This is a genomic window from Levilactobacillus cerevisiae, from assembly GCF_003946245.1.
GTDB classification, from domain to species: domain Bacteria; phylum Bacillota; class Bacilli; order Lactobacillales; family Lactobacillaceae; genus Levilactobacillus; species Levilactobacillus cerevisiae.
In genome coordinates this window covers 57,672-115,099 of record NZ_RHNN01000005.1, presented here as the reverse complement: position 1 = coordinate 115,099, position 57,428 = coordinate 57,672, and the positions used below count along the sequence as shown (strand labels likewise).

The window sequence follows — 57,428 nt, the reverse complement described above, 5'->3', positions numbered from 1 at the left end:
TGCAACTTCACGACCACCGCGAACCGGTACAAATCACTGCTCGCCTTACAGCTTCAACAGGACCTGCAATAATTCTCTGGCCGATTCGTTCAGCTTATCTTGGGACTTGTCGTTGCCCAGGTGGGTGAAGATTTCTCCCACGTAGACGTCATCCGTGAATAAACGGTCAAAGACGGCATCGATGACGGGCTTGGTTGCCGCTTGTTCCTGCACGGGACCGAATGGGTTGGCGAAGAACGTCGTACTCATCCCCACCTCATCCGTGGTGCCGAGGGCCTTTCGTTTGCCAGCCACGAAGGTTGCCTTGGCTGACTCCTGGTCGTCGAATCGGTGAATCCCAATGGCATCGTCATAGTTGTTGGCGTAAACCCACATATCGATCTCGTGGTGAGCAACGATCCGTGGCCAGGTGTTGGCCGGAATGATGACCCGCGCGTTCTTCTGTTCGGGGTTCATGTATACCCCACGGTCCATGTTGTTGAAGGCCACTTCACTACTCAAATCATCGAGCCGGACAAACGCCCCGGTTTCAGTTCCCTGAGCGTAAAGCTTGCCGTCAGCCAGACTAAAGCTGCCCATGTCATCGAAAATGGTTTCAATGTTTACAATTTCTTCGTCGGCGACATTTTGCAGCGCTTCAATGGATTCGGACTTGCCGGCACCGGAATCACCGAAGAAGACCACCGTCTTGGTTTTCCCGTTGGCAAAGGTAATCTTAACCATCGAGCCGTGAATTGGCAGCTTCTTTTCGGCAATCATGTGCAGGTTGTGCAGCGTCAAACACATCTTCTTCATGTAGCCAAAGTAAGTGGTCTGGTCGTTGTAAGGCACCTGCCCCACGTAAATGCCATTGGCTTCATCGTAGAAGTAGTGGCCATTTTCGGGTTGGTCGTCACTGGCAACGCCGGGCGTCCCAAATAACAGGACCAAGTCGGGCTTCTTGCCAGCAATTTCACTACTGTCGGCTAATTGGAACAGGTTCGCCAGTGCAATCCCGGAAGCCAGGTAGTCGCGGTGGAAGTAAATGTAAGCCAGGCTCTCACCAATTTTAGCCGGGTAACAGAACCAGTCGTCCTCGGTCCCTTGGAAGTTCTCCAGTGGGTTGACCTTAGTCGCCGTGAACAGACCCTTACGTTTGTTGCTCTTGGTGTGGAGCATCATTGGTGGCCGCAACATTAAGCGACTAATAAAACGAATGTCCCCGAGCTTTTCGTAGCCAGCGGGTTCGGGCCATTTGACCTGTTCCAGCAGCACACAGGCGCTAGACCCGGCACTAATTTGACGGTAAACGTGGTTCGCGTGACCTTGAAGTTTTTCTTCAATCGTCCGGTAAAGGCGAATGACCAGGTCATTGAAACGCTGATCAATCGTCATGAATTCACTGGTGACCACGTCATTTTGCCGAACCGTCATGGTCGCGACCCGCAAGTAGGTCCGGTAGTACGAGTACAGGTCTTCGATGCTGGCCAAAATGTCGGCTGGCTTGAATTGACTGTAAGCGTCCGGTTGGTCAGTCAAGATAGCCTTGACGGTACTCAGATAAGTTTCGGGTGAAACCAGGTTAAACGTCGCGGTCGGGTCGGCGTCCAACGGCACCTTGTCGCGCTGTTCGTCCAAGAATAACCGCACAAAGCTGGCAAGTTCCTCACTGTTCACTAAATCAAAAATGCTGGTAATGAAGCGGGCGTTATAGTTGAGGACCGCCACGCTCCGGTCTGGATTGGCGTAAAAGGCCGCCAAGTCAATCGGTTCTGGTGTTAGCATGCAAAAGCCCCTTTCAAATTATGTAACCTACATCGCAGCTGGTTGTCGGGTTAGACTCTGGGTTACAGCGCCTTACCGGTTGAAAAAAATGGACTGGAACGCTGGCGGAAGGACGTCCGAAGCCTGAGACCCGGTCTTCGAACTTGCTTTGAGCCTTGAGAACCAGTCTCAAAGTCACCATTTTCTGAGCAAAGACCACTCAGAAAATCCCCCGGCTGAGTCCATTTTTTTCAACCTCACGGCTCACACTGGTTTAACCCGCAACCAGACGGGATTGTACTTAAAATTTTTAGTCTCTCTTGTTAACTGTTTGTGTTTCACTGTGTCAATTGATCAAAAGTTCTACGACAAAACCACAGATTGCGTCCATAAAACATGACTGCTTAATTCCACCCACCTGTCACCTTCAGACACCTGGGTGCCAGCCACCACTCGTGTTAGCCGCAAGGCCGGTGAAAATGGGCTTAGCCGTGGGAATTATCTTAGTAGCGGTTTTTGCTGCTTAGATAATTGGTAACTTTGAGACTCGGTTCTCGAGGCTCAAAGTAAGCCTGGAGACCGCCTTTCGGCTCCAGGCGTCCGCCCACAGCGGCCCGGTCCCATTTTCACCGGCCTGGAGGCGCTGACCACGACTAGTTTTCCCGGCACCCAAGTATCTTAATAGGTAATTTTAGCCTAAATTGGGGCTCGTGGGAAGTGACTTCTCACTCTGCGGCGGATTTAAATAACTGAAACAACTGACGCAAGGTCTCATGCTGCGGATTATCCGCGTGGTACATGGCGTAGATCACCCGCAAATCCTCTGGCACGTTGACCGGAATCTTCACCAGGTTGAACGCCTCCAGGTAAAGCGTATCCGCCACCAGTCCGACCGCTGTTGACGACTGAACCATCCCCGCAATCGAGATTTCATCCGGGTAGACAGCCTGGACCGTCAAGCGGTCGGCCACCCCCTGCCGTTTGAGCGTACGCTGAACCTTTTGGCCAATCAACAGGTCCGGCGTATAGGTCAAAACGTCCGCTCCCACCAAGTCGGTTAACGCTAACTGTTTGCGCGCGGCTAACGGGTGGTCCGGCGCCACGATGACGATGAATGCCTGCTTCAGGAGTGGCTGGTAGAGCACCCCAGCTTCGCGACTATCCGTGGCGGCGATGCCGAGGTCATACTGTTTTGCCGCCAGCCCGGTCTGAATTTTTTCCGTCGTCACGCTGTGCAGTTCAAAGCTGATTTGTTGGGTGTGCGCCTGCTCGAACTGGTGGAGGACCTTGGGCAAATAGGTGCCGATCACCGTGGGAATACAGCCGACGCGAATCGTCACGGGCCGCGTAGAATTGGCCGCCTGAAGCTGCGCCACCCCATCGTCCAGCGTCTGAAGACTGTGCTGCACGACTTGCAGGAGCTGACTACCTGTGTTGGTTAGCACAATGTGCCGTCCCTGCTTGGTAAATAACGTCAGGTCCAACTCATCTTCCAGTTTATGAATGGCGGTCGTCAGACTAGGCTGACTGACCCGCAACTCCTGCGCCGCTTGCGTATAGTTTTCCAATCGGCCAACACATTCAAAATAACGTAATTGATGTAAGTTCATGGTCACCCCTCTGTTCTATCATTCACAATCTATAGTCTCTGACTATCAATCCCCGACCAATCGGTATTGGTAATTTCTCTCTCTCCACCTTAACATACAGAGTGTAGAAAACGTTTTCTAACTCGAAATTATTCCTATATCATTACACGTCTATTGTTTGTTAGGCTCACCGACTTCTGAAAGGAAGCCAAGAAAACCGGCTGATTGTGACGATAACCTCCCGTGTCATCGGACAAGCTATTGTCGTTGGTTAACACCGTAGGAGCTGCAGGGCTGGTGAAAATGGACTCAGCCGTGGGAGTTCACTTAGTGGCGACCTTTGCCGCTTAGTGAACTGGTATCTTTGAGACTCGACCTTGGAGGCTCAAAGTAAATCCAGAGACCGCCCTTTGGCTCTGGATGTCCGCCCACAGCGTTCCAATCCATTTTCACCAGCCCGGAAGCCGGACAACGACCAGTCTAACCAGCAACAGACGCGACATTCTAATTCAAGGCGGTGTTCAATTATGGAAGCAACACATACGACACAGGTATCCGGCCACCGACGGTTCATCTTCACCGCGGCCTTTATCATCATCTTCTGCTGTTCCGCATCCGCAGCGTTCTCCGTTTTCGCAGACACGCTGGTACAAGCGACTAGCGCCACGGCCTCACAGGTTGCGCTGACGCTGACCATCTATCAATTTTTCATGGCAGCCTTCGGGATTCTGTCCGGCCGAATCATCGACCACTCTTCCCCGAAAAAACTGATGTACGTCGGCGGCTTCATCTTCGGCCTCGGCTGGTTCCTGGGCGCCTTTGCCCACAACATCTGGTTCCTGTACTTCTCCATTGGGATTCTCGCCGGTAGTGGGAACGGTCTGCTCTACAATCCATCGCTCCTGACGACGTTGAAATGGTTCCCAGAAAAGCGGGGCACCATCTCCGGCCTGTTACTGGGGGCCGCTTCCCTCGGGCCGCTGGTCTTAGCGAAAGCTGGGGCTTGGCTCTGTGACACGATGGGTGCCAACGGCTTGATGCCCATTGGGATTGCTTACTTAGCTTTGATTTGGCTGGTCGGCTGGTTAATGGCTTCACCGGAAACGCCTAAGTCTGACGACGACCAACCCGCACCAGCAACTACTGGAAAATCGCCTAAAGAAATGATGGGCTCCCTGAACTTTTGGCTGTTACTGCTACTCTTCGCGATTGCCTGCACGGCCGGCATCATGTTAATCGGCTCCCTGTCTTCCATCGCGCAGATTCAGCTACAGTTGACTCCTATCGTGGCGGCGAACTTCGTGGTCGTCAACACCCTGGCAAACTTCTTTGGTCGGATGATTACGGGTCGAACCGTTGACAAGTTAGGTGAAACCCGGACGTTACTGGTCATCCTCTGCTTAACCATCATTGGCCTGGCTGGCTTGCGTTTTGCCTCTAATATCGCGATGTTCACCATCTTCTTAATCATCCTGGGAGCTTCCTTCGGGGGTGTCCTGGTTGTCTTTCCAACCTTAACTGGCAAGACGTTTGGCCAGAAATTCTCCGGGACCAACTACGGTATCATGTTCTTTGGCTACGCCATTGGCGCCTTAATCGGACCGCAAATTGCGACGTTGTCCATGAACGCTTCGGCTGGGACCCAAGCCTACAACGGTTCTTATCTGGTAGCGATTGGCGTCGCGGTCGTGGGAATTCTGATTGACCTCTACCTGATCCACCAAGGCATCGGCAAGCACGTCAACGCCGAAACGACTTAGATGACGATCACCTGGGGCAGCATGCCAATAGCGCTCGTCTGCCAGGCACATCTCAAAGAAGTTCTGCCAACAACCCTTTACCTAAAATACTTTGGAGGTCATATTCATGGAAATTGATGGACACACAAAACTCGTTGGCTTGATTGCGCATCCGGCTGGACATTCCAAGTCCCCGGCGATGCACAACGCGGCCTTTGCACAAACGGAAATTAATGCACGGTTCCTGGCCTTTGATGTGGAACCCGACCAACTCCCCGACGCCGTTAACGCCTTACGTGCCTTTAAAATGCTGGGGGCGAGCGTCTCCATGCCGTTCAAGCAAGCCGTGATTTCCCTACTGGATCACGTTGACAAGACGGCCGAACTGGTCGGCGCCGTGAACACCGTGGTCAACCATGACGGCGAACTGACCGGGTATACCACCGACGGCATTGGCTTTGTGGCCGCCTTGACCGACGACGGTGTCAGCCTGGCTGGGCAAACGATGACGCTGGCTGGCGTGGGTGGTGCCGGCACGCCGATTGCCATTCAAGCCGCCCTCTCCGGATTGAAAACGCTGAATGTCTTTAACATCAATGATCCATCCGTGAAAAACGCGCGTAATATTGTAAAAATCATTAACGAACAGACGGATTGTCACGCCACCTTCTATCCCCTGGAGGACCGCGACCAGTTTAAGCAGAGCATCACCGCCAGCGACGTTTACACCGATGCCACTGGACTGGGGATGGGCAAGCTCATCGACAAGACTTTGGTGGATGACCCGAGTTGGTTCCACCAGGATATGACGGTCTTTGATACCGTCTACGCCCCGAGCGTGACCAAACTGATGGGGGTGGCCAATGCCGCCCACGTCGCTCACGTCATCAACGGGCAAGGCATGTTACTGAACCAGGGCGCTGCGGCCTTTAAGCTGTGGACTGGTCAAGAAATGCCGTTGAAAGATCAGGCACTTTAGAGGAGGAAATTCACATGACAGAGTGGTTAGGCTTAGAAGAAAAGGTTTGCGTCGTCACCGGTGCCGTGGGTGGCATGGGCACGAAAATTTGTGAGGCGTTGGCTGGGCAACACGCCACGGTGGTCGCCTTAGACATGGATCAGGATAAGACGGCCGAGTTGGTCACCAACTTGATCAATGATTACCATATTGCAGGGTTGGCGGTCACCTGTGACGTCACCAAAGAAGCTAGCGTACAGCGGGCCGTGGACCAGGTCAAGGACACGTTTGGTCACGTCGATGTGGTCATCAACACGGCCGGAATTTTGAAATTCGACCCGTTAGAGGACCTGGACTACGCTACTTGGAAACAGGTCTTGGATGTTAACCTAAACGGCTATTACTTAGTCACGCACGAATTTGGTAAATTAATGATTGAACAGAAACACGGGACCTTCGTTCATATTTCTACGGTTGCCAGTGATATCCCCGAAACCTACAGTGGCGCGTACAGTACCAGCAAGGCTGGGGTGAATATGCTGTCGAAGCAGGTGGCGGCTGAATGGGGGATGTTCGGTATCCGCAGTAACGTCCTTGAACCGTGCCTGGTTAAGACGCCGATGTCGGCCGCCTTCTATGCGGACCCCGAGGTGGAAAAGGGCCGGAAAACGTTGACCGCCAGCAAGCGAATTGGGACGACTGATGATATTGCGAACGCGATTCTCTTCCTGGCAAGTGACCGTTCCAGTTACATCAATGCCACTGGCCTCGCAATTGACGGCGGCTTCAGCGTCATGATGCAGAATCAGATTCCCAAACCCGGTGGCCGGCGTGGATTTGCGGAGACGCACTAGATTTGCGAAAAAATTTTAAAGGCATCCATTAGGTGATAACCCCATTGTGGGCAGTCACTTAATGGATGCCTTTTTTGGGTCCGTTTTCCAAGGCTCTGCTGCGACTGCAGTCCTAGGCCATCGGCTACCGCAGCAGTCATTCAGCCGTTTCCCGGCCGTAAATTTGCCGCACTACAGCGTAAAACAGCTCGCCAACCGCCTTATTATGATATCGTACCCAAAAACAGGCAAGCCACATTTTCAGTCTCCATCATGTGGCCTGCTTAGAAAGGAGAACACGCCATGCATCCTTTTGACTTTGCAACGACTGGACTAGTTTCACTTATCTCAGCAGTCGTTTTTACCACCTACTATGCGCTTAGACCCCTTTTACTCGGCAGAATTAAACTGAATCATCATCAACAGTTGGTGCAAGCCCTTAAGCTGACCGAGCAACTTGCAAACTTCATTGTTCCTGAACTTGCTGTCATGACCGAACTCGACAACGTTGGTCGAAAAGCTGAGGCCATTCGGTTCATTACAGCCAAGCTCAATGAACAAGGCATTACGGTTAAGGCCGCAACTGTTTCCGCAGCTGTAGAAAATGCGTACCAGGTCTACAAGCACGTCACTAATGGCGATCAACACAATCTGTAGTTATACAGATTAAAAGCATCTCACTGTATCAAACCAGCGAGGTGCTTTTTGTTACAAAAAAATAAAAGAAGAAGGTTAATTATTATGTCTATTAACGTTAACAACACCCCTGATATGTACAAGATTTATACGTCCGGTCGCTTCACCTTCAATACCAAATGTCGGGTCCGCAACACGCCTGACATGAGTGATCCTGGGATTGTCACTTATCAGGTTGGCCAATCCGTCAACTATGACAGTAAGCTCAAGAACGGAAATCACCTGTGGCTGTCCTACATGAGTAATTCTGGTGGCCGTCACTATGTACCTTACGCCAACACGGATAAGGGAACTTACTTTGGGACGGATACCAATCCTGGGAATCCGATTAAGCCAGCTTCTACAAATGTTTCTGGTGGCACCCCATCTACTTCGCCGTCTCATACGAATCACGGTTTAGGCACTCTGACCGGTTATGCCGGAGCTAACGTTGCAGACCAAACCCCAGATGGCACCACACTTGTCATCAGCGGCTCGTATAAATACGATGAGCCTGCTCGTGGCCGCGATCGAACTAATATGACCAATGCGACGACAGTGGATCATATTAAAATTGGTGACACGATATATTACAATGCAAAAATCAAGTCCGACGGCCACTACTGGTTACGTTACATCCACACCAGCGGTGCAACCTATTATGTTCCTTACGCAACCATTGATCCTTATCGTCCTTATGGTGTATCTGACTCTCACCCTGGTGATCCTGTTTACTCGCAAGAAACTGTAACCACACCAGGCGATAGTGGAAACAACTCAAATACTGTAAATCCAGGAAATTCAGCAGGTAATTCTTCAGCTGGTGGTTTAACTCCCGGACAATCACTGATTGATTTTGTTCGAGACCTGGGAGGGATTTCAGGGCTATCAGAGAGTAACTGCCGGGTAAACGATAATGCCTTTCAAAAGCTAGTTGACTTTCATCCCAATTCTAAAGTTACTGTTAGGATCCCGGCTGGAGTCTATAAAGTTGGCCGCCCGGAGATTTCTTCAAACGTTGATTTCATTGGTGAAGATGGTGCAACTTTTTTAGGAACTCAAACCGACAATTACGCTTCAGATACTGCTCACTCGGGAGCCGCCTTCCAATATGAATGTGCCAACAATGTCGCCTGGTCAAATGTGACCTTCCGTGGTATCGACTACACTGCATCGAACGGAAGTAACGTATATCGCTTAGTCCATAACCTTTTGACTAGTCATAACGTTTCTTTCACAAAATGTATCTTCGACCAAACTGAGTCCAATGGTGGGCACTGTATCGATCTCTGCGGTTCTTCCCACATTTACATCAACGATTCAACATTTATCGGAGTTGGCTTCGATACCATTGAGCCCATCCGAGATAAGTATTGTTATAAAGAAGCAATTCAAATTGACTATGATTACGAAAGTGGCACTAGTGCAACACCTTTAAACCATACCTACACGTTCTTACCTACCCATGACGTATTCATCAATCAATGCCGTTTTCTCCCCCTGTATACGGATAATGAAGCAAACCACCTTAAAAAGTTTGGTCCCCATCCAGTTGGTACCCACAAAACATTATCAAATAACAGCACTGACGGTACTCCCGGTGGTGGAAATCGTGTTCCAAGCAATATTCAAATGACGAACTGCTTGGTTTTAGATCCCAAACCAGCAAACTATGGCGGCTATGGTTACTTTGCCCCAATTCATTTTCCTTCAGTTCAAAATGTCACCTTCACCGGAAATCAAATTGAACGACGGAAAACGCAAGTCTCGCCCAATGTTTTCATGTTTTATAATTACAAAAAGAACGTAACAGTCAAAAATAACAGCGGCTTCACAATTAATAATAACTCCTTCTTCAACATGAATCCACAACTTGTTCACGTACGTGTTGGTAACCAGAGTAATGCCGAACGTGCACTGGCCTCTGCACCTTCCTATGTACTATTCACAGTTAGTGGTGGACATACAATGTCAAACATCCATGTTGACTACAACAAAATCTACACTTATAAATCAATGTTGCAGCCTACAAAACAAGATGGTAAGACTATTCCCCAAAAAGCTAAAGATATTCATGACAGTTCTAACATGCGCGTCAAGGGTGTTGGTGCGGGTAGTACTTGGTCTAGCTCCCAAAATGTTCGACTACCTATGCCTGAGGGCGGAAATGGTAATGAGGCCGCCCACCACGCGTATTCCCAATCAATTTATGGTGTATTGCCCAATGGGCAACAATTTCTTATCACGACCGTTACTTCTAACAAGAACCTACCTTACGAATTTTCACTAAGTTCTCATTCAGGATATGAACCAGCAGTTTCTACAATCACCGTTGGTTTTGAATCCAATGACTCCAGTCTTTATATGCCTTATATTTAGGCTGTTCATCCTCGAAAAATTAAAAAAGCACCGTCCACAACCCCTTGTGCTGGTCCCTGTCAAGTTGTCATACGAAATAATATAAATTTGATATTGTTTCTAAGCGGCCTCATTCCGGTATTCTACCGGGGTGAGGTCGTTTCTTGCTGGTGAACGATCTAAGTGATTGAAGTAGTGAATTCCTTCGTTTACGAGTTCTTTGAATTCTTGGTAGGTTGTGGGCATTGGATGCCGATCCATCCAATGCGTCTTGAATTCGTTCCACCAACGCTCCATGGGTGAGTTGTCGTAAGGCGTTCCTGGACGTGACATGCTTCGTGTGGCTTCATGACCAGCTATAAAGTTGTTGAAGTCCTTTGATGTGTATGCGGCACCTCGGTCTGTATGCACTAACGGGTGAACTTCACCGGCATATTCAAAGGCTCGCTGGAAGACCTGGATTTCTGCTGCGGCTGTTTCTGTCGTACTCAAATTCGACGCGATTAATACGCGCCCATACAGGTCTAAGACACCACTCAAGCGCATCTTGAAGTGTGCTTTCGCTGTACCGTAAGTCAGTTCCGTCGAATCTGATAACCAGACCTGGTTCGGTCGGGAAACACTGAAGTTACGGTTTAAAACGTTGTCCTGAATATACTGTTCCTGTTCCTTGATTCGATGATGTTTCTTGATACGAATCTGGCAACGAATATTCAAATTGATCATGATCCGCTTAACCCGCTTGATTGTGACCTTGAAGGTGACGAGCTTATCATGATTTAGATTAGATAAGATTTTACTGGTGCCTATGGCCTGGTGATGTTGGTTGAACCAGTATGTGATGCGTTCCTCCAGAAGTCGCTCCTGGGCGTCCCAGGGCGTTTCCTGACGATGAAAAGACTTGTTGTAAGCTTGACGACTGACACCAACGTGGTCCAGTAATTTTGTAATGGCTCCACGCTTTCCTTGGCTGACTTCCTTTATTGCTTGGTAAGCCTGCTGACGCTGTTTGTTCACCCCTTGTGCTGAATTTCCTGATATTTTTTTACGAATTCCTCCAACAGTTTCATGTCAGCCACTTGGCCTTCTAATTGTCGGATTCGCAGATTGGCTTTATCTAACTCGGTCAGTTCTCTCTGCGGCTTATGATGTCCACGGTTATCACTAAGTGCTTCGTAACCTCCGTCTTTGGCCTTGAGGACCCATGAACGGGCTTGCTGATAAGATACTTGGTATCGCTCGGCAGCCTCGCTGTACGAATGTTTCTGCGTAGTAACATACTCGACAACCTCAATCCGTTCTTCTAGCGTAGTTTTGCGGCTCATCTTCGGGACCTGCTTTCTTGACGGCGAGGCCGTCACAGTTTTGTCCCTATTATACCTGGAAACCCAAGCCTTTACTTGCGAAGATGAGCGCAATCCATAGGCCATTGCTAGCTTATCCGCTGAGCCTTCACCATTTAAGTAGGCAGTGATAACCTTCAACTTGAAGGCTTCACTATAGTGCTGATTCTTTTTCGCTTCCGCCAGTCCATCAAGCCCATCACGTTTGTATCGATCTCGCCACTGCCCAATTGTTTTATCACCTAGTCCATGCATTTTTCCAAAGCGCCCGCTTGATTGTCCTGAGGCTTCAAACTCAGTGATCAATGCCAGCTTCTCAACCGCTTTATACTTAGTTCTTGGCATACAAAAAATCCCTCCGTCATTGTCAGATGAATTATATTATTTCATCTGACAACCACAAAGGGATCATAACACCCTTGTTGGGGGAGTGTGATGGTGCTTTTTTAGTCATCAACAACCAAATCCCAAAATTTTTCTGGATAATGGAAAATAACGTTCGAAGCATATTTCCCATTAGCAATCTTAGTCACAGCAACACCAATTTTTACATCATTAAAATAATTGTCTCTTGTTAACCCTTTTTGTCCAATGAAGTCCTCTTCTGGTGCATAGAACATTCCAAGTAACGTTAACGTGTCACTCCTGCTCTCAACTGAATACCCGCCCTCGAAAGATTGATCTTGCATAGCTATTTTGCTATCAGACAATAAATTAAGATAAGCAAGTCGATTTTTATCAGGTGAGTGTTCAGCAACACCTATGGGATTAAAATTTTGAATAACTACATAGTCCTTATCACGTCCATAATTATTATTCGGGGTTAATTCATGGAGTGTTAAAAAGTGATACTGACCATTCAACGATCGATTCAATACCTCCTTAGCCTTTGCCATCGTTTGTGGATCCGGATGTGCACTCCTGCCAAGATATTGAATCATTTTTTGGGCCATTCCTTCATCACTATCAATTGACCCATTTGTTTTATCTGTAGAATTAGTACTCTCCGCGCCCCCTGCAGTCAAATATCCCCGCCAAATCCAGCCACCATGCTGGCCGTCCCCACTCTTTACATGATAATAAATGGCTGACGTTCGCTTGGCCTTGTTGTACAGCTTTTCGTGCGCATCCGTATACCAAGTTACATCTGGCAAATCATCATTAGTACTATACTTCACGCCTAGATGCTTAGAATACCGCGCTCCCTTAACAGTGTGATAGGCATGCCGTCCCATACTATGACGCCAAACTAATCGAACTGAGTTCGCTCGCCTCGCTGAATAGTTACTGGCTTCCCCGACAATGCTGTTGCTCCATCCCCACCCCAATACGGCGGTAGCAATGACAACTCCCTTTAGATACAGTTTCATCTGCTTTCTCCCCTTCGCACTAACATTGGCAAAACACATTTACTGAAATCTAGCATACCGCTTTCGCAGTATATAGTCCAGCCTATAAAATATTTATATTTTTATATTAATTGAATTGATGTCTATCCAACATGATTTCGATAACAATTAGCTTATCAGATAAATACGATTTTTTATAAAAGTTGTTGTCAATTCATATTTTTCCCCGTATAAATTAAGCGTGGGGTGCAGAACATTATCCGTCACACAGCTGACTTTCAGCAGTTAATCAGCAGAAAAGTAGCTGTCTTGCTGCAGTTTTTCATCTTCTCTGAACGTTATGCTATGTTCATGCCTTAACCAGTTGAAAGGATGTGAGCGGAAATGAACTACTAGAGAACACACCAGTATCGTGGCTATTTTCAGGAAGAGTGCCACGCCAATTCACAACAGTATGCGTAGAAACTTTTTAAGCGGCCAAAAGCTTACAACAAATGACCATTGCAGCAACAATCATTTCCGTATCATATTACGTAGTTGGATGAAACGATTAATTTAAGTCTTTAGTCACAAACGTGTGAATTTCCCGATAGATATATCTAAAGGCGTTAGAACTTCGACAAACACGTAGGAGGAAATCATGCAATTGCAAAACTGCCAGCTCACAAATGACTTTGAGGCGGACTTTTTACGCTACACACCAGAACTCATCCGACGGGCTCACTTCCGTTTTAACAAGGCTAATACCTCGGGTTTGCCAATTTATGTAGAAGACTTCATTAGTGCTTACAACATGGCATTTTACAAGATGTGGCTGGACTTCGAAAGGCGAAGCCAATACGGCATAGATTACACGCTGAATTACTATTTGAAGTCGGAGATTCCCAATCTGTTCCGCCAGTACTGTCATCAAGAACATGGCACTACCATCTACCAGCGGATTGAGACGATACCTCTTGAGTTATCTTCAAGTATTCAGACAACTTCTCAACCGGACTCAGTCGTCTTAGGCTGCCAACAACAATTGTCAAAATTTTCTGAGAATTATCCCCGTGACGGCCGTATCATCCTGTTGCTCATCCAAGGATTTAGCAGTCGAGAAATTCATGTCGGTATGCCAAAAAAGCCCTACACAAATGCAATGAGTCAGCAGACCCATCGCGCAAAGGAACGTTTTTCCGCTTTCCTGTCCGAGAATTAGAATGACCTGACGCTAACGGCCTTTAAAGAAGGAGACGCTATCATTGAAAAATGCACAATACGATAAGAACAAAACGTGCGCCAACGTAAAGGAATATCTTCAGGACTTTCACGATTGGGAATTGGAAGCCCACCGATCCTCCAATTATCTCAAATCTCCTGATATGTCAGCAGCTAAAGTCACCTCTAGCATGAAAAACACGACCGAAGAACGCACCCTAGCTGGGGTAAACGCTAAGTTTGAATGCGACCAGCGACTGGATACACTCGAGTTGCTAGCAAGTCTCAACCGGCAAGATGCTTACTATTCTGACTTGCTTAAATTTCGATGGATTTATGGCTGGTCAGTCAAAAAGGTCTGTGAAAAACTTGCCGCAAAGTATGACATTGCCTATATCGCAGAACGAACTTACGATACCCATCTAAAGTTGGCCTCATGTGAATTCGCTGCGATTTGTCCACGGGAACTGCGAGTTTTTAAGTAATCTAATTCTAACAGTCGTTATGTACTGTCACGTTGTCAACTACTCATTCTAACCAGTAAATACCTTTCTGGCCTGTACCAAAAATAAAGAAGCGGGATGTGAATCGTTATGTTTAAAGAAGTAGCCGATATTTCCAGTTATCAACCCAGTTCCATGAGTTTCATGCAGTCCCTTAGTCGCTACGCAACCAGCATCATGGTCAAAATCACGCAAGGGTCTGCCACAGGGGATCGCTACTTGAACCCCAAGGCTGCGACCCAAGTAGCAAACGGTCTGCAAGTCTTCAAAAGCGTTGGTGCCTATCATTATTTTAAGGCAAACTCACAACGCTTCGGTGTCAATGATCCGATTAACGAAGCCAAGTGGTTTATTCAAAATCTGCAAGCCGTGGGTTTAGACAAGTCAACCGTCTGCGCGTTAGACATTGAAGATGCCGTTTTGATGAATCAGGTCACCAATGACATCAACCTATTCTTAAGGTACATGACCGAACAAGGATACCATCACTTAGTCGTCTACGCCTCCGCTAGCTGGTTCACATCTGGTCGAATCAAACAGTATCAGCTGTATAATCAAACACCAATCTGGGTAGCTTCCTATGGCTCCAGTCAGCCAGGTGTCAACCATGCCAGTGCCTGGCAATACACGGACAACGGGCACGGCCTCCATGTGGATTTCAGTTACGATTTTGATGGCACACTCATCGGTGATCAGTCCAATGCCACCCCACGACCACCAGTAACGCCCCCCAAGCCATCACTAGATGCGATTCATCTTCACGCAAAACAAGTCTTCGATTACTTTCACGCTAAGGGATTATCCGATGCCGCAATCTGCGGTATCTTGGGAAATTTCCAGCATGAATCAAGTATTAATCCAGCCCAATGGCAATATGGCATGCCCCACACTTGGTCCATGTACTCTAAAACCGGCTATGGTGTTGCACAATTCACGCCCGCCGGAAAGATTAAAAACTACGCAGACCGCATGGGTAAATCTGTCAGCGATATGAATGTCCAATTAGATTACATCTGGGGCCAAGTGACCACTTCCAACGGATTTTACGGTGGTGGCAAGACGTTCCTTCAATTTGCTCATGAAACCAATCCTCGTCAAGCAGCACTTGAATTTCTGCAGGGCTACGAAATGCATTTTCCTACGCAAGATTCCTTAGCCATTCGCCAAGCAAATGCCAGTAATTGGTGGCACATCTACAACCTGGGAAATACAGGGACGTACGGCACGACTCCCTCTAATCACCCTCAGATGGACCTTTCTGGTGCACAAGCAACCATGGAGAATTTCCAAATTGCCCAGGCGGGGAAGTTCATCTTTAATACAAATTGTCGTGTCCGCAACACAACTCAGATGACTGATCCTGGGGTTGCCACCTACGCGATTGGTAATGCCGTTAATTACGATCGCAAAATCAAGGCGGATAATCATTTCTGGTTGTCATATGAATCTGCCAGTGGGGCCCGCCACTACGTTCCCTATGCAAACATTACGACTGGCACCTACTTCGGCAACGACACCAATAACACCGATCCCATTGCCTCCCCCGGAACGCCCGGACCTACGGCACCCATTCCCCCTAAGCCACAACAGCCAGTGCCTACGCCCGAAGGCTATACCATTCAGCGTCACGGATCTTTCACCTTTAATACCAATTGTCGTGTTCGCGATACACTCTTTATGAATGACAATGGCGTTGCCACTTACAAGGCTGGAATGACGGTGAACTATGATTCAAAGATTAAGAATGACAACCATTATTGGTTGTCTTACATCTCAGTCAGTGGCACTAGACGCTACATTCCCTACGACAACATTACGAAAAAGACCTACTTTGGAACCGACACCAATCCTGGCGATCCAGTAATCACAAACTAATAAATTAGAGTCTGGGAAACAAACCCCAGACTCTTTTTGGTTCTCCAATTCCATATTGCTGAAACGTGTGCAAAAGGCAGCTGGCTCCGCTTAAAACTGATAGCCAAACAATCTAAGCCCGGGATTATTCGGCTATCAGCCTTAATACTCACCAGCTAACCGCCTTTGGTCCCACTCTCTTTTTTTGAAATCTATTCATGAACTTTACCATATTCACAAAGCTGAAAGCAATCATATTCATACGTAAGGTCTTACTTTCTTACCCCATAAATTATTCCTTTCAGTTGACTATCAAGCCGAGAAATTGCGGTTATTTGACTGTTAAGTTGCCGACTCTTAGCGGAAAAGGCTCTTGAAAAGGCCTTAAGATGGTATTGTACCAAATTTCTAAAGACGCTCAAAAATTTATCAGTAAGCATCCATCTGAGCGCCAACCAAGGAGGTCTGCCTATTCACTCTGCATTTAGAATCTAACATCACATACACCACTTAAGAGCATCTCACTGCGTATCAAACCAGCGAGGTGCTTTTTGTTACAAAAAAATAAAAGAAGAAGGTTAATTATTATGTCTATTAACGTTAGCAACACACCTGATATGTACAAGATTTATACGTCCGGTCGCTTCACCTTCAATACCAAATGTCGGGTCCGCAACACGCCTGACATGAGTGACCCTGGTATTGTCACCTATCAGGTTGGCCAATCTGTCAACTACGACAGTAAGCTCAAGAACGGCAATCACCTGTGGCTGTCCTATATGAGCAATTCTGGTGGCCGTCACTATGTACCTTACGCCAATACGGATAAGGAAACTTACTTTGGGACGGATACCAATCCTGGGAATCCGATTAAGCCAGAAACTGTCGTCGTTCCTGGTGGGAATGATGGTGGATCCAATGTCTCCACCCCTCATCCTGGCCACCTATTAGGTACGCTAACCGGTCAAACCGGTGCCGATATTGCGGACCAAACTCCCGACGGCACGATTTTAGTCATGAAAGGTTCTTTCACCTTTGATGAACCAGCTCGCGGGCGGGATCGAACAAATATGACAACTGCCAATAAGGTCGATCGCTTTCTTGAGAATCAAACTGTTTACTACAATGCTAAAATTAAGGCCGACGGACATTATTGGTTCCGCTACATTCATACGAGTGGCGCGACCTACTACGTACCGTATGCCACAATCAATCCTTACCGGTCTTATGGGACTGATGCGAATCCCGGTGATCCGGTCCTCACGCAAGACAATTCTGGGACGTCGACTGGTAATGTGGACAACAGTAGTAACAACAATGAATCTACTGGTTCGTCCCACTTCTCACGACCACAAGGTGGCACTGACACTGGCCTATTGCCGCTAACCAGTAGTGACTATCGCGAAAACATTAGAGAGGGTTACCATTATCCTTCCAGATCAACGCTAACTATTACGTCAAATGCTTGGGGACGAGATCAACCGTTCATGAAATCTGCTAACAAGCTCCACAAATATCAGGCTGGTACTAGAATTGATTACAATTATAAGCTGTTCAACAATGGGCATTTATGGGTCATTCTTCGAAATGGTCAGTATTTGCCAATTAGTACAATGGATCATCTAAAATCAATGCAAAACGGTGAGAAGTCAAACACTTCAAGCTACTCATACGTTCAAAACGATAATGCCAAAATGCAACCACCTGAAGAACTTTGGCCATACACTAAGGACTTAAGGCATGGTGTCGGGGACACCTCTTACCTTGAATCAAATCTGTTAATTTCTGATGTTTCATCCTCTGTAGAGGTAACCCCAACTTCCACAGAACTAGCTGAAATGACCACACTTGCACAAAACATTAAAGCATCAGCGGACTCACAAAGCGTATCCATTGCCTACATTACTGACACTCACTTCGATAGTTATAAGACGCCAAGCACTGCTAGAGTTTTACGTAACATGAAACTCATGAGCTACTTTGCCAAACACTTTGGTGTCGATTTGGTCGTTCATGGTGGTGATTTAAATGATGGCGTAAAACCAAAAAGTGTTTCAATCAATGAAGTAAAGCGTGGTGTCGATGCTATTAAGCTCAGTCAGCGTCCCTTTATTATCCTTCAGGGAAATCATGATGATAATTCGGGATATGCTCGGGATGAGGCTCATAATAATGCTGATCAAGTAATTACCAACTCTGAAGCCTTAACCCTTCGTCGAAATTGGTTTGGCCGCTGGCTGAACACCCCTAGTAACAACCCGAACAATGCCGTTTTCGGTCGCTATGACGTTCCTAACAGCAACTTAACAGTCCTTGTGCTTGACGGCTTCGATCAACCTGACTATGCCGCACCAACGCGGACAAAGCTCCGACATGGACATACTGAATATTCGTCTGCCCAACAGGATTGGTTACGAAATACTCTGAGTTCCTTACCTGATTCCCAAAAAATTGCTGTATTCGATCATATCTCCTTAACCGGAATTCCAGTTAATCAATGGGCAATTAGCGATAAAAATAATAGCTGGTTTGAACATTCTCCATATGCTTCTTATCAAGCAGGACTCGCAACGAGCCGAAACATTTATGATATTTTGACCACACACCAAGAAAAGCAACATAATATTCTAGGGTTCTTTGCTGGTCATACTCATATGGACAATCATGCGTTATCTGGACAAATTCAATTTGTTACGACCACATGTGCCCTTGCAGACCGCGGTGATGGATCTACCTCTCGATCACTCAATACCCTTTCAGAAAATGCTTGGGAAATCGTCCAATTTAATCCAACTCGTAACGAAGTAATTCGTCATAGATTTGGCTATCAAGGTCCGAATTTCAAAAAATCTTGGAGTATCTGACATATTTCGCCATGTAAATCAGTAATCTTAACTAAAAATGTCCAATTAAAAAGCTGCCAAACCTTTGCTGGTTTGGCGGCTTTTTAATATCACACCAGCTTTTTGGAAGCACGCCGTCAATCTTTCCCCAACAATAATAGTCCTTCCCCAGGTACCGCTCCCTCTTCCACATTATCCTCGGAATAATCAAGAATGGAAATACCAATATGCCAACCTGCATACTTGCTACGTTGCTCTTTATCAAATCCCACTTTGGTTAAAGCCTGATCAATCGACTCCACACTACTCAAATCTTTAACAACAAATTTAGTGAACGCAAATTTGTTGGACGGTGCCCCACGATAGGCCAACAGTTTTCTATACATTTCACGGCCGGCGCTTGTTCTCTCGTCATAAGCATCAACTGCATTCACATCATCTATAAACAAGTAATCATTAGTCGCTGTGAATGCTCGCAAGTCAAACACAGTTTTCGGAAATAGTTTCATCGCCGCAATCTCAGCCTGTGTTATTCTTCTATCTTTACTTTGTTGTGTCCAGTTGGTCTGCTCAACAGTTCGAAAAGACTGGTCACTATCATTTCCAGGTTTCTGCACATTAGACTCCGTCATCTGTCCCGCTGTCAAATACCCCCGCCAAATCCAACCACCATGCTGGCCATCCCCACTCTTCACATGATAATAAATAGCTGACGTTCGCTTGGCCTTGTTGTACAGCTTTTCGTGCGCATCCGTATACCAAGTCACGTCTGGCAGATCATCGTTAGTGCTGTACTTCACGCCCAGATGCTTAGAATATCGTGCTCCCTTAACCGTGTGATAGGCGTGCCGCCCCATGCTATGGCGCCAAACTAATCGCACCGAATTCGCTCGTCTCGCTGAATAGTTATTGGCTTTCCCGACAATACTGCTGCTCCATCCCCACCCCAATACGGCGGTAGCAACGATGACTCCCTTTAAGTACAGCTTCATCTGTTCTCTCCCTCTCTCATGCTGTCATTAACTAGATACTATTCTTTGTGTAGCGTTTGAAAACTAGTTGGTGGTGCCAGGATAATTTCGTAATGAAATGGATGTTCATCTGAGTCAACGAGGCTATTGTAATTAATATTACTGCCATCATTTTCATCATCCACAAAATTCAATCCAATATACCAGTCCTTAAATTGTTCCCGTTTAACTTTCGAGAGACCAGATTGGTTTAATTTTTCCGTTAGCCATTTAATTCTTTCACTCATCGATCTACTCTTACTATCCTGGAGTTCTTTCCATCTATTGCCAAGATCCCAGCTCACAATTTCACCAGGACTGGAAACACCTTCACTTTTTAAGCCATCAAAATTATGCTTGTTCTGAGAACCAATAATGCCGGAGTATGCCGTAAATTGTGACAACCAAAGATTCAGTTTAGTCCCAGGAAACAACGCCCACACATTCTTCGCCAAGGCGTAATAATCCTGCGTCTCAATCGCATGCTGGTACTCTGCCGAGCTTTTGGCATTGAATAGGACGACCTTAGGATTATCGGATTGCTGCGATGTTGTCCCAGCTACCTCTGCGGCCTGACCAGCTGTCAAATACCCCCGCCAGATCCAGCCACCATGCTGGCCATCCCCACTCTTCACATGATAATAAATAGCTGACGTTCGCTTGGCCTTGTTGTACAGCTTTTCGTGAGCATCCGTATACCAAGTCACGTCTGGCAGATCATCATTAGTGCTGTACTTCACGCCCAGATGCTTAGAATATCGTGCTCCCTTAACCGTGTGATAGGCGTGGCGCCCCATGCTATGGCGCCAAACTAATCGCACCGAGTTCGCTCGTCTCGCTGAATAGTTACTGGCTTCCCCGACAATACTGCTGTGCCAACCCCACCCTACAATAGCGGTGGCAATCATGACTCCTTTTAGATACAGCTTCATCTATCTTCTCTCCTTCGCAGCGCTTCTACCAACAACCATTGCCTTATCATAGCCCTATTCGTCAGATTAGTCTACCGTATATATTATTTATATATTTATATTTATGCCATTAAAATAATTATGCCTGGTCTCTCCCGCCAAACTAGCGTAGACTAAACACAATCTCATTCACTAGGAGGCCCATTATGGACGCAGAAAATTTTTGGCAACATTTCAAAGTTACCCATCCCGCAGTCACCACCAACCATCACGACACCTATGCCTTTGGCTCAACGGACGAATTCGCAGACCATCTGGCTCACCTAGTCAAAATTGGCCAGAAAACGGCCACCACGTCCGCTCTCGACCTCTATGAGCCAGATGAACCGCTCCCCTTTGTCGGCGAGTACAACGTCATTTTAGACGCTCACGACCAGCCCATCTGCGTGACGCAAACCAAGGTTACCGAGGTCGTCGCCTTTGATCAGGTGACCCGGGAACACGCCTATCATGAGGGCGAAGACGACCGGACCCTCACGATGTGGCGCCAGGAACATCGCAAATTTTTCGAGGACGCCTATCGCCAAATGGGCCAGACCTTCACCGAACAAATTCCGTGTTTCTGTGAAGTGTTTGAACGGGTAGACTAGGTCCCATCAGGCGTGACGTTTGTTCGGTTTCACCACACATCTTTGAAGTTTAAGATCACCTAAAAGGACCGCGACGGTAATCGTCACGGTCCCTCTTTGGGTATTTTCAATTAGGCGGTTACTTTTTTCCTTCCGACCGTCACGTAACATGGCTGCGAAGATCCAGCCTAGCTAAAAATGGGAATAAACAGAAATCGCACGTGTGACCATTACACAAAGTGAAACCATTTGACGAGATTCTATAGACTTCCATGGGAAAATAGACCTAAAAAGCTGACTTTGGAATTGAAAAAATCATTCGTTTTCCGTCCGAATGGGTCGTCACATTTAAGTAAACATAATTTCCTTTTAATTGAATTCCTTCAGTCTCAAGCTTAAATTGTGACGGACTTGATAAAATACCACCAGTAATTTTAACAGCATGGGCGGCAAAATCATGGGTACGCCAGCCACCTTTTTGAATCACTGGTACTACCCCTGATGCCCCACCAGATATATAGATATTTTGATTATCGTTAAATTCGATTCCTTGTACAGAAGAGTTGGCAATCATCGAGTAAAACTTATCTACGGGGTATGAATCAATGCAGGCCCCGACAATTTGCGCATCTCCGGCTGAAATATATTTAGAATTCAAATTTTCCTTGCCATCTAAAATCTGATTTAGTCGTGATGCCTTGTAATAAGAAAATTGAACCTTACCAGATGTATTCATCCCCCAGATAAGTAAATATTTACGAGCACTGTCCAAAGCGGCCTCACACCGCTTAAGTGTCCCAAAAGATGCACCATTCTTATTAGCACGATTAATACTAGAAATTCGAGCGATGTTAGTGTAATCGACCTTAACATTCGGTTGGTATTGAAAGCGACCAATCTGTGTTCCCCAGTCAACACTGTCTAGATTAGGATTGTCGACTTTAGTCGCTTTGCAAACAATCCAAAAATACGGAACCTTTTGGGCGTTATCAAACCACTGTAAAGTTTGCCCATGTCCAAACCGAGTTAAGGTCATTTCATCTTTACACCGTAATGTACTACCACCAAGCTGAAAACGCCCAATCACTTGCTTTGCTCCTGCCTTAGTATCCACTTGCTGTGTAGTGTAAAGGTACGAGCTTCCAATGTAACAGCTTTGAACAACATTGCCATAAGTTAATCCTGAGAGTGTATATTCTAGTGTTCCTGGTGCTGTAGATCTCGTAGAAGTACGGACAACTTGACTCGTACCAACACCAATACTACGAGCTTTGAGGTCATAATCATAGGCATCCCTCGGTGCTTCAGGATGCGCGTTGAAATACTCATCCATTGCTTGTTCTGACTTAAAGTCACCACGGTCTAAAAGTAGCTTGTCACTACCAACGGGACGTCCAGAATCAAATCGTTCGTCAAGTAATTCATCATTTTCTTCACTCATAATAATTTCTCCTCCCAAATTATTATCTGACTCTCAATTATGGTAGTCCTCACAATTCAAAATCCTATGCAAAATGCTTTAATGAAGTTAGTAAGTACTATGAATTTATTATCACGTAAACTTAATGTAATTGAAACAAAATAAAATTAATTTTGCTTTATAATAAGCCAAAAGGGAGGGAAATAGTATGAATTCTTATTTCAAAGTAATGACAATTTCAGGGGTATTGCTGATCTGCATGGTTCTCCTTAGTAAGGGGAAGATTGACCATGTGAAAGCGCAATCTGTTAAGTCGGGGTATACAGCTATCTCTGGAAAAGGCTACAATGTTGCTACAACAGGTACAAATGCGCTTTACACCAAGCCTGGAAACATGAGAGGCGCTAAGCTTGTTGCGTCGAAGGCAAAGCTGAAAAGTTTTGGGTCATACAGCAAGTCAGATGCCGCCGCCTATGTTTTCCATAACAAGAACAACCGTGACAAGGGATCAACTTATTACTTCTACGTCTACGGCTATCAAACAACCAACTCAGGAAGCGTGTACTATAAAATGGTCAGTCAAAACGGAAAGTATCGCGGCTATATTTATGGTGGTAAAAAAGTTGGCAAGATTACCGGGGGAATTAAAAAAGTGCAAACGACAAAAAAAGTAAACATCCCCTCTTATTTTTCTGGTGACGTTGGCATAGCTACGCCTGGAAAGCTTTGGAATGTTGTTCCTTACACGGCGTATAAAACAAAATTACTTGGCAAGATGACTTCTGGTGAATCGACAACAATTCCACACCTAGCTAAATTCAAAATTGATTCAGCAGCGGAACGAACCCGCGAAAGGGATACCTATTATCACGTTATCGCTCAGGACAATAGCGCGCTCACCGGTTGGGTAAATGCCAAGTACGTCAGAAAGTATGTCGAGATTCAAAACAACTGGGGAATCGTCGACAACTAGTAACAATCTCAGTCAGTTTGACTTTCTCCTAAGTCTAAGATCACCTAAAAGGACCGCGACGGCAATCGTCACGGTCCCTCTTTGGGTATTTTCAATTAGGCGGTTACTTTTTCCTTCCGACCGTCACGTAACATGGCTGCGAAGATCCAGCCCACTACGGCAACTGCTAGGAACGTGACAAAGACTGCGTGGTACCCCGCTATATTGGCTGCGGCTCTCGTGGTGACCTTCAGTTGGCCAGCCGTCACCGCCGCCAGAATCAGGGTCGCCACCGCAACCCCCGTTGATCCAAGGATTTGCCGAACGGTGGTGATGACCGCCGTTCCGTGCGAGATCAACTGATCTGGTAAGGAGTTGGCGCCCAACGTCACGGCTGGCATCATGACGAAGGCGTTACCCCCTTCAATCAGCGTTGCCGTTAGGATCATGGCCACCAATGACTGACGACCACCCACCAGCGTCAACCACAACCAGCCCAGCACAATCATCGACATCCCCGTCAACATGGTTGCCTTGAAGCCAATTTTGTCGGCCAATTTACCCGTCAATGGGTTCAACAGGCTCAGGACCACCGCTCCTGGTACCAAGGCCATTCCGGATGCAAACGGCGAGATGCCCAGCACTTCTTGGTAGTACAACGGAAAGACAATCGTCACGACAATCAAGGCGATGTAGGACGTCCCCGTCAAGAGGACCGCCAAGTCAAAGTTAAACGTCTTGAGCACTCGCAGATCCAGCAACGGTGCCGCCACGTGGAACTGCCGGTAAACGAAGTAAGCCACCGCTAACAGACTGACGACCAACAGACCACTCATAGCGGTCCAGTCGACCGCCGTCTGGCCAATCTGATTGACCACGTAAAGAATGCCAATGAAGCCGAGACTGCTCAAGACGGACCAGTAGTCCAGGTGCGCCTTGTGTTGTGGCATCACGTCTTTAATCGTTTTCAACGCCACCAGGAAGACTACCGTGATAATCACCATGAAGACCACGAACAGCCCCTGCCAAGTCGTGTATTTTAAAACGATGCCAGAAATGATTGGGCCAACCGCTAACGCCGAGCCCATCACTAGGCCGGCAAACCCCATGACACCGCCCCGCTGTGCTTCCGGGGTAATCCGCAACATGACCGTTTGATAGGATGGGAACATGATGCCGACCGCCATGGCCTCCATCACCCGGCCCAACATCATCAACGGAAAGCTGGTTGCCAGGTAGATGATAAACGTCCCAACGTCGAACAACGCCAGCACGCTAACGAACAAGACTGGGAACCGGATGTTATTTAATAGCCATGGGCTCACTGGCATCATGACCACCATCACCAACATGAAACCGGTCGTCAACCACTGAACGGTCGACGCCGGGACGTTGAAGTATTTCATCAACGTCGGGTAGGCCGTCGACAACGATGACTGGCTGATGGACATGGTGAACGTCCCCGCTAGTAGTGTCCAGATAAATGCCATATGGCCGTAGGGCCGCCCCTGTAAATCAATTGCCTCTTCCTGCACTGCTCTCACTCCTCTTGCCACTTTAGAAACATTATTAACTGACTTCTATCCTAGTCCTTTTCCGTCGCGCTGTAAACCAACCCGCCGTCCCATGTTGAACGAAGTTACTTATTGGGTGATTTTTGGTACAATGGGACTAATGAACGGGATAATCGTTGCGGATGACGCACAGAATTGAGGGCAAACAATGGACTTAGTAGCATATTTAACCGATGAAATTAACTTTTTAACGGAACAAATGAACCGCGCCAAAGATGAAAAGGACAACGCCATGAACTTTTTGTGTGACGCCCGGATTACCGAAGCCAAGCGGATCTTGGAACAGGTCAACTCTGGCAAGATTACTAGTTTGAAGGCTTAATTGGGTTAACCGAACGTGCTATCCGCGTTCGGTTTTTCTATTGGATTTGAAAATGGGCTCACTAGTTACGTTCCCGGCGGCGGGCTCAAGTCGCCCTGCTGTGGGGCCGGTTCCAGCCTGAGACAGATGTTCACTACGCCTCCGGAACGGTGAAAATGAGATCGGACCGCTGTGGGCGAACGCCCGGAGCCAAAGAGCGGTCTCCGTGCTTACTTTGAGCCGAAGAACACGTCTCAAAGATATCAATTGCCTAAGCGGCTCACGCCACTAAGGCAATTCCCACGGCTTGACTCATTTTCACCGTTCCTGCGGCTGACACTGTCTTAGCCCGCCGTAAATTTTGACCTAACTCGCAGCCTTGATTGCAATGTCGTTTATTGAATTGACATTCAAATCACGATTTTCCAGGCAGTCGTCGACAACATCCGATCTTTAAACCCAAACACTGCTAGCTAAAAACCTGGCTAAAACCCAACTTAGGTAACCATCCATCAATTTCAGAAAATATTTCAACCGCAAAGTCGCTGAAAACGTGAAATTGGTGTACATTAGAAGTAGTAATAAATTTTTAGGAGGTAACACGTTGATAACCATTAAATCAGATCGTGAAATTGAAAAAATGGCCGAATCCGGTGCCGTTTTAGCTGGTGTCCACAAGGGCTTACGGGACATCATCAAGCCAGGTATTTCTAGCTGGGAAATCGAACGCTTTGCCAACAAATACATTGAAGAACACGGGGCTAAGCCTTCCGAAAAGGGCTTTGAAGGCTACAAATACGCTACCTGTGTCAGTGTGAACGATGAAGTCGCCCACGCCATCCCCCGTAAGGAACTGTTACTCAAGGAAGGCGACATTGTTGCCGTTGACATGACGGTTAATTTGGACGGCTTTGAAAGTGATTCTTGCTGGACCTACGCCGTGGGTAAAATCAGCCCAGAAGCACAACACCTGATGGACGTCACCAAGAAGTCCCTCTACTTGGGCATCGACCAAGCCATTGTCGGCAACCGGATCGGTGATATTGGCCATGCCATCCAAGCCTACACCGAAGGCCAGGAACACATGGGCGACGTCCGTGAACTGATTGGCCACGGGATTCAACCCACCATGCACGAACAACCAAACGTGCCAAACTACGGTGAAGCAGGCAAGGGCCTCCGGCTACGTGCCGGCATGACCATCACCATCGAACCCATGATCAACCTGGGCACCTGGGAAATTGCCTCCCGCGAAACGGCCGACAAATCCTGGGAATACTACGTCACGGCTGACGGCTCACTGTCCGCACAATACGAACACACCCTGGTCATCACGGACGACGGTCCCAAGCTCTTAACGTCACAAGACGATGAGATTGACGAAAAGTACCGCCTTAAATAACAATCGTAAAATGATGGAGTGAGGATTGGTTTCCTCGCTCTTTTGTTTTACACTGAAGATGAGAGTGTGACAGAGGCGGTTAGCTATCAAATTCAAACTGTACCAGCCGCCTGTTGCCGCACTGTAAATTAGGAGGTCTGGGATGCTCCAAACTTTTTAAATTGATCCACAAATTAATTCACAAGTTGATAAATGATGTCTAGCGGAGGTTACTAGGTACAGAAACCCTGTGACGCGTTTCTTAGGTCAGGCGGTCTTCCTGGCCTTAGAACGGGGACGCCTTTGAAACTCGGGTCTTTCGAGGTTCAAAGCGCCTCTAAAGACCGCCTCTCAGGCTTTAGAGGTTGCCCCACAGGGTTGGCGTACCTAGTAACCGCAGCGTTAACCACCATTTATCAATGCAGCTTGGAGGCTGACGAATATGGCTTTGACCAATCAGACACCGGAAGACACGGTGCAAGACATTTTCAACCGCATCGCCCCGCAGTACGACCAAATGAACAGCGTCATCAGCTTGGGCACTCACCGTATCTGGCGTCAACAAGTCATGCACGCCATGACGATTCGGCCCGGTGACTTTGCACTCGACCTGTGTTGTGGCACGGGTGACTGGACCTTGGCGCTCGCCCAAACCGTGGGGCCCGCGGGCCACGTGGTCGGTTTAGATTTTAGCGACGTCATGTTGCGAGAAGCTGATCAAAAGGTTCGAGCGGCCCACCTCGCCAGTCGGATCACCTTGCGCCAGGGAGACGCCATGCACCTGCCCTACCCGGACAACAGTTTCAACGTGGTCACCATCGGCTTTGGCTTGCGTAACGTCCCGGACGCCAATCAGGTGCTCCGAGAGATGGCGCGCGTGTTGAAGCCCGGTGGCCAGGTTGTGTGCTTGGAAACGTCACAACCCACCAATCCCGTGATTCACGCCGGTTGGCAACTCTACTTCGGCCACGTGGTTCCCTTGATGGGCCGCTTCGCCCACCACTATCAGGCTTACAACTACCTGCAACAGTCGACCCACAAGTTTGTGTCGGTCACGGCCCTGGCCACCATGTTTCGCACGGCTGGCCTCAAACAGGTCCACTACCAGCAGTTCAACCTGGGCGCGGCGGCCGTGCACTTTGGCACTAAGCCTTACCGGTAATTTCCGATGCAAAATTCGTTATAAATTGCCACCTGCGGCTGCCAGAGATTCCGTCTGCTGTGGGGACCGCCTGCGGCCTAAGAAACGGTCCTCCGGCTCGGTTTGAAGGCTGACAAAGTTCGCCGGACTGCCAACGTTTGTCATAGTTATTGGACACTGCCTACGCAGGCGTGAGTGAGCCAAATTTAGGCTCAGCCGTGGGATTTTCCATGTGGTCTGCTTGGAAGATGGCGATTTTGAAACGTGGGTTTGGCGGTTCAAAACGAGGTCCAAGACCGCTCTTTGGCTTGGACCGTCCTCCCACAGCGTTCCAGCCTAAATTTGGCGAACGGTAAGCCGGCAGGTTTATGCAACGTTAGCAGTTAACTCTTTCATCGCAACTAAACGAAAAACAGTGGTCAACGTCAAATTAGGCGTTGGCCACTGTTTTTAATTCTGGTCAAAATTAGCAATCAGTGTTAACAAATTATCATTCCGGTTCAACCGGGCGAACGCCGCGGCGTCCTGGAGATCCTGCTTGATTTGGGCGGTATCCCCTGCCTGTTGGCGCGTGTTCAGCGCGCGCTGGTACAGGATGCGCGCCAGGTAATAAGTCACGTGGTAGCGGGCACAGACCTCGACGCCATAGTTCAACAGCTCATCGCTAGCCTTGAGGTCCCCCGTTTGGCCGTAAAATTGGCCGGTGTAATAAATAATGTTCAGGGAGCGCCAAATATTATGGCTGTTCTTAAACGTCAGGTTGCGGATCTCTCCGGCAACCTTGTTGAAGTAAAAAGCGGCGCGGGTGGTGTCGCCATCCTGATTGTAGGCAACGCCCATCCCCGTGTACGCCAACAGCGAGTACACCGAGTGATGGCCTTCATCGAAGCGGTTAAGGATTTGGGAAAAGTCGTACAGGGCGTCCGCAATCGCCCCGCCGTTTAGCGCGGTGACGTAGCCGCGAATGAAGTAGTAGCGCATTTGAAAATTCAGGGTGCCGTTGGCGGGATCACCCAACTTTTTCAGGTTCGCTTGCGCTTCGGCATATTCACCGACCAATAGTTGGAATTCCGCCTGTTCTAGCGCCTGGGAGCGAACCGAGTCCTCATCGTGGTTTAACGGGAACAGGTCGTTAAGGGTGAGTTCTAGCCGATCACAGAGTTGTAATAAGATTTTTAGTGAGGGAACTTTGCCGTTGCGCTCGAATTTGCTCAAGGTCGCCTGGGTACAGATGCCGTGTGCCAACTGGTCTTGGGAAAGGTGGAGCCGCTTCCGCGTTTCGATAAATATGTCGATATTCATAAATTTATGCCATCCCTTAAAACGTTATGGACTCATTATAACAACAATTAGTCCGAACGCCTAGCCTTGCCAGCCATGATTTTCGTGGTCCCAATCACGCTTGCGACTGCCGGAAACAAACGGATTGCCAGCCACAATGTAACGTAACGGTCGGTCCTGCCAACTGCCGTCACTGACACCCACCCGCGACGTCGCTGCGACCTCCCGGGGCTGACGGGTCACGGTCGGCGTAATCGTCAAATTCTGCGCGCCCAACATCGTGCGGTTCAGGTCCTTAGACTGTAATCCCAGCGCCGCCGTCAGCTTTCCCGGTCCGTTGGTGACCTCTGGTTCCGGCTTGGGCCGGTGTTCTTGCATCAACGACAGACCCTGATGGGGTTCGATGCCCCGAATCAGGATTCCTTGCGGGGTGCCCGCCGCCTGAGTAGCCACATCTAGCATGTAGTAGCCCCGCAGAATGTAAATGTAGATTGTTCCCGGCGCATCATACAACGCGGCGTTAGCGGCCGTATAACGGCCATTGAAGGCGTGCGCCGCGGTATCTTGCTCACCGAGATAGGCTTCAGCCTCCACAATCCAGCCGCTCATGGTCCCCGCGGGTGTTTGGTAAATCAGTTCGTGCCCCAACAACTCTTGGGCAATCTGGGCAGTGGGCCGCCCGGTAAAGAAATCGGCTAACGGGTTCGTCATGGACTCTCGCTTCCCTTTCGCTATGGTAGAATTGACCCATGGAGATGGTCAAAATGGCAATTAAACTGGAACGAATTTATACCAAGCCCGCAGACTTAAGCGGCTACCGCGTCTTGGTCGATCGACTCTGGCCCCGGGGCATTTCCAAGGTCAACGCGCAGTTGGCATCCTGGGAAAAAGACATGGGCCCTTCAACCGAGTTGCGCAAATGGTTCAACCACGAGCCAGAAAAGTTTCCGGCGTTTAAGGAAAAATACCTGGCGGAGCTGACGGCCAACGCAGCGTTTCCCGCCTTTCTAGACTTGGTCGCAACGCAATTGGCCGACCAGGACGTCATTTTCCTGTACGGCGCCAAGGATGAGACCCATAATCAAGCGGTCGTTTTAAAGGAATTGGTGGTTAAGCGTCTGGCTGACCGAGTGCCTGCAGCACGCCTGACAGACTGAGTTCGCGCGTACTGTGAAATTGCACGTCGGCACCGGGTAGCGGATCGCCATTGATGGCCACGGTCAGACACCCCGCCCGCTTGGCCGACTGGACGCCGGTCACGGTATCCTCGAAGGCCACACAGTTGGTCGCTGGTAAATTGAGTAGCTTCGCGGCTGCTAAATACACGTCGGGCGCGGGCTTACTGGCCTTCAAGCTGCCGGCGGGCACGATGTGGGTAAAGAACTGCGTCAGCTGTAGGCGGGCGATTTCTGCGGGCGCATTGGTTGAGGCGGAGGCCAACGCCAGTGGATAACCGGCGGCAACGATTTCGGTGAGAAAATCCGTCACGCCTGGCAAGCGGTTGGCTGGCGTCATTGCCGCCACGTACTGCCGGTAGAGGTCGTTTTCGTGATCGGTGATCTGGGTCATTTGCGCGGGTGTGAATTCGCCCTGACGGTTGGCGGAGGCCAGAATCGTTTGCAGGGAGCCCAATCGACTCATGCCGGGCAAGACGTCGGCTAAATTGTGCGTCCACGGAATGCTGAGTTCGGCCGCGATGGCCTGCCAGGACGCCAAATGATACTGCCAGGAATCGGCAATGACGCCGTGAAGGTCGAACAGAAACCCTTGAATTTTACGCGTTGGCATTGACGTTTCCCCTTTCTTGCTGGTGAAATTGGCTTTGGCCCTTGTTGCCGGGCTTGGTAGAAAATGCACCGGAACGTTGCGGCTTCAGCCAATGACCAGTGCCATAAGATGTGTCAATTATACACCAATTTGCCGTAAAACTAAGCGGCCGCGACAGAACCCTATTTAGATTGTTTAACTAAAAATTGACTCGAAATCGCGGTTGCGATTCGGGTCAATTTTTCTTGTTATGCTTTGTCTAGCCCCGCCACTACGCGTTGCCAAATGAAAAGAGGTTAGGTCCATCAAGATCCCAACCTCTCAATTTAACTCAAGTAAAATTCTAACGAATCACAATCACCGAAACGTCGGCCTTCTTCGTCAACCGCAAGCCGATGGCACCGGGCTTACCGTGACTGGCGAAGTCTACGTCGGCACCGGACACAATCAGGTCTGGCTCGAAGTCGGGCACGATTTTTTGTAAAATCACGTCGTCCACGTCGCCGCCTTCTGCGACAATGGCGCGAACCTCTTCCACGCCAAACGCCTCAGCCTTCTTTGCGTAGTCCCGGACCACGCTGCGCAAGTGCTCACGCTTTTCATTTAGTTTATCTGGCATCAAGGACTCATAAATGCTGATGTCATTACTTTCCAGCACGGACGCGATGCCCAGGTGTGCACCGTAATCTTTGGCCATGGTCATTGCAAACCGAAACGCCCGACTAGTCGATGGCCGGTCATCCTCATCGATCGTAATTAAAATACGTTTGAAAAACAGCGGATCATTGCTTTCATCTGCCATAATTAATTAATTCCCTCCAATGAATGATACGGCCCCCATTGTATCATATTTACGAATACAGCTGGGGCTAAATCGTTTCATTTTATACTTACTAAAGGTCGAAAGTCCAAAAGAACCTGAACGGCCCAGCTAACAGAGATTCAATCCACAAAATCAGTCAAAAATTGCCACCTGCGGCTGCCAGAGATTCCGGCTGCTATGGGGAGACCACCTGCGGCCTGAGGGACGGTCCTCAGGCTCGGTTTGAAGCGAGTCGGCAGACCGCTTCACAGGCTGCCGGCGTCCTCCCCACAGCGTTCCAGCCTAAATTTGGCGAACGGTAAGCCGGCAGGTTTAGACAGCGTTGCAAATATTCAGTGTTGTCTCCCTACTCTGTAGCGGATTACGTCGATAATTTATGTTCAACCTTACATATTCGTCACAACAATAAAAGGCCAGGACAAGTCGTCCCAGCCTCACATTCATTTTCACTTAAATTAGTTTGCGTGGTCCGGTGACAAAATCATTGGTCCACGAACGGCACGGGGTAATTCGACGGTAATCCGCCGAATGACGACTGGCTGTGGCACGACCACGGGCACCGCTTTTGGCTTGGCTGCCAGCATGTGCCAAATGGAATGCAGCAGCAACAAACAGACAAACATCAGTGGGAAACCGGCGATCGTTGACACGGTTTGCACGGTCTTGAAGCCCCCGACCATCACGATCCCAAAGGAGAAGACGATGAAGACGATGACCCAGATCATCCGGTTCCAGCGACTAGGTTCTTGCCCATCATCCAAATGCAGACTCGTGAAGGATGACACGATGAAGGCTGACGACGAAATGGTCGTGGCCAGGAAGATGAAGCAAGAGATACAGTACAACGCCAGGATAATCATCTTAAATGGCAACGTCGCAATCACCGTGGCAACCACGGCAGCTTGGCCTTGCGTATTTAAGATGTGGACCAAGTTGACGGCTCCAGTCCGTTGGAGCCACAGGGAGTAACCCCCAAAGATGGCGTAGAAACTCATGCACCCTAAGGCCCCGTATGTTAACATCCCGACCAAGACCTGACGAATCGTCCGACCTTTGGAAATCCGGGCGATGAACAGTCCCATGACTGGCATGTAGGATAACCACCAGCCCCAGTAGAAAATCGTTTCCTGCTGAGCGGTACTATCCCCACCGTTAGGCAAGGTGTTGGTGGACATGGCGATAAACTTTTGGGCCATCAACCCGATACTATTTGTTTCAGAATTTAAGATATAAATCGTTGGTCCAATAATTAAAATAATGGCTAACAATCCTAAAGCCGTCCAGATATGTGCGGAACTCAAGCGGTTGATCCCACCGTTTAACCCGTGGAAGACCGTGACGGCAAATAGAATAAACAGGATAATGAAGAGCTCAATTTTTAGCATTAAGTTGTCTTGAACACCCGTCAGTCGGCTCAGCACTTTCGAAATGATTGGGATTTCCATCCCCACGGACGAGCCAATCCCGCCCATGATGCCGAAGACGACCAGGAAGTCGACGACGTGGCGGGCAATAACCTTGCCCCGACTGTCGCCTTGCAAACTGGTAATCGCCGCGCTGACCCGTTGAACCTTGGCGTGCTTCACGTACAGGACGTACGCAATCGCAATCGTGGCTGGCGCAAACATCATCCACGCCATGGGGCCCCAGTTGAACTGGCCCAACATGTGGGCGGCGCTGTAAGCGTTACTAGAAAATGGCTTGAAGCCAAACGCCGGGTGCTGCAGGTAACGCAGCGGATCCACGATCGACAGCATCAAGATACTGGCATCAATCGCCGTCGCGAAGACCATGCTCCCCCACTGAAAGTTGCTGTAGTGGGGCTTGTCTTCGGGATCACCCAATTTCACCTTACCAAACTTGCCGAATGCTAAATACATAAAAAATAAAAAGTTGATTACGTACACCATCATATAAGCCCATGACATGCGAGTATCAATCCAGTTCAGAATGGAACTGAGCGTGGCCTGTAATTGACCGCCGCCTAAGATAAATAGCAATGACGCGAGAATAAATAAAACGATGGTTGGTACGAATACTAACTTATCAATATTTTTACGCGCTAAAATAAATAATCCTCCTCATTTGTTTCCTGCAAGCCGAGGCTTCCAGCGGATGGTGCTCCAATAAGATTGTACGAAAAAAGCGCGGTTCCAGGGTCGTTATCCGAGCTACCTGTACAGCGCGCTACCGTTGAATACAAATTGCCTTCGAAAATCTTGTTAAAACGATATCCAAAGTCTATTATACGCGGTCGAGTTAATTAGTAAAATCTTGCTGGATGATAAGTTTTTTCTGCCGGAAATAAACCGGTTACATGCCACGTCACGTTAGGAATCTAAGAATTTGATTAGAATTTAGGATTTCCTGAAAACGAGACTACTTTTTCAGCTTAGCGGGCCATTCTTGCAAAGCCCGCGCATTCCCAGTTTCACCGTTATCAATTTCCTTGATGATCCGTGCCGGGTTCCCCGCAATCACCACGTCATCGCCAAAGGACTTGGTCACCACGGACCCCGCCCCAACGACGACATTGTTGCCCAACGTGACTCCGGGAAGAATCGTGACCCGGCCGCCCAACCAGGCGTTATCGCCAATGGTAATCGGCGCCCCCATTTCAACGTCGTGGGTCCGGGCCATGGCGTTCAACGGGTGCACGGGGGTGTAGAGGCCGATGTTCGGGCCGAAGTAACAGTTCCGTCCAATCGTGATTGGACAGGTGTCCAGGAACGTCATGTCGTAGTTGCCGTAAAAGTGGTCACCGATGTGGATGTTCCAGCCGTAGTCAAACGTGAAGCTGGCCTCGACGAAGAAATCATCCCCGGTGTCACTGATCAGTTGCTTGTACGCCGCGTTGCGTTCTTGGTTGTCGGGCAGTTGGTTCGCCGCCTGCAAGGTCTTCCGCGCCAGGACGCGTCGGTCGATCAGTTCCTTGTCAAATTGTTCGTAGGGTTGTCCCGCCGTCATTTTTTGCCGTTCAGTTGCCATAGTATCAAATCACTCCTCTTCCCCCATGATAACACTCTGCCTCTTTGGGCGTCGGGTTCGGTTCGGAACGTTAGGTCAAAAGCAGAGCTGGACCGTTCCGCCTGCGGCTGGCAGGGACTTCCGTCCTCTGGGGACCGGGGCAAGCCATAGGGCGGTCTTGCCCCTCGCTTGTAGCCGCCAAGACCAGGCGTCTACAAGGCGTCCCGTGCTCTAGGGCCGAGCACCCCACTCGGTCCAAGACCACCGACACAGGACTCAGTCCCTGCCAGCCTCCGGCTCCACATGTTGTGTGCTACTTTTGACACTGGTTTGGCCCATAGAGGCAGGGTGTTGTGGGTCCGTTCTCTGTGGGTGCTCGAACTTTAGGGTGGTGATGAGCTTAGCTGATGGTTATGGTGGTGGTCGCTAGTTTGCTGGCGGTCAACGTTAATCAGGTGGACAGGAAAAAGGCCGCAAAGGAATAATTCACTCTGCGACCTTCGTTAACAATCATATCCAATTAAAAACCAACTCGTCACACCAAGCCAGCGACCAACACAGAATAACCGCGCAACGGGCTAAACCAGTGTCAGCCGCAGGGATGGTGAAAACTGGGCCCGCGACTCCTCCGCCAGCAGAAAATGAGGCGCTAGTCTGAGCGACCAGAGGCGGGTCAAGGTGACCAGCTGTGTCGATGGCTTTAACTGAGTGTTTTCCTCAGCTTAGGCCATGGGACGACCTTGGAAACTCACGGGTTTCAGTGAGGTTTCAAGTCGAGGTGGAAGCCCGCTCCTCAGGCTGGAACCGGCCCCACAGCAGGGCACCTTGAACCCGCCGCCGGGAACGGGCAGTCTCGCCAACGTCATTGACAACCGTCCGCCCACAGCGTTCCGGCCCAGTTTTCACCATCCCGGAGGCGCGGACAACGACCAGTTTACCCGAGCGCGAAGGTTATTCTGCAGGTTCGGTGGCTGCTGGTGTGGCGGGCATGGCTTGCGCGCAGAGGATCCAAGTGATCCCATAAGCATCCACAATCTGCCCCATCTTACCGCCCAAAGCCTGCTTGGCAAACGGACTGATCACCTTAACGTCGGACTTCACCAAGCGCTGGTACAACGCATCCAACGCCTTAACGCTGGTACTATCGTCTTCATCGACCGCCAACATCAGTGAAATCAACGTGGACGACGTGGGTTGCCCCATCAACGCGTCGGCACATTGAATGTCCAAGCCCATGATTTTAAAGCCGCCGTGCATGGTCATTTTATCCAAATCGACCGCTGGATCTAAGCCGAATCGCTCCGCCTCGGCCACCGTTGGACTAACTCTGGTGGCGTTGGTTGCGCCAAATACGCTCTGATAATACGCGATGGCGTCTTTGGCATTCTCAAACTCCAAGTATGGAATTAATTTTGCTTGCATCGTCGGTACCCCATTCAATACTAAATTTTTTGTGAGTTCAGGCTAGTCCCTGAATTCTCGGGTCCTAGTTCCCCCAATTAGATAACCCGCACAATCTTTCTAGGTTTCATTATACCCTTAATCATCTTCAAACGGTAGGTGACGAAGACTTTCGGCGATGTCCGCCACGGATTGTTCCGCCGTCTGGTGTTTCTGAGCGGACGTTGTTGGCCGCTTCGTAGCAGGCTTGATCACTGGTTGGGACTTTACCGCTGGCTGGGCCGTCACTGCAGTCTTCGTGGTTCTTGCAATTTTCGTTGCTGGTTGCGCCTGCGCTGTTGGTTGCGTCTTCGTCGTTGCTTTAGTTGTCGTTGCCTTCGTGGCCGGTTGTGTGCGGTGGGTCGTGGTTGCGCCCTTCCCTGCACGACTCATTCCGTCCATGGTTTCATTTAACAAATGGTCGACGAACACGTTGCCTTGATTGGTCGCGTGACCCTTGGTCCATTGATAGTCTAGCTGGTTAAATTGCGGCAACAGGCGATCAACGTCCTGCCAGAGCTCCGCATTGACTAAGGGACCGGCACTGCGTTTCCACCCGCGTCGTTTCCAGCCTGCGAGCCATCCCTTGTTGACGGCATTTAGCACGTACTGTGAATCCAGCACAAACAGAATGCTTTCGTGGTTTTGCCCCAGATCAACTAGTTTCTGCAGCGCGTTGCGAAAGGCCATGATCTCCATCCGATTATTGGTCGCACCAAATTCACCGGCGGAACCCGTCTCGATGGTGTCCGGCAACTCGATGCGGTAGGCCCAAGCCGCCTTGTCAGCGTCTCTCACGTGGCCGCCAGCGACGTTGCCCGTATTTCTGGAACCACCATCGGTATAGACCGTAATCGTGGCTGAGACGGTCGCTGAGGGCCGTTTAGCTGTGGCTGCTTTGCTGGCAGTCGCGTGCCGCTTGCTGGCCTTAGCCGACCCACTTTGCATAAAGGTCTCCGCCTCCGCAGCCGTCGCAAAACTCTTATATTCAGCGCCGGAAAAGCCGCTAACTTGCTTTTGTGTTTCCGGCCACGTGCGGTAGATGCCCGGCTTCTTGCCCTTGCGCACCGCGTAGTATTTTTGTGCCAAATGAATCCCCACTTTCGAACTAATCTTAGCTAGTTTACCATACTTTTTTCAGTCACTTGTCAATTCTGATATTACCAAATTTATGGACCCGTCACCATTTGCCGGCCCGCTACGGAAGTCATTTCTGCAAAAAAATTAATAATCCGGAAAATATGGCGGATTTAAAGCGTAAATTGTTTTCATAACTTTTAGATTATGCTAACCTAGAGAGTGTGAAATAATGACCGGAGAACGACCATTTTTACTACGCATTACCAATTTTGAGGGGGTTTTTCATGAAGAATCCGATCCGTGCGACCATCATAACCGTCGACCAAGCTCGAGCCATGCTGAAGGACCAGCGTGAACAACGTGATGAGCGTTTTCCGCAGTTAGCAGTCTCCGGTCAGTACATCTTACCAGACTATCGGCTAACCCGTAAGCGAGAAGCCTTTAAGATTCGGCGCCACACATTTTTGAAGAAGCATTTCCGCTCCTACGTGGCGTTCGATTCCGACAACGGCCAGACCTTATGGATTCACAATTTTCCGAGTCTATCTGAAGCTTGCTTTTGGCTGAACACCGGCTTGAAGCCTAACGATACCGACTCCACAAGTTCTTACCAGGAATGGAAGAACGAACACACTGATGAGATTGAGGCCTTGAAGGAACAACTTCGGGCCCAACACCACGAAAAGAAAAAGCCCGTGGCGGCTGCCAAACCGGCGACCGTGACGACTGTCAAAAAGGCGAAACACGTCAAGAAATAGCTTTAAAAACCACCTAATTCTTAAGCGAATTAGGTGGTTTTTCTTTGCAATCATTTGTACTTATACGACTGATACTTCCCGGTATGTGAGACTTTAACCGTTTCGGTGTGGTATTTGCCGCGCTTATTCTTCCAGGACTGTTTCAAGACGATGTCCCCTTGAACACTCAGCTGCACCTGAAATTTTTCTTGATCCTTTTGCCACACGTATTTACCCCCAAAATTATAAGTGCGTTTCGCCTGATGATTGGCGGCCGTGATAAAAATCACCTGATAGGCTTTCCTGTAAAAATTACGCCTTTCAATACTGGTATAGGCCTCATTACGATAGTTCTCCGCCATAATCAGAAATTGATGATCTGCCGTCCAACATAGCTCCGTATCAACAGCATCCCCATGATGGTCATAATCTTCGCCATCCTGCGTCTGATAATCATAATAGACTTTAATCGTCTTTTCCGAAAAGGTTCCGGTTACGTTAGCAGACTGGCGGCGCAACACCCAGCCGAAGCCGCCATCCAGCAAGTCCTCTGGTTGCGTTTGATACGCAGTGCCAACTGCACCATACAAAGTATCTTTTGACTCGACACTAAGATGCTTGGGCCGTTTATCTGTGTCGTAATAACGGTAGTAAACGACCACCTTCCCCTGCGTACTTGCCGCCTGTGAATTGACCTGCGACTCCGCAAGCAATCCCAAGAAAGCACTTAGACCAACAATCAGCATTGCCAATCGTTTTCTCATATGAACCCCGCCCGTCTCTGTTTTAGTCTAATTTTACCATTCACTGACCAGACAAAATAGGCCCTCAACACTAAAAAAGCAGTGCTGAGGGCCCATTGCATTAATTTATTTATGTTGCCTTACAGGTCCAAATGAACCTGCTTCGGATCCGTCTTCACCACAATCTTACCGTGATGAATGGAGTACAACACTTCGGAACGTTGGTTCAGCGCGTTGTAGAAGTTGTCGTTGTTCATGATGACCAGGTTAGCTGGCTTGCCGACTTCGATCCCGTAATGGTCGGTGACGTGCATGGCCTTGGCCCCGTGGGTCGTGACAAATTGGTACGAGTTCATGATGTCGTCGTAACCCATCATTTGCGTGACGTGAATACCCATGTGGAGGGAATCCAGCATGTTGCCGTCGCCCATTGGGTACCAAGGATCCTTGATATCATCTTCACCAAACGCCACGTTGACGCCGGCTTCGTTCAATTCCTTCACCCGGGTCAAACCACGCCGCTTCGGGTAGGTGTCAAAGCGCCCGCCCAAGTGGGTGTTGATCAAGGGATTGGAAATCATGTTGATGTGTGACATTTGTAAGAGACGCATTAATTTATAAGCATAAGCGTTGTTGTACGAGCCCATGGCCGTGGTGTGGCTGGCCGTGACTTGATCGCCCAAGCCAGTTTCCAGTGCCAATGTCGCCAAAGTTTCTAGCCCGCGGGATGCCGGGTCGTCGATCTCGTCACAGTGGGCGTCGACCAATTTGCCGTACTTCTGCGCGAGTTCCACGGCAAAGTGGAGGGACTCGACGCTGTATTCCCGGGTGAATTCGAAATGGGGAATGGCCCCGATCACGTCAACGCCCAGCTTAGCGGATTGTTCCATCAATTCCTTACCGTGGGGGAAGGATAAAATTCCCTCTTGCGGGAAGGCAACCAATTGGAGCTCGATGAAGTCCTTGACCTCGTCACGAACCTCAATCAGGGCCTTCAACGCGGTCAGACTAGGGTCGGTCACATCCACGTGGGAGCGAACGAACTGAATCCCGTTTGCGGCTTGACGTTCCAGTGCTTGCCGGGAACGGGTCTTCACGTCTTCGATGCTCAACGTTTTCTTCCGTTCGGACCAGATCCGAATCCCATCAAAGAGCGTTCCGGACTGGTTCCATTCGGGGTCACCCGCCGTCATGGTACTATCCAAATGGACGTGAGGATCAACGAATGGTGGCAAAACCAATTTACCTTTTGCATCAATCACCTGTTCGTTATCTTTTGGTTCTAAATGATCTGCGATGGCGGTAAATTGACCGTCCTCGATGCGAATATCCTGTGGCTGCTTTGCATTTTCAATGTGCCCTTGTTGAATTAACATGCGCGTTAACCTGCCTCCTAGTCATTAGTAAAAGCCCGGAATGGTTAAGCCCAGCGCTAGCAACGACCCGTCTGTGACGATGCCCGCAATGACGACAATAATTGCCACGGTTGCGGGTACCAACGCCCAGCGCGGTCCCCGGCGTGCCGAGTGAACCAACCCATATAAGCTTATCACAGTTAACGTCAATCCGAGCGCTAAAGTCAGTGGTTCATTGGGAATTAGCAAATAAAGCTGATCAAATGCCCCCGCAATCGCGACCCAGCTGGCCAATGCGCCACCAATACTCCATTCTAAAACTGCTTTCGCCCCTGTTGTCATGTTCCCCAACCCCTTTTTTCATGTTACCAAACTATCCGTAACGTTTGATGGTAATTTCCCCGTGTTCTATGCTATGCTAAATTCAATCAATTTTGCAAATGGAGGTCTGATGATATCATGTTAAATTCATTTCCACAAGCCTTAACGATTGCTGGTTCCGACAGCGATGGTAGCGCCGGCATGCAAGCCGACCTGCACACCTTCTTCGCCCGCAACGTCTACGGGGCGTCCGTCATTACCGCCTGTGTGGCCGGTAATTCTTACGGCATCCATGCTAGCGTGCCGATGCCCACGAATTTTATCGACCAAGAATTCGCCGACCTGGCTGACGACTACCACATTCGGGCCGCTAAGACTGGAATGCTGGCCGACTCCGAGCTGATCGAAGACGTGGTCAAGAACTATCAAGCCGCCGACTTCGGTCCCCTGGTGGTCGATCCGGTCATCATGACCAAGCACGGCAACCAGCTGCTGGAGGAGAGCGCCTTTAACACCCTGCGGACGAAATTAATTCCGTTGGCAACCGTCTTGACGCCCAACTTTTACGAAGTCCAAAAGATTGCTGAAATGACCATTACCAGTGATGACGACATGGTCGCTGCAGCCAAGAAGATGCAGGCCATGGGCGCCAAAAACGTGGTGGCTAAGGGCAGTCACGCCGAGACCAACCAACAGAATGTCCGTGATTACGTTCTGCTAGAATCCGGCGAAAGTTTCTGGCTCAGCGAACCGTATCACCAAACGGACCGGGTCAACGGCACCGGTGATTCCCTCTCCGCCTGCATCACGGCGGAACTGGCCAAGGGCACACCGATGAAGACTGCGATTGAGATTGCCAAGCAATTTGTGAACACCGCGATTGGCAGTCCGATCGAAGTGGGCCACAAGTTCGGGCCAATCAATCATTGGGCCGCCCAGCAACGCGAATACTAACCTTGTTTTGTGCCTAGCCGACGATTTTGTTGGCTGGGCATTTTTCTTTTTACGTGTTGTCAGCGCCTCCGGGCTGGTGAAAATGAGACCGGATCGCTGTGGGCGGCCGTCCAGAGCCTGAGGGGCGGTCTCCGGACTTACTTTGAGCCGCTAAGGAACGCGTCTCAAAGATACCAATTGCCTAAGCGGCGTGCCGCCACTAAGGCAATTCCCACGGCTTGGCTCATTTTCACCAGCCCTGCGGCTAACACTTGCTTAGCCCCACCCACGCAACTAGTCTGTCTTTTCCATCACTGTCATGGGCAGGCCACCAAATAAGTTGGTTTAACTGTCTAATACTATCACTATTGTCAGGTAAACTAAGATGTCGCCCACACACACTTTAAAATCCAAAAACGACTGGCGGTGCGGCCGTTGCCGCGTAACCGGAGGTGGTCAGGTGCGAAGGCTATGGCTTCAAGATTGCCATTTGGCTATCATTACAATATTTTCAATAGATAAAAGGCAAAAGACAAGAACCAGATAGGTGGTATTGGTTTGATCCATGTAAGTGGAGCTGGAGGCTGGTGGGTCGCGAGACCTGCGTCGGCGTCGTTGGCTGAGGTTCTTTCTCAGCCTACAACGCGGATGTCTTTGAGACTTGTGTCCTTCAAGTCTCAAAGACAAGCTTCAAGACCGCTCCTCAGGCTTGAAGCGTTCCCCACAGGCGCTGCGACCCAACCAGCCGCAGGATAGAGTAATCATTCCAGTATAGAAACCAACAACGACTGGTGGTGCGGCTGTTGCCGCGTAACCGGAGGTGGTCAGGTGCGAAAGCTGTGTCGGCGTCGTTGGCTGAGGTTCTTGCTCAGCCTACAACGCGGGATGTCTTTGAGACTTGTGGTTTTCAAGTCTCAAAGACAAGCTTCAAGACCGTTCCTCAGGCTTGAAGCGTTCCCCACAGCCTGAAGTACCTGAACCACCGCAGGTGAAGCAAGAAACACCGTCTACCACCGGTCGGGGCGCCAGGTGCGGCCGTCGACTTCGCCGCTCAGCTGGTCATGCCGTCGCGCCTGCTCACCCACCAACGCCTCCAGCGCCAGCCAAAATGCCCGGTCAGTGAACTTCCCCTGTTCCTCCGCCAATTTCTCAATCTGCGTCTGCAGCCATTGCGTTTGCTCAGTCATCTTCTTGCTCCTTAATCAACGACAAGGTGTCAACCAACGCGTCGATATCATCTTTTTGTTGCGCGAACTCGGCCTCAATCAGCCGGCCCGTCGCCTGTTGTTCTGGCGGTAACTGCTGGATCATGGCGGGTAAACGTTTGGTAAACCAGTCCTGCCGTTCGCTCAAACTGTCCGGCTGCTTCTGGGTCAGATAACGTTGGTAATCCACCACCAGCTGCAGTTTCTCCGATTCCTCCAGGTAATCAAACTGATGGATCGCAAAAATGGGTAACCAGGTCATTTTCGCCCGGTCTGCCAGGGCTGCCAAGGGGGCCATGGCGGCGTCCAGTGTGATCTGTTCGGCCCCACCCCGTTGAAAGGCCTTGCCCGGCATGCCGGTGGTGACGACAATGCCGAGTTCCTTGCCGGCCAACGGATAGCGGTGGTCACCGTAGACAAACGTCCGGGTTAAGACCGTGTCCTCCCACGCCTTCAGGCCAGCCGGAGCGGCATACCAGTACAACGGAAATTGTAAAATGATCCGGTCAGCGTGCCGGAGTTGGTCCTGTTCCTTAGCCACATCTAGTGTAGACTGTCCTTCAATGTGTTCCCAAATAATCGTCTCATCAGCCGGCAAACTCGCTTTCAAAAATTGTTGACTGGTTGAATCTGCCAGGTGCGGATGGGAGACTAAAACAAGCGTCGTCATGGCGTCAGCTCCTTTTCTGTTTTCTCTAGAACCACTGTATCACAAAATGGCCAATCGACCGAAACCAACGCCCGGTTTGTTTGACGACTTGCTGATGAAAGCGTTTACAAAGGCTGAGAAATCCTGTATAATTGCTCGCTGATATTGGAATCAACATAACTTAAGGAGGAACACGACTTATGGCAATTCAGTGGGATGTTCAGGGAAAAAGCGTCATCATTACTGGCGGTGCAGGCGGGATTGGCTTGGGAATGGCAACGGCATTCGTCAAGGCCGGCGCACAAGTCTTAATCGTCGACATCAAGGAAGACCATTTACAAGCAGCGGCTAAGAATCTTGCGCAATTCGGCACAATTGAAGTGCTGCAGGCTGATATTTCTGATTACGAAAATGATAAAAAGATTATTGACACGGCCATCGCAACGTTTGGCAAACTCGATGTCTTGATCAACAACGCGCATGCTTCCCGGCAGAAGCCATTTGACCAGTTGACCGACGATGACTTTGCCCTGTCGTTCAACACCAGTTTTACCCCCACGCGGCATCTGATGGAACTGGCCCACGAACCACTGAAGGCCACGAAGGGTTGTGTGATCAATTTTGGCTCTGGAGCGGGAATTCGTGGCCAACAGACACAAGCCGCCTACGCCGCTGCCAAAGAAGCCATCCGGGGACTAACTCGGGTTGTTGCTCACGAATGGGCAGCCGACGGGATTCGCTTGAACATCATTTCTCCAATTGCTGAAACGGAAGGCGTGAAACAGTGGCACCAGGCCGCACCTGAACAGTATGACAACCTGGTCAACAGCATTCCCCTTCACCGCCTGGGCGACCCCGAACAAGACATCGGTTCCGTCGCCCTCTTCCTGGCCAGCAGTGCCAGCGCCTACATGACCGGCCAAACCTTGATGGTTGATGGTGGCGATATTCAGATGTACTAACTTTAATTTAAAATAGTATTCAAAAATGGATGGGCATATTCAAACTGCCCATCCATTTTTTATAGGTTACCAGTCGACAATACTGTTAAAGCTATGTAAGTCTGATATGCTGGTCATAAAGGGAGGTAACAATTATGGCAATTTGTGGTATTGATGGCGAAAAGATTCCGATGATGGATACCAAGCGTAAACTCAAATCCGGCGAAGCTATCTGTAGCAATCACTGGAAGACCGCTGGATTCACACTCACTGACCGGCCAAAGGATTATACGTTGAATGATGTCGAGGCACGGCTCAATGCACTTGTCAAAGAATTGGATGGTGGTAATGAATTATCCAAATCCGATAGTAAGGCATTAGGCTACTTGGCTTCTAAACATCTGTCAAAACTGTCTCCCGATGCTTTAGACGCCGCAAAACACATTTCCGCAGACCTGGCTGGAAACGGCCTAATTAAAGCTGGCATGACCCTTTCAATGACAAACGCCGCTGACCAAGTCAAAGTAAGCTACCTAAGCGCGCTGGTCGAGCAGAATTGGATTATCATGCAACAAAATCAAGAAATTATTGACCTTATGAAAAAAGACAAATAGAAAAGACACACGTTTCCGCATAGAAGACAAAAAATTCGGCGTGTCAGCCAAGTATGAACTCTAATTCTCCCACCGCTTTGATTGTCACAATACTGGCAACGTTCATCTACATTAATTGGCCGCGTCTATGTAGGCGTGAGTGAGCCAAATTTAGGCTCAGCCGTGGGATTTTCCATGTGGGCTACTTGGAAAATGGCGACTTTGAAACGCGGTTCGTGCGGTTCAAAGCGAGCTGGCAGACCGCTTCTCAGGCTGCCGGCGTCCTGCCCACAGCGTTCCAGCCTAAATTTGGCGAACGGTAAGCCGGCTGATTTAGACAACGTTACCGCTACTTTTGTGTTCAATCCAAAAGAAAAACGCCCAGCCGCAGTACTAGGCGTTACCACAGATTAACTTAGTCGACGATTTGAATCGTCATGGAACTTGTCGTGAGTTGCCAGATGCTTGCTCTTCTTCCGAAACGCACTCCGGTTATTCAGGTAGAGCTGGCTCACTCCGGCGATTAAAATAATCATGATAATTATGGCTACTGCATGCATAGCAATTCCCCCCGTCAACATTAGGTTACAAATATATTATCCTAATGTTACAGGAATATTGCAAGCCATCCACGCTAGAAATTAGAAATTCTTGATAATTTTAGTAGATTACTTACTTTCTGACTTACTGGTTGAGGTGCTAGACGCTTTTTTCTCAGATGCTTTCTTAGCAGATTCCTTCTTTGCTGACTCTTTCTTTTCCTGATGTTTCTTCTGAACCTTCCGCACTTGATCAGAAATTTGGGTCGACGGATTGACCGTCTTTTTCCCGGATAGGTTGGAAACAGGATAGGCAATGAAAAGAACGACGGCAGAGATAATTACGTAGCGAATATTTTTCTTGCGGTCGCCGAGGGCTTGCGTAATCTGAAAGAAATAATAAATCAATAAAATAGCAGCAAAAAAAACAACGACCTCGGCAGCGATATGAATGACACCCAAGGGAAAACCCTCCTTCTGTGATTTAGCCTAACTTTACTGGAACGGTGGGGTTCTGTCAACTCACCGCGCAGAACAGTGATTGACACGGCCGAGTTGCTTCTCTATAATTAAGAAGTTATTGGGATTTTGTCGCAATAGCTCAGCTGGATAGAGCAACGGTCTTCTAAACCGTAGGTCGAGGGTTCGAATCTCTCTTGCGACATCGGAAATTTATTTGGATGATAAAAAGGCAATCGGAAAATTTTTCCGGTTGCCTTTTTGCATACGATCACTTAATCTGCAAACTTCCCAACAACGGGTAAGTTCTTCAAAACTTTCCGGCCATGAGGTGACTTACCATCGATCACACTGGTCAGTTCTTGGCCGGCCAGGTTGCCGTGGTGCTTGCCACCGGCCCAGGCTTCAACGCCAGACACATCGTACACGACACCGGCAACCGCCACGTAGGCTGGTTGACCATTTTGACCGTCAAACTTAGCCAATTCTGCTTGATTGAAAACTTTTTCTTCACTCACACAAATCACCGCCTAATATATTTATCCTCATGGTAAACTCACTTGACCAACTTTACAAGTATTTCGTTTGTCAGGTGATAAGTCTACCTTAAGGTTTAAATTTGCGCGCAAAAAAACCACTAACCGAAGTCAGTGGTTTTTTACTAAGCACGATTTAGGCTAATGTAAATTAGTCAACTACCGTAACGTTAGCAGCTTGTGGGCCACGGTCGCCTTGTTCTACATCAAGGGATACGTGTTGGCCTTCTTCAAGAGTCTTGAAGCCTTCGCTGTTGATAGCGGAGAAGTGAACGAAAACGTCTGAGCCGTTTTCCAAAGTGATGAAGCCGTAACCTTTATCAGCGTTGAACCATTTAACAGTACCTTGTTCCATAAGAATGAAACCTCCATGCGCATAGCGCAATAATATTTGCATTTGAAAGCTGGGGTAAAAAGGAGCCATTCCTATAAGAACGTCGAGCCTTTACTTCCGAACCATAAATACATTATCCATAGGATACCAGGAATTCCGGAGAATAGCAAATGCAAAGTGCCGAAATCGCGAATCTTTTTAGCGACCCCTATAAAGCGTTCACTGTTAACCAGGTTTGGGCCGCAAGCACCTCTTGCGGCGTCAGCTGGTGAGTTCCGGCCGTTATTTCTAACGTCGTTTGCGTCCCAATCGCATCAAAATTTGCTAAAACTTTTTTTACGGTCGCTACCGTCACCAGCGGATCATGTTGCCCCGCTGACAGCCAAACTTGATAGCCCGGTCGTTCCACAGGATTTGCCACTGGTAATAACAATGGGTGGAAGAGGAGCGCCGCTTGCCCCGGAATTTGCCCCGTCTGGACGCCATACGCCGCCATGGCCGCGCCATTTGAGTAACCGACCACCACCAGCCGTTGCACGTCCCAGCGGTGCTCCTGACAGACCTGTTGCACCTGCGCTCCCAGCCAACCCGCTTCTTCAGCGATTTGTGCCGGGCTGACCGGTCCCGCCGCCGTTTGCGAATAGTACTGGCGTTGCGCGCCCACGCCCTGCCGCCCGCCAATGGTAATCAGCGGGCTCTGCGGGGACAATCGGCGCCCAAAGTTCAGCATCTCCAGGTTCGTGCCACCAGTCCCCTGTAAGAGGAGCAAGGGCGCCGCCGTGTTGGCGCCAGGCATCGTTTCAATCAAAGGCATTTCAGCCATCGGCAACCACTCCTAACGGTGAACGATGATCTCAATCTGACCCTTTTGGGGCGCAAAATTTAAGCCATAACAGTTTTCCGACAAAATCTTGCCGTACTCGCTCAAGACATCCACCGGCAACGGCGTATGGGTCCGCAGCTTCTCGATCAGTTCGTCCGCTGTATCCATATCTGCCAGCGTGACAAACAACAACGCATTATTGATCAAGTCATGTAACAAATCCGTCAGTAACCCGTTCGGCTTGCCAACTTTGTCAGTGACCACAACCTGGTTGCTCTCCACTTCCTGGTGATTCACCGAAATATGCTTCAACACGTCAAAAATCGTTTGCAAGACCACTCACTCCTTCTTCGCTAATTGTCCTCGTCAAGATTAGTTACTCTGATGATACTGCAATTGACGGCAAACCGAAACTAATTCTTGGGAAATACCCGCGGATGACCCTGATTTTGAAATCTGGTCATGATTTTTTCCTGCACCTTGGGCAACGGCAAAGCGGTGATTTCAGCTGCCGGCACCCATTTACCGGGATAAAATTCTAGCGACAGCACGGTCTCCAGCTCGGCCAGCAACAATTTCACCTGCCACCGTTGATGGGTGTAGGTGTGGCTGACGGGTTGGCCGCTCACTTCTTGCAGGTGAATTGGCAGTTGATAATCCGTGGCAAATTGCTGCTCGATAGCCACTATATCCGTGGCCAGTGACGGTTCGGTGGCCGCTTCCTTTTCCCTGAGGTCCGCTTGAATCAGCAGTGGAAACGTCCAATAGCCCGTCAACATCTGGTTAGCATCCCGTTGAACCATCAAATAGCCCGCTGACGAATGCACGATCAGCCCGTAGTACGGCATCAATTTTGGCCGCGGCGCCTTAGTCTTCACGGGAAAATCATCCACTTTATTCGCCCGAAACGACGCATCGAACGCCTTAACCGGCGAGTGGGCCGGGTCGGAATTCTTGGCCGACATGTAGCTGGAGCCCAGGTCCATGATTGCCTGGTTAAATGCTCCCGGCCGCTGCGGATCCACGATGGGCTGAATGATTTTTTCAAATATCTGCCGCGTCTGGGGCTTTGCAATGTCGTCTTCAATCAGCAGCAACCGCGAGAAAACGCGGAATGCATTGCCGTCGACTGCCGGTACCGCCTCACCAAAAGCAATACTAGCGATGGCCCCCGCCGTATAGGGGCCAATGCCCACTAAGTCAGTGAGTTCAGCTGCCGTCTGCGGCCACTTGCCTTGATAATCCGTCACCAACTGTTGTGCCGCTCGCTGCAGGTTCCGCGCCCGCGAATAGTAGCCGAGTCCCTGCCAGGCCTTCAACAACGTTGCCTGCTCAGCGTTTGCTAAGGCCGTCACCGTCGGAAAGACCTGCATAAAATTTTCGTAATACGGAATTACTGTGTTGACCTGTGTCTGTTGGAGCATAATTTCACTGACCCAGACGTGATAGGGGTCGTGGTCCCTGCGCCAGGGTAAATCCCGTCCTTCTTGATCATACCAAGCCAACAACGTCCGGCGAAAATCGCGGATGGTGGCTGCGGACCATTCTTCCATGCCCTACCTCCTTAAGAATTCGGGGCAGTGCTTTTCCACCTGCGGCTGACGAACACGCTCTACTGTGGGGCCCACCCGAAGCCAAAGGGCGGTCTTCGGGTTCGCCTTGGAGCCTCGCCTAGTTCGCGAGTCTTCAAGGTCGGCCCGTGCTGTAAGCTGGTTCCCAGCTAACACCACCGACACAGTGGTGCGTATTCGTCAGTCTCCGGTTCCAAAGCCCTGTCCCCGAATTCTCCTTTTCGTTTTTTCTTGTCTTCACTTTTGTCATACTAGTTTTGACGTTTTTTCTATTCTACCACGCCTGCTTTTGCCCGTCTTGTTGGGGTGCCTTGTCAATATTTGCCAATGCATTTAACCACTAGACCCCGGTGCGCCTTGCCCTTAATTTCTGGCAATTCGCTGAACCCATCCCTAAACCACCAACTTATTTGGCCACATCACCACGTAGCGCTTGACGGAGCCCCGCCACTCCCCTATCATCAGGGAGATAGCTGTGTTTGTTTACTAACTATCCTATTCTCTGCGCAGCGCTTGGTTAGGTGTGAAACCACCACTTAGCCATCCCCCCAGTATTTTTACAGATTAACGACATTACATAACGGAGTGGTTAACTTGAAACATTGGCGACTTATTCCTCTATTAATTCTCTGCGTCGGCTTGGCCGGTTGCAGCATGTCCCAGGAGACCGAATCGCCCAGCGACAGCCAGGGCGTCATGACCAAGAAACAGGTGCTGACGCTGGCCACCGGGCAACCTTTGACGACCCTGGATACCGACAAACTGCCCCAATTTGGACGACTGAACAATACCATTGAAGGTCTCTACTCAACTACCGGCACCGGGCAAACCGAGTTGGCGCTGGCTAAAAAAGTGAAAGTCAACGCCGCCAAAACCACCTATACCTTTACCCTTTGGAAGGATTCCTACTGGAGTAACGGCGACGTGATTACGGCACAGAATTTCGTTTTTGCTTGGCAACGTGCGCTCTCGCCCCAGGCCAAGGCACCGAACGCCGACCTGTTTATTGGCATTAAAAACGCTCGTCAAATTTTAAAAGGCAAGTTACCCGCCACCAGTTTGGGGGTCAGTGCGCCCAGCAAATTTAAACTCGTGGTCCACCTTGATCACCCAATGGCGGAACTGCCGCAGCGACTGACGTTCCCCCTCTTTGGCCCGCAGAACGAACGGATTGCGGCTAAATTTGGTAAGCTTTACGCAACGAAACCGCAGTACCAGGTCTACGCGGGGCCCTTCATGGTTGCGGCCAAGGGCAACACCAAGCACCACTGGCACATGATTCCGAACCCCCACTACTGGGATCGCAAGCACGTGTACCTGCAGCGGATCAACGTCGACGTTTACCATAGTGACGCCCAGATGTGGCGCGACTATCGCAAGGGCACGCTGGATGAGGTCCGGCTGTTAGGCAAGGGCAATATCAAATATTTTGAAAAGCAAGCCGCCTACACCGCGCGGCCGTACTCCAAAATGGTCCTGCTGAACTACCGGCAAACGGGCACGAACAAGCAGATTAATCGGTTGTTGGCGCAACGTGACACACGCTTGGCGATTTCCCACGCAATCAATCGGAAAAAGCTCGGCCAAACATCCTATGGCAACACCTCCCTGCCGGCGCAGGGAATCGTGCCAGCTGGTCTCAGCCGCGGGCAGAAGGGCACCGCAGACTTTGCGGCGTCACAACCCCAACAACAGACGCTGACCTACAACACCAAGTTGGCAAAAAGGCTGTGGCACCGGGCGTTAAAGCAGGCCAAGCTAAAGCACATCACGCTATCGTTGAGCTACTTGGACGCACCCTACAGTTATAAAATTGCGCATACGCTGAAGCAACAGCTGACCGCAACCCTCCCCGGCCTGACTATTCGCTTGAAACCCCGGCAATGGTCCGTCGATGAGATTCCGGGTCCGGTCAACGCCGATCTATCGCTGACAACGCAACACGCGCAGTACGCCGATCCGCTTTCCATGCTGGCCCTCTTCACCAGTTCCAGCATGAGCAATACCGGCAAATGGTCCAGTCCCACCTACGATCGACTGGTGGAACAGGCCAGCAATGCGCCGTCATTTAACAGTACGCGCTGGAATACCCTGTTGCAGGCCGAGGGCGTCTTGATGAAAGATCAAGGCATTACCCCACTCTTCCAACCCGCCAGTACGTATTTGGTCAATCCCAAGCTCAACGGGGTGCAGTACAACACCGTGGGCACGCAATCGAATTTTAAGGGCGCTTATTTTGTGAAATAGGTGCTGAACTAAAAAAGATCTGAATCGGCAGCCACCGGTTCAGGTCTTTTACTTTGCTTACAGCTTTTCATTCGCCAGTTGTACCAATTCATCACTCACAAATTCACTGGTCAACCGTTGCATGGGCGTATAGTCGTGGCGTTCCTTGTAGTTCACCGGATATGCCGCCACGACAGCGACCTTGAGGTGATTTTCGGTCAGAAAAATCTGGCCAACCCCCTTGTACTTGCCCTTGCTGTGACGACCCGTGCGCCAGGAATGGAGTTTGAAATCACCATCCGGCTCCCGTTTGATTTCGTAAGTCCCGGACGCGTTCGCTTGCACCGGCACCCCGACGTACTGGTTCACGTCGTACTTGGCTTTCATTTGGCAGCCCCCTCACTGAGCAGTTGGATGAGCGGTGCGACGGCATCCGTTCCCAACACTGCCGTCACGGTCGGTTGCGTTAACACGGCTTGAATAGCGTCCGCGGTCGCTGCAATCCCCGTGAGCTGTTCTGAAATGGCATGTAGTTCCGCCGGCGTCCCAATGGCGCCGAACAGCATGGCGTTCCGCAATTTACCGGCGTGTTGAGTAAAGTTCACGTGTAGGGTACCCTGCGCCACCGTTAGCTTTTGATAGCCGCGAAAGCCCGGGTTGGCGCCATAGTTCCAGGCATCGGTATCGTACTTTTCCGCGAGCCGTTGGTCAATAATGGCCCAGTCCTGGTCACTCAGGTGATACGTTTCAATTTGGTCTAACTGGTCGACCGCAAAAATGTGGCAGAGCAAGGCGTTCTTAAACGCTTGGATATCCAGGTCGCGGTATTCGGGCGCCAGGTATTGGCGGAGATTGGTAATGGCGACCCGGTTGGAGTCCACGCCACGGTGCGGCCGGTCGCTGGCAGGCAACAGTGAGGCGTGCGCGGCATCGACGTTCAGGTCGTACATGATGGTCCCACCAGCCGCATAGCCGTCTCCATTTTTAAACATGGTCATTCCGGAAAATTTCTTGCCGGCGACCGTCAAGGCACTCTTGTTGCTGATGCCCAGGTCGGCCACGCCCATTGCCTTCAGTGCCCGCAAAACGGGTTCGGCAAAGACCGTGTAGTCGCCGAATTTCGACCCATCTTGGGGATCGCCATTGATGATGTGCTCAAAAATCAAGTTGCGTTCGTCATGGTAAACGGCCCCGCCACCAGACGTTCGCCGCACCAGTTGCACGTGATTCTGTTCAAGGTAATGGAAATCCACCTCAGCACCCACGGTTTGGTTGATGCCGACGATGACGGCCGGTTGGTTGACGTACATCATCAGGCCGTGGCCGGGTAATTTTAAATCGTTGACTAAGTAGTTGTCGATGGATTGGTTGACGATGGCATCGGTCACGACTTGGCCGTTGCGGTTGGTATCAATTAAGTACATTCTCTCCTACTCCCTTCGCTCTTCCAGTGTGCAGTCGTGGTGGGTGGTCATGGTTTCCGTCTGCGGCTGACAGGCACGTAACCTGCTATGGGGACCGCCTTCAGCCAAAGTACGGGCTTTCGGCTCGACTTTAAGCCGCGAAAGACCCGCGTCTCAAAGTTCGTCCCGTGGTGTAAGGCCGAGCAAAAACACTCGGTCTAACACCACCGACACAGCTGGTTACGTGCCTGTCCTCCTCCGACTCCAACCATGACCACCCACCACTGCACTAACACTGTCCTTCGCCCAGATTATCACTTACTGGTAACTTTCTGGTCTCCGTGAATGTTAGTATTCGCTTCTTCTCGTTAGGTCGAATCCGCCTTGTGGTTTTGACCCCGGCAGTCTAGGTGCGCTTCACCCTGTGGGACCCGTCTAAAGCCTGGGAACCGGTCTTTAGACTCGGTTTTGAGGCTTACAAAGTCCGTAAGTCTCAAAACACGGTCCGTGCTGTAAAGCTGGAAAATCACCAGCTTAACACCACTTTCACAGGGTTCGGCACCTAACTGCCTCCGGTTCCGTCAGAACCACAAGGCTACATTGACCACAGCAATGACGACTTTTCTTGCAGTGTTCAGTTTGTTACTGTTATTGAATGTACCTGTTGTTTATCTTAAAATATCATCCAATTAGGTTGAAAGCTAAAGCATCGGCTTCACCCCTACATAGATGAATTATAACATTCGGAAACTGGCAATCCTTTCTAAACCTGCTGAATTACCGTTCACCAAATTTAGGCTGGAACGCTGTGGCCAATAACATGGATAGACGTTATTGGCCACCGGTAATCGCCTCAATGTCATGTTGAAGAACAATCGTAACCGGAGGAGGACAGAGATGCAGGCAGCTGTGTCGACGGTGTTGGCTGAGTGCCCTTCTCAGGTTACAGCGTGGGACGTGTTTGAAGACTGTCGATTTTGGACAGGCTTTAAACCGAGCCGGAGGACCGCCTCTCAGGCCGCAGGCGGTCCCCACAGCAGCCGGAATCTCTGGCAGCCGCAGGTGGCATTTTCACCTAATTTTGTAAGCATGTCGCTGCAATTCTTTGACACCTTATCCTACCTCAGTGAAATTATTTTCAGTGTAGCATGCACCTTCATCCTGAGCAAGTTATTGTCAGCGGTTACACGTGAAGGGTATACTAGAAGTTAGCAATGACATTAGGGAGGAATTTACGATGACTGAACACCCACAATCTTTTTGGCAACGATTGATTAACTGGTTCCGTGGCAACAAAGCCCCTGCCGCACCGCAACTGACCATCAAAGATGGCGTTTGGCTGGAACAACGTGACCAAGGTCACTACCGGATGGGCCTTTCCAGCGATGCACTTGAGCAAATCGGTGACATTAGTTTTGCCGACCTGCCCATTCTAGCTGACGACGTGCTTGCCGCTGGCGATGATATCCTGGAAGTTGAAAGCGATAAGGCCGTCGAGAATTTCAAGACGCCCTTTGCTGGGACCGTCGTTAAGGTCAACGAAAACTTGGTTGGAGATCCAGCCACCATTAATAAGAATAAACAAGCGGATAATTGGGTGCTAGATTTACAAGTCGCCTAATAATCGCCATTAAAAAGGTCGGCGCGCCACAGCTATTGTGGTGGTCCGACCTTTTGTTTTGCTCAGTTTTACAAACGTTCAGTCTGCATCGTCATGCCTCAGCAGACTTCCGCGTCCTTATTTAGCGAATGCCTACCACTTGTACTGAACCGGGTTCTTAATGTACTTGTTGTAAACGTCACGGACAATGGCCATTTGGTCCGCCGTGAAGGCTGGCAACTCCGCTGCGGCCACGTTGCGGGTAATTTGTTCTGGCTTGGAAGCCCCTGGAATCACCGTGCTAACGGCATCGGCCATCAGAATGTACCGCAAGGCCAATGGCGCGAGCGGCTGGTCTAAGCCTAACCGTTCGTGGAGCTCGTTAGCCGCCTTCACCCCAGTCTCATAATCCACGCCGGAGAACGTTTCGCCTTGATCAAACGCCTCACCGTGGCGGTTAAAGTTCCGGTGGTCGGCCTTACCAAACGTGGTATCGAGGGTGTATTTCCCGCTCAACAAGCCACTCGCTAACGGCACGCGGGCAATGATCCCAACGTTCTTGGCCTGGGCCATCTTGAAGAAGTTATCCGCTGGTCGTAAGCGGAACATGTTGTAAATAATTTCGACGGCGGAAATATCGTAGTCCAGGGCCTTCATGGCTTCCTCGACCCGTTCCACGGAGACACCGTAGTTCTTGATTTTTCCAGATTTTTTCAATTCGTCCAGCGCGAAGAAGACTTCTGGCTCATAGTAAACGGGGGTTGGTGGGCAGTGCAACAGCACGTTGTCGAGGGCGTCGACGTCTAAATTAGTCAGGCTCTCTTCAACAAATTTCGTAATATTGGCTTTCGTGTAGCCACTGGCCACGTGGGGGTCGAGCTTCCGGCCAACCTTGGTCGACACGAATACCTTGTCTTGCTTGCCCTTGATAAATTTGGCCAGCGCCCGTTCACTGTGACCGTCCTGGTAAATATCCGCGGTATCAAAGAAGTTGACACCGGCATCGTAGGCCGCAGCTAATGTATTCTGCGCGTCCTGTTCGTTGAAGGGATCGCCCCATTTAGAACCCAGTTGCCAAGTTCCAAGTGACACCTCACTCGCATTAAAATTAGTTTTACCAAATTTTCGATACTTCACCGTAATCTCACCTTTCTTGCGCCAATCTTGCTAGCGCTAACATCTTCATTTTGCCGGTTTCGTTGCGGAGCGTCAATACCTAGATTGTCCCGCCGTCCTTTAAGGTTGGTACCCAAAGTCCAAATCAGCCTGCGTGTTCATGCCGGTCAAAACCGCTTGGAGCACGTCAATCAGCGGCAACATCAGTAGGGCGCCCGTTCCCTCACCCGTGGCTAAATCCAAGTCCAACAGGGGCGTTAACCCGAGCCGCTGCATCGCAATCTGTGAGCCGGGTTCGCGGGATTGATGGGAGGCCAGTACGTGATGTCGAACGTCGGGCGCCAATAATTCCGCGAGAACGACCGCAGCAAGCGAGATGAAGCCATCAATAATCAGGGGAACTCCCGCCTGAGCGGCTGCCAGAATGGCGCCTACTTTGGCGGCAATCTCATACCCACCAACTTTATGTAAAATGTCTAGCGCGTCCGTGGCATCCGGTTGCCAGCGGTCCAATGCCGTGGTCACGACGTCTACCTTGTGGGCCCAACGCTGATCCGAAATGTTTGACCCCCGCCCCACCATCTGCTTTGGGGCCACCCGTAGCGCGCAAGCCAGGATTGCGGCGGCCGTGGTGGTGTTGCCAATGCCCAGCTCACCAATCAAAATGAGTTGGTTGCCCGCAGCGATGGCGTCCTGCGTCGTTGTCATCCCCACGTCGATGGCCGCCTGAGCTTCCGCGAGGGTCATCGCTGGCTCCTCGACCATGTTACGCGTACCGTGCCGAATCTTGCGGTGAATCAAGCGTGGATCGGTCAAATCGGCCGCAATGCCCACGTCGACAACTTGCAACTCACACCCCACCGCGGTTCCCATGGCACCGGCGGCCGTATGTCCGTTCAGTAAATTGATGGCTTGAATGGCCGTCACTTTGGCGGGAGTTGCGGACACCCCCTCCCGCACGACACCGTGATCAGCGGCAAAGATCAAACAACACCGCTTGGCTACTCGCAAATCTGTGGTGCCTTCGATGCCGGCCAAATCGACCGCTAACGTTTCCAACTTCCCCAAACCGTGAATCGGTTTCCCCAAACCATCTAACTTTGTTTGCATCGCCTGCCTGGCGTCTGCCGAGATTGGCGCTAATGTTATCACTTTCATTATTGACTACCCCTCTAAATCCAATTTAAGAATCTCATAAACTGGCGTCACCCTCTTAGCCTACGCTGCTCGTTTCTAAAAATCGACCACAAAAAATGTCAAGCGACGACATTCCCGTCACCTGACATTTTTTGGGTCAACCTGGAACCATGCTAAAAAGCTTACGAACCAGCGATTTCCAACGCCAAATCGAGCGCCGTCACACTGTGGGTAAGATACCCCAACGAGAGGTAGTCCACCCCCGTGTGGGCATAACCAGCCAATGTGACGAGCGTAATGCCGCCGGACGCCTCCACCTTGATACTAGTGGGAATCAATTGGCGCCAAGCACGGACTGTCGCGGGAGCTTGATTGTCGATCATGATCATATCCACTTGACTGGCCACGGCGGCGTGGAGTTGCGCTAAATTCTCCACTTCAACCTCAATTATTTTAGTGGGACCAATCTGCTGGCGTAGCGCCCGCACCGTCGCAGGCAAGTCCGTGATCAACGCCCAGTGGTTGTCCTTGAGCATCACGGCA

General features: G+C 49.7%; 56 protein-coding genes and 1 tRNA gene (1 of these 57 only partly in view). 22 read left to right on the top strand and 35 right to left on the bottom strand.

The window, feature by feature from the left end:
* Positions 1-45: 45 nt before the first annotated feature.
* Both EKM99_RS03380 and EKM99_RS03375 read right to left on the bottom strand, forming a co-directional pair.
* Positions 46-1,764, bottom strand: coding sequence for a phosphoenolpyruvate carboxykinase (locus tag EKM99_RS03380; protein WP_125580947.1), 1,719 nt, complete (start codon positions 1,762-1,764; stop codon positions 46-48).
* A gap of 704 nt (positions 1,765-2,468) precedes the next feature.
* Entirely contained in the window at positions 2,469-3,353 is an 885-nt protein-coding gene (locus tag EKM99_RS03375) for a LysR family transcriptional regulator (RefSeq protein WP_125580945.1), read from the bottom strand.
* 506 nt (positions 3,354-3,859) lie between these two features.
* On the opposite strand from EKM99_RS03375, the gene EKM99_RS03370 reads away from it, so the two are divergent.
* The 5 genes from EKM99_RS03370 (at position 3,860) to EKM99_RS03350 (ending at position 9,916) form a co-directional block, all read left to right on the top strand.
* Complete coding sequence (locus tag EKM99_RS03370; protein ID WP_125580943.1) at positions 3,860-5,092, top strand: MFS transporter; 1,233 nt, start codon at positions 3,860-3,862, stop codon at positions 5,090-5,092.
* 100 nt (positions 5,093-5,192) lie between these two features.
* A complete protein-coding gene (locus EKM99_RS03365; RefSeq protein WP_164511504.1) occupies positions 5,193-6,050 on the top strand; it encodes a quinate/shikimate dehydrogenase in 858 nt (285 codons plus the stop codon).
* Positions 6,051-6,064: 14 nt separating this feature from the next.
* Positions 6,065-6,883: an SDR family NAD(P)-dependent oxidoreductase gene (locus EKM99_RS03360; RefSeq protein ID WP_125580939.1), complete on the top strand. Its 819-nt coding sequence runs from the start codon at positions 6,065-6,067 to the stop codon at positions 6,881-6,883.
* 282 nt (positions 6,884-7,165) lie between these two features.
* Positions 7,166-7,519, top strand: a complete 354-nt coding sequence (locus EKM99_RS03355; protein WP_125580937.1) for a hypothetical protein — start codon at positions 7,166-7,168, stop codon at positions 7,517-7,519.
* A gap of 48 nt (positions 7,520-7,567) precedes the next feature.
* On the top strand, positions 7,568-9,916 hold the full coding sequence (locus EKM99_RS03350; protein ID WP_164511502.1) for an SH3 domain-containing protein: 2,349 nt from the start codon (positions 7,568-7,570) through the stop codon (positions 9,914-9,916).
* Positions 9,917-10,015: 99 nt separating this feature from the next.
* Here the strand turns inward: EKM99_RS03350 and EKM99_RS03345 are convergent, their stop codons facing one another.
* From EKM99_RS03345 to EKM99_RS15980, 3 genes are all read right to left on the bottom strand, one after another.
* A complete protein-coding gene (locus tag EKM99_RS03345) occupies positions 10,016-10,912 on the bottom strand; it encodes an IS3 family transposase (RefSeq protein WP_125580933.1) in 897 nt (298 codons plus the stop codon).
* On the bottom strand, positions 10,909-11,583 hold the full coding sequence (locus EKM99_RS03340) for a helix-turn-helix domain-containing protein (protein WP_125580931.1): 675 nt from the start codon (positions 11,581-11,583) through the stop codon (positions 10,909-10,911). The genes EKM99_RS03345 and EKM99_RS03340 overlap by 4 nt, the downstream gene beginning before the upstream one ends.
* Positions 11,584-11,684: 101 nt before the next feature.
* Positions 11,685-12,608 (bottom strand): hypothetical protein, encoded by a 924-nt coding sequence (locus EKM99_RS15980; protein ID WP_225419766.1) that lies wholly within the window; start codon positions 12,606-12,608, stop codon positions 11,685-11,687.
* A gap of 619 nt (positions 12,609-13,227) precedes the next feature.
* Here EKM99_RS15980 and EKM99_RS03330 point away from each other — a divergent pair.
* The 4 genes from EKM99_RS03330 (at position 13,228) to EKM99_RS03315 (ending at position 19,008) form a co-directional block, all read left to right on the top strand.
* Entirely contained in the window at positions 13,228-13,788 is a 561-nt protein-coding gene (locus tag EKM99_RS03330) for a hypothetical protein (protein ID WP_125580929.1), read from the top strand.
* 43 nt (positions 13,789-13,831) lie between these two features.
* On the top strand, positions 13,832-14,272 hold the full coding sequence (locus EKM99_RS03325) for a hypothetical protein (RefSeq protein ID WP_125580927.1): 441 nt from the start codon (positions 13,832-13,834) through the stop codon (positions 14,270-14,272).
* A 108-nt stretch (positions 14,273-14,380) separates the two neighbouring features.
* A complete protein-coding gene (locus EKM99_RS03320; protein ID WP_125580925.1) occupies positions 14,381-16,165 on the top strand; it encodes a phage tail tip lysozyme in 1,785 nt (594 codons plus the stop codon).
* 566 nt (positions 16,166-16,731) lie between these two features.
* Positions 16,732-19,008: an SH3 domain-containing protein gene (locus tag EKM99_RS03315; RefSeq protein WP_125580923.1), complete on the top strand. Its 2,277-nt coding sequence runs from the start codon at positions 16,732-16,734 to the stop codon at positions 19,006-19,008.
* Between the two features lie 116 nt (positions 19,009-19,124).
* Here EKM99_RS03315 and EKM99_RS15975 read toward each other — a convergent pair whose 3' ends face one another.
* Positions 19,125-19,979 (bottom strand): hypothetical protein, encoded by an 855-nt coding sequence (locus EKM99_RS15975; RefSeq protein WP_225419765.1) that lies wholly within the window; start codon positions 19,977-19,979, stop codon positions 19,125-19,127.
* A 38-nt stretch (positions 19,980-20,017) separates the two neighbouring features.
* Positions 20,018-20,929, bottom strand: coding sequence for a hypothetical protein (locus EKM99_RS15970; RefSeq protein ID WP_225419764.1), 912 nt, complete (start codon positions 20,927-20,929; stop codon positions 20,018-20,020).
* Between the two features lie 185 nt (positions 20,930-21,114).
* Here EKM99_RS15970 and EKM99_RS03300 point away from each other — a divergent pair, with 185 nt between their 5' ends.
* Positions 21,115-21,558, top strand: a complete 444-nt coding sequence (locus EKM99_RS03300; RefSeq protein ID WP_125580921.1) for an ASCH domain-containing protein — start codon at positions 21,115-21,117, stop codon at positions 21,556-21,558.
* Between the two features lie 265 nt (positions 21,559-21,823).
* On the opposite strand, the gene EKM99_RS03295 is transcribed toward EKM99_RS03300, so the two are convergent.
* Complete coding sequence (locus EKM99_RS03295) at positions 21,824-22,978, bottom strand: helveticin J family class III bacteriocin (protein WP_125580919.1); 1,155 nt, start codon at positions 22,976-22,978, stop codon at positions 21,824-21,826.
* A gap of 187 nt (positions 22,979-23,165) precedes the next feature.
* Between EKM99_RS03295 and EKM99_RS03290 the strand changes: the two genes are divergently transcribed.
* The gene (locus EKM99_RS03290) at positions 23,166-23,930 is read left to right on the top strand and encodes a hypothetical protein (protein WP_125580917.1); all 765 of its coding nucleotides are present in this window, start codon (positions 23,166-23,168) and stop codon (positions 23,928-23,930) included.
* Between the two features lie 95 nt (positions 23,931-24,025).
* Here EKM99_RS03290 and EKM99_RS03285 read toward each other — a convergent pair whose 3' ends face one another.
* Positions 24,026-25,399, bottom strand: a complete 1,374-nt coding sequence (locus EKM99_RS03285; RefSeq protein WP_125580986.1) for an MFS transporter — start codon at positions 25,397-25,399, stop codon at positions 24,026-24,028.
* Between the two features lie 232 nt (positions 25,400-25,631).
* Here EKM99_RS03285 and EKM99_RS15745 point away from each other — a divergent pair, with 232 nt between their 5' ends.
* The 3 genes from EKM99_RS15745 (at position 25,632) to EKM99_RS03275 (ending at position 28,327) form a co-directional block, all read left to right on the top strand.
* On the top strand, positions 25,632-25,805 hold the full coding sequence (locus EKM99_RS15745) for a hypothetical protein (protein ID WP_164511501.1): 174 nt from the start codon (positions 25,632-25,634) through the stop codon (positions 25,803-25,805).
* 583 nt (positions 25,806-26,388) lie between these two features.
* Positions 26,389-27,186 carry a type I methionyl aminopeptidase gene (gene map, locus EKM99_RS03280; protein ID WP_125580915.1) on the top strand — a complete coding sequence of 266 codons (798 nt, stop codon included), beginning with the start codon at positions 26,389-26,391 and terminating at the stop codon, positions 27,184-27,186.
* A gap of 421 nt (positions 27,187-27,607) precedes the next feature.
* Positions 27,608-28,327, top strand: coding sequence for a demethylmenaquinone methyltransferase (locus EKM99_RS03275; protein ID WP_125580913.1), 720 nt, complete (start codon positions 27,608-27,610; stop codon positions 28,325-28,327).
* A gap of 429 nt (positions 28,328-28,756) precedes the next feature.
* On the opposite strand, the gene EKM99_RS03270 is transcribed toward EKM99_RS03275, so the two are convergent.
* Together EKM99_RS03270 and EKM99_RS03265 are read right to left on the bottom strand one after the other, a co-directional pair.
* The gene (locus EKM99_RS03270; RefSeq protein ID WP_125580911.1) at positions 28,757-29,608 is read right to left on the bottom strand and encodes a helix-turn-helix domain-containing protein; all 852 of its coding nucleotides are present in this window, start codon (positions 29,606-29,608) and stop codon (positions 28,757-28,759) included.
* A 60-nt stretch (positions 29,609-29,668) separates the two neighbouring features.
* A complete protein-coding gene (locus tag EKM99_RS03265; RefSeq protein WP_125580909.1) occupies positions 29,669-30,298 on the bottom strand; it encodes a DNA-3-methyladenine glycosylase in 630 nt (209 codons plus the stop codon).
* Positions 30,299-30,351: 53 nt separating this feature from the next.
* On the opposite strand from EKM99_RS03265, the gene EKM99_RS03260 reads away from it, so the two are divergent.
* Entirely contained in the window at positions 30,352-30,744 is a 393-nt protein-coding gene (locus EKM99_RS03260) for a DUF488 domain-containing protein (RefSeq protein ID WP_125580907.1), read from the top strand.
* On the opposite strand, the gene EKM99_RS03255 is transcribed toward EKM99_RS03260, so the two are convergent.
* The 7 genes from EKM99_RS03255 to EKM99_RS03230 all read right to left on the bottom strand — a co-directional run bounded on the left by EKM99_RS03255 (position 30,698) and on the right by EKM99_RS03230 (position 37,673).
* Positions 30,698-31,375: an HAD-IA family hydrolase gene (locus EKM99_RS03255; protein ID WP_125580905.1), complete on the bottom strand. Its 678-nt coding sequence runs from the start codon at positions 31,373-31,375 to the stop codon at positions 30,698-30,700. The two genes, EKM99_RS03260 and EKM99_RS03255, sit on opposite strands and share 47 nt — an antisense overlap.
* Before the next feature lie 322 nt (positions 31,376-31,697).
* Positions 31,698-32,156 carry a universal stress protein gene (locus tag EKM99_RS03250; protein ID WP_125580903.1) on the bottom strand — a complete coding sequence of 153 codons (459 nt, stop codon included), beginning with the start codon at positions 32,154-32,156 and terminating at the stop codon, positions 31,698-31,700.
* A 476-nt stretch (positions 32,157-32,632) separates the two neighbouring features.
* Positions 32,633-34,246: a BCCT family transporter gene (locus EKM99_RS03245; protein ID WP_404819767.1), complete on the bottom strand. Its 1,614-nt coding sequence runs from the start codon at positions 34,244-34,246 to the stop codon at positions 32,633-32,635.
* Between the two features lie 310 nt (positions 34,247-34,556).
* The gene (locus EKM99_RS03240) at positions 34,557-35,165 is read right to left on the bottom strand and encodes a sugar O-acetyltransferase (protein ID WP_125580899.1); all 609 of its coding nucleotides are present in this window, start codon (positions 35,163-35,165) and stop codon (positions 34,557-34,559) included.
* A 747-nt stretch (positions 35,166-35,912) separates the two neighbouring features.
* Positions 35,913-36,053 (bottom strand): hypothetical protein, encoded by a 141-nt coding sequence (locus tag EKM99_RS15740; protein WP_164511500.1) that lies wholly within the window; start codon positions 36,051-36,053, stop codon positions 35,913-35,915.
* A gap of 42 nt (positions 36,054-36,095) precedes the next feature.
* Positions 36,096-36,566 carry a VOC family protein gene (locus EKM99_RS03235; protein WP_125580897.1) on the bottom strand — a complete coding sequence of 157 codons (471 nt, stop codon included), beginning with the start codon at positions 36,564-36,566 and terminating at the stop codon, positions 36,096-36,098.
* A gap of 117 nt (positions 36,567-36,683) precedes the next feature.
* Positions 36,684-37,673 (bottom strand): ribonuclease H family protein, encoded by a 990-nt coding sequence (locus EKM99_RS03230; protein WP_125580895.1) that lies wholly within the window; start codon positions 37,671-37,673, stop codon positions 36,684-36,686.
* 275 nt (positions 37,674-37,948) lie between these two features.
* Between EKM99_RS03230 and EKM99_RS03225 the strand changes: the two genes are divergently transcribed.
* Positions 37,949-38,422 (top strand): hypothetical protein, encoded by a 474-nt coding sequence (locus EKM99_RS03225; protein ID WP_125580893.1) that lies wholly within the window; start codon positions 37,949-37,951, stop codon positions 38,420-38,422.
* A gap of 50 nt (positions 38,423-38,472) precedes the next feature.
* On the opposite strand, the gene EKM99_RS03220 is transcribed toward EKM99_RS03225, so the two are convergent.
* From EKM99_RS03220 to EKM99_RS03210, 3 genes are all read right to left on the bottom strand, one after another.
* The gene (locus tag EKM99_RS03220) at positions 38,473-39,165 is read right to left on the bottom strand and encodes a MucBP domain-containing protein (protein WP_125580891.1); all 693 of its coding nucleotides are present in this window, start codon (positions 39,163-39,165) and stop codon (positions 38,473-38,475) included.
* A 119-nt stretch (positions 39,166-39,284) separates the two neighbouring features.
* Positions 39,285-40,520, bottom strand: a complete 1,236-nt coding sequence (gene codA / locus EKM99_RS03215) for a cytosine deaminase (RefSeq protein ID WP_125580889.1) — start codon at positions 40,518-40,520, stop codon at positions 39,285-39,287.
* 24 nt (positions 40,521-40,544) lie between these two features.
* Complete coding sequence (locus EKM99_RS03210; RefSeq protein WP_125580887.1) at positions 40,545-40,841, bottom strand: hypothetical protein; 297 nt, start codon at positions 40,839-40,841, stop codon at positions 40,545-40,547.
* Between the two features lie 117 nt (positions 40,842-40,958).
* Here EKM99_RS03210 and thiD point away from each other — a divergent pair, with 117 nt between their 5' ends.
* Complete coding sequence (gene thiD / locus EKM99_RS03205) at positions 40,959-41,774, top strand: bifunctional hydroxymethylpyrimidine kinase/phosphomethylpyrimidine kinase (RefSeq protein WP_125580885.1); 816 nt, start codon at positions 40,959-40,961, stop codon at positions 41,772-41,774.
* A 986-nt stretch (positions 41,775-42,760) separates the two neighbouring features.
* Here the strand turns inward: thiD and EKM99_RS03200 are convergent.
* Both EKM99_RS03200 and EKM99_RS03195 read right to left on the bottom strand, forming a co-directional pair.
* A complete protein-coding gene (locus EKM99_RS03200) occupies positions 42,761-42,940 on the bottom strand; it encodes a hypothetical protein (RefSeq protein WP_125580883.1) in 180 nt (59 codons plus the stop codon).
* A complete protein-coding gene (locus tag EKM99_RS03195) occupies positions 42,933-43,628 on the bottom strand; it encodes an NAD(P)H-dependent oxidoreductase (protein WP_125580881.1) in 696 nt (231 codons plus the stop codon). The genes EKM99_RS03200 and EKM99_RS03195 overlap by 8 nt, the downstream gene beginning before the upstream one ends.
* Positions 43,629-43,807: 179 nt before the next feature.
* On the opposite strand from EKM99_RS03195, the gene EKM99_RS03190 reads away from it, so the two are divergent.
* Together EKM99_RS03190 and EKM99_RS03185 are read left to right on the top strand one after the other, a co-directional pair.
* Positions 43,808-44,569 (top strand): SDR family NAD(P)-dependent oxidoreductase, encoded by a 762-nt coding sequence (locus tag EKM99_RS03190; RefSeq protein WP_125580879.1) that lies wholly within the window; start codon positions 43,808-43,810, stop codon positions 44,567-44,569.
* 134 nt (positions 44,570-44,703) lie between these two features.
* Positions 44,704-45,162, top strand: coding sequence for a hypothetical protein (locus EKM99_RS03185; RefSeq protein WP_125580877.1), 459 nt, complete (start codon positions 44,704-44,706; stop codon positions 45,160-45,162).
* Between the two features lie 389 nt (positions 45,163-45,551).
* Here the strand turns inward: EKM99_RS03185 and EKM99_RS15735 are convergent, their stop codons facing one another.
* Together EKM99_RS15735 and EKM99_RS03180 are read right to left on the bottom strand one after the other, a co-directional pair.
* Entirely contained in the window at positions 45,552-45,701 is a 150-nt protein-coding gene (locus EKM99_RS15735; RefSeq protein WP_164511499.1) for a hypothetical protein, read from the bottom strand.
* Positions 45,702-45,809: 108 nt separating this feature from the next.
* A complete protein-coding gene (locus tag EKM99_RS03180; RefSeq protein WP_125580874.1) occupies positions 45,810-46,142 on the bottom strand; it encodes a hypothetical protein in 333 nt (110 codons plus the stop codon).
* A gap of 128 nt (positions 46,143-46,270) precedes the next feature.
* Between EKM99_RS03180 and EKM99_RS03175 the strand changes: the two genes are divergently transcribed.
* Positions 46,271-46,344 (top strand) — tRNA-Arg (locus tag EKM99_RS03175).
* Positions 46,345-46,414: 70 nt separating this feature from the next.
* Here the strand turns inward: EKM99_RS03175 and EKM99_RS03170 are convergent.
* The 5 genes from EKM99_RS03170 to mutY form a co-directional block, all read right to left on the bottom strand.
* The gene (locus tag EKM99_RS03170; RefSeq protein ID WP_125580871.1) at positions 46,415-46,657 is read right to left on the bottom strand and encodes a cytochrome b5 domain-containing protein; all 243 of its coding nucleotides are present in this window, start codon (positions 46,655-46,657) and stop codon (positions 46,415-46,417) included.
* A 169-nt stretch (positions 46,658-46,826) separates the two neighbouring features.
* The gene (locus EKM99_RS03165) at positions 46,827-47,030 is read right to left on the bottom strand and encodes a cold-shock protein (RefSeq protein WP_024746588.1); all 204 of its coding nucleotides are present in this window, start codon (positions 47,028-47,030) and stop codon (positions 46,827-46,829) included.
* Between the two features lie 187 nt (positions 47,031-47,217).
* Entirely contained in the window at positions 47,218-47,832 is a 615-nt protein-coding gene (locus EKM99_RS03160; RefSeq protein ID WP_125580869.1) for an alpha/beta hydrolase, read from the bottom strand.
* 12 nt (positions 47,833-47,844) lie between these two features.
* On the bottom strand, positions 47,845-48,165 hold the full coding sequence (locus EKM99_RS03155) for a hypothetical protein (protein ID WP_125580867.1): 321 nt from the start codon (positions 48,163-48,165) through the stop codon (positions 47,845-47,847).
* Positions 48,166-48,245: 80 nt separating this feature from the next.
* Positions 48,246-49,385, bottom strand: coding sequence for an A/G-specific adenine glycosylase (gene mutY / locus EKM99_RS03150; protein WP_125580865.1), 1,140 nt, complete (start codon positions 49,383-49,385; stop codon positions 48,246-48,248).
* Positions 49,386-49,997: 612 nt separating this feature from the next.
* Here mutY and EKM99_RS03145 point away from each other — a divergent pair.
* The gene (locus tag EKM99_RS03145; protein WP_225419763.1) at positions 49,998-51,650 is read left to right on the top strand and encodes a peptide ABC transporter substrate-binding protein; all 1,653 of its coding nucleotides are present in this window, start codon (positions 49,998-50,000) and stop codon (positions 51,648-51,650) included.
* A 57-nt stretch (positions 51,651-51,707) separates the two neighbouring features.
* Here EKM99_RS03145 and EKM99_RS03140 read toward each other — a convergent pair whose 3' ends face one another.
* Positions 51,708-52,016 carry a DUF7671 family protein gene (locus EKM99_RS03140; RefSeq protein WP_125580863.1) on the bottom strand — a complete coding sequence of 103 codons (309 nt, stop codon included), beginning with the start codon at positions 52,014-52,016 and terminating at the stop codon, positions 51,708-51,710.
* Positions 52,013-53,053: a lipoyl protein ligase domain-containing protein gene (locus EKM99_RS03135; protein ID WP_125580860.1), complete on the bottom strand. Its 1,041-nt coding sequence runs from the start codon at positions 53,051-53,053 to the stop codon at positions 52,013-52,015. The genes EKM99_RS03140 and EKM99_RS03135 overlap by 4 nt, the downstream gene beginning before the upstream one ends.
* Positions 53,054-54,269: 1,216 nt before the next feature.
* Between EKM99_RS03135 and EKM99_RS03130 the strand changes: the two genes are divergently transcribed.
* Entirely contained in the window at positions 54,270-54,653 is a 384-nt protein-coding gene (locus tag EKM99_RS03130; protein ID WP_125580858.1) for a glycine cleavage system protein H, read from the top strand.
* Positions 54,654-54,785: 132 nt separating this feature from the next.
* On the opposite strand, the gene EKM99_RS03125 is transcribed toward EKM99_RS03130, so the two are convergent.
* The 3 genes from EKM99_RS03125 to nadC all read right to left on the bottom strand — a co-directional run.
* On the bottom strand, positions 54,786-55,769 hold the full coding sequence (locus EKM99_RS03125; RefSeq protein WP_125580856.1) for an aldo/keto reductase: 984 nt from the start codon (positions 55,767-55,769) through the stop codon (positions 54,786-54,788).
* A gap of 99 nt (positions 55,770-55,868) precedes the next feature.
* Complete coding sequence (gene cobT, locus EKM99_RS03120) at positions 55,869-56,906, bottom strand: nicotinate-nucleotide--dimethylbenzimidazole phosphoribosyltransferase (RefSeq protein ID WP_125580855.1); 1,038 nt, start codon at positions 56,904-56,906, stop codon at positions 55,869-55,871.
* Between the two features lie 161 nt (positions 56,907-57,067).
* Positions 57,068-57,428 carry the 3' end of a carboxylating nicotinate-nucleotide diphosphorylase gene (nadC, locus tag EKM99_RS03115; protein WP_125580853.1) on the bottom strand. The gene runs 476 nt beyond the window's last position, so the window shows 361 of its 837 coding nt (coding positions 477-837); its start codon lies off the right edge, out of view — the gene reads right to left on this strand; its stop codon occupies positions 57,068-57,070.

What these genes read in the sequence shown, in the direction of transcription:
- EKM99_RS03380 (WP_125580947.1), bottom strand. Translation starts at nt 1,764, where the DNA reads ATGCTAACACCAGAACCGATTGACTTGGCGGCCTTTTACGCCAATCCA.
- EKM99_RS03375 (WP_125580945.1), bottom strand. Translation starts at nt 3,353, where the DNA reads ATGAACTTACATCAATTACGTTATTTTGAATGTGTTGGCCGATTGGAA.
- EKM99_RS03370 (WP_125580943.1), top strand. Translation starts at nt 3,860, where the DNA reads ATGGAAGCAACACATACGACACAGGTATCCGGCCACCGACGGTTCATC.
- EKM99_RS03360 (WP_125580939.1), top strand. Translation starts at nt 6,065, where the DNA reads ATGACAGAGTGGTTAGGCTTAGAAGAAAAGGTTTGCGTCGTCACCGGT.
- EKM99_RS03355 (WP_125580937.1), top strand. Translation starts at nt 7,166, where the DNA reads ATGCATCCTTTTGACTTTGCAACGACTGGACTAGTTTCACTTATCTCA.
- EKM99_RS03340 (WP_125580931.1), bottom strand. Translation starts at nt 11,583, where the DNA reads ATGCCAAGAACTAAGTATAAAGCGGTTGAGAAGCTGGCATTGATCACT.
- EKM99_RS15980 (WP_225419766.1), bottom strand. Translation starts at nt 12,608, where the DNA reads ATGAAACTGTATCTAAAGGGAGTTGTCATTGCTACCGCCGTATTGGGG.
- EKM99_RS03330 (WP_125580929.1), top strand. Translation starts at nt 13,228, where the DNA reads ATGCAATTGCAAAACTGCCAGCTCACAAATGACTTTGAGGCGGACTTT.
- EKM99_RS03320 (WP_125580925.1), top strand. Translation starts at nt 14,381, where the DNA reads ATGTTTAAAGAAGTAGCCGATATTTCCAGTTATCAACCCAGTTCCATG.
- EKM99_RS03315 (WP_125580923.1), top strand. Translation starts at nt 16,732, where the DNA reads ATGTCTATTAACGTTAGCAACACACCTGATATGTACAAGATTTATACG.
- EKM99_RS15975 (WP_225419765.1), bottom strand. Translation starts at nt 19,979, where the DNA reads ATGAAGCTGTACTTAAAGGGAGTCATCGTTGCTACCGCCGTATTGGGG.
- EKM99_RS15970 (WP_225419764.1), bottom strand. Translation starts at nt 20,929, where the DNA reads ATGAAGCTGTATCTAAAAGGAGTCATGATTGCCACCGCTATTGTAGGG.
- EKM99_RS03300 (WP_125580921.1), top strand. Translation starts at nt 21,115, where the DNA reads ATGGACGCAGAAAATTTTTGGCAACATTTCAAAGTTACCCATCCCGCA.
- EKM99_RS03295 (WP_125580919.1), bottom strand. Translation starts at nt 22,978, where the DNA reads ATGAGTGAAGAAAATGATGAATTACTTGACGAACGATTTGATTCTGGA.
- EKM99_RS03290 (WP_125580917.1), top strand. Translation starts at nt 23,166, where the DNA reads ATGAATTCTTATTTCAAAGTAATGACAATTTCAGGGGTATTGCTGATC.
- EKM99_RS03285 (WP_125580986.1), bottom strand. Translation starts at nt 25,399, where the DNA reads ATGGCATTTATCTGGACACTACTAGCGGGGACGTTCACCATGTCCATC.
- EKM99_RS15745 (WP_164511501.1), top strand. Translation starts at nt 25,632, where the DNA reads ATGGACTTAGTAGCATATTTAACCGATGAAATTAACTTTTTAACGGAA.
- EKM99_RS03275 (WP_125580913.1), top strand. Translation starts at nt 27,608, where the DNA reads ATGGCTTTGACCAATCAGACACCGGAAGACACGGTGCAAGACATTTTC.
- EKM99_RS03270 (WP_125580911.1), bottom strand. Translation starts at nt 29,608, where the DNA reads ATGAATATCGACATATTTATCGAAACGCGGAAGCGGCTCCACCTTTCC.
- EKM99_RS03265 (WP_125580909.1), bottom strand. Translation starts at nt 30,298, where the DNA reads ATGACGAACCCGTTAGCCGATTTCTTTACCGGGCGGCCCACTGCCCAG.
- EKM99_RS03260 (WP_125580907.1), top strand. Translation starts at nt 30,352, where the DNA reads ATGGCAATTAAACTGGAACGAATTTATACCAAGCCCGCAGACTTAAGC.
- EKM99_RS03255 (WP_125580905.1), bottom strand. Translation starts at nt 31,375, where the DNA reads ATGCCAACGCGTAAAATTCAAGGGTTTCTGTTCGACCTTCACGGCGTC.
- EKM99_RS03250 (WP_125580903.1), bottom strand. Translation starts at nt 32,156, where the DNA reads ATGGCAGATGAAAGCAATGATCCGCTGTTTTTCAAACGTATTTTAATT.
- EKM99_RS03240 (WP_125580899.1), bottom strand. Translation starts at nt 35,165, where the DNA reads ATGGCAACTGAACGGCAAAAAATGACGGCGGGACAACCCTACGAACAA.
- EKM99_RS15740 (WP_164511500.1), bottom strand. Translation starts at nt 36,053, where the DNA reads ATGGTGAAAACTGGGCCGGAACGCTGTGGGCGGACGGTTGTCAATGAC.
- EKM99_RS03235 (WP_125580897.1), bottom strand. Translation starts at nt 36,566, where the DNA reads ATGCAAGCAAAATTAATTCCATACTTGGAGTTTGAGAATGCCAAAGAC.
- EKM99_RS03225 (WP_125580893.1), top strand. Translation starts at nt 37,949, where the DNA reads ATGAAGAATCCGATCCGTGCGACCATCATAACCGTCGACCAAGCTCGA.
- EKM99_RS03220 (WP_125580891.1), bottom strand. Translation starts at nt 39,165, where the DNA reads ATGAGAAAACGATTGGCAATGCTGATTGTTGGTCTAAGTGCTTTCTTG.
- codA (WP_125580889.1), bottom strand. Translation starts at nt 40,520, where the DNA reads ATGTTAATTCAACAAGGGCACATTGAAAATGCAAAGCAGCCACAGGAT.
- EKM99_RS03210 (WP_125580887.1), bottom strand. Translation starts at nt 40,841, where the DNA reads ATGACAACAGGGGCGAAAGCAGTTTTAGAATGGAGTATTGGTGGCGCA.
- thiD (WP_125580885.1), top strand. Translation starts at nt 40,959, where the DNA reads ATGTTAAATTCATTTCCACAAGCCTTAACGATTGCTGGTTCCGACAGC.
- EKM99_RS03200 (WP_125580883.1), bottom strand. Translation starts at nt 42,940, where the DNA reads ATGACTGAGCAAACGCAATGGCTGCAGACGCAGATTGAGAAATTGGCG.
- EKM99_RS03195 (WP_125580881.1), bottom strand. Translation starts at nt 43,628, where the DNA reads ATGACGACGCTTGTTTTAGTCTCCCATCCGCACCTGGCAGATTCAACC.
- EKM99_RS03190 (WP_125580879.1), top strand. Translation starts at nt 43,808, where the DNA reads ATGGCAATTCAGTGGGATGTTCAGGGAAAAAGCGTCATCATTACTGGC.
- EKM99_RS03185 (WP_125580877.1), top strand. Translation starts at nt 44,704, where the DNA reads ATGGCAATTTGTGGTATTGATGGCGAAAAGATTCCGATGATGGATACC.
- EKM99_RS15735 (WP_164511499.1), bottom strand. Translation starts at nt 45,701, where the DNA reads ATGCATGCAGTAGCCATAATTATCATGATTATTTTAATCGCCGGAGTG.
- EKM99_RS03165 (WP_024746588.1), bottom strand. Translation starts at nt 47,030, where the DNA reads ATGGAACAAGGTACTGTTAAATGGTTCAACGCTGATAAAGGTTACGGC.
- EKM99_RS03160 (WP_125580869.1), bottom strand. Translation starts at nt 47,832, where the DNA reads ATGGCTGAAATGCCTTTGATTGAAACGATGCCTGGCGCCAACACGGCG.
- mutY (WP_125580865.1), bottom strand. Translation starts at nt 49,385, where the DNA reads ATGGAAGAATGGTCCGCAGCCACCATCCGCGATTTTCGCCGGACGTTG.
- EKM99_RS03140 (WP_125580863.1), bottom strand. Translation starts at nt 52,016, where the DNA reads ATGAAAGCCAAGTACGACGTGAACCAGTACGTCGGGGTGCCGGTGCAA.
- EKM99_RS03135 (WP_125580860.1), bottom strand. Translation starts at nt 53,053, where the DNA reads ATGTACTTAATTGATACCAACCGCAACGGCCAAGTCGTGACCGATGCC.
- EKM99_RS03130 (WP_125580858.1), top strand. Translation starts at nt 54,270, where the DNA reads ATGACTGAACACCCACAATCTTTTTGGCAACGATTGATTAACTGGTTC.
- cobT (WP_125580855.1), bottom strand. Translation starts at nt 56,906, where the DNA reads ATGAAAGTGATAACATTAGCGCCAATCTCGGCAGACGCCAGGCAGGCG.